Source organism: Cupriavidus sp. P-10 (assembly GCF_003402535.2).
Classification (GTDB): Bacteria; Pseudomonadota; Gammaproteobacteria; order Burkholderiales; family Burkholderiaceae; genus Cupriavidus.
The window spans coordinates 862,987-920,657 of sequence record NZ_AP025172.1 but is presented as its reverse complement, the minus strand read 5'-3'; the positions used below and the strand labels follow the sequence as shown (position 1 = coordinate 920,657).

Annotated in this window: 41 protein-coding genes and 6 pseudogenes (1 of these 47 running past the window's edge); 27 read left to right on the top strand and 20 right to left on the bottom strand. The window is 61.5% G+C overall.

From position 1 onward, the window contains the following. The 4 genes and pseudogenes from CTP10_RS34195 to CTP10_RS34180 all read left to right on the top strand — a co-directional run. A protein-coding gene (locus CTP10_RS34195; protein ID WP_233528409.1) for an ABC transporter ATP-binding protein crosses the window boundary here: on the top strand, window positions 1-429 show its 3' portion. 288 nt of this gene lie to the left of the window's left edge; 429 of the gene's 717 nt are visible here — the last part of the coding sequence; its start codon lies beyond the left edge, outside the window; its stop codon occupies window positions 427-429. A gap of 9 nt (window positions 430-438) precedes the next feature. Then, window positions 439-1,221 (top strand): SDR family NAD(P)-dependent oxidoreductase, encoded by a 783-nt coding sequence (locus CTP10_RS34190; RefSeq protein WP_116323161.1) that lies wholly within the window; start codon window positions 439-441, stop codon window positions 1,219-1,221. Further along, a complete protein-coding gene (tnpC, locus tag CTP10_RS34185) occupies window positions 1,170-1,649 on the top strand; it encodes a Tn3 family transposase post-transcriptional regulator TnpC (RefSeq protein WP_271815936.1) in 480 nt (159 codons plus the stop codon). The genes CTP10_RS34190 and tnpC overlap by 52 nt, the downstream gene beginning before the upstream one ends. 36 nt (window positions 1,650-1,685) lie before the next feature. Continuing rightward, window positions 1,686-1,799, top strand: a pseudogene (locus tag CTP10_RS34180) (H-NS family nucleoid-associated regulatory protein); the annotation flags it as partial. 141 nt (window positions 1,800-1,940) lie between these two features. On the opposite strand, the gene CTP10_RS34175 reads toward CTP10_RS34180, so the two are convergent. After that, on the bottom strand, window positions 1,941-2,381 hold the full coding sequence (locus CTP10_RS34175; RefSeq protein WP_116323160.1) for a potassium channel family protein: 441 nt from the start codon (window positions 2,379-2,381) through the stop codon (window positions 1,941-1,943). Window positions 2,382-3,169: 788 nt separating this feature from the next. Between CTP10_RS34175 and CTP10_RS34170 the strand changes: the two are divergent. The 5 genes and pseudogenes from CTP10_RS34170 to CTP10_RS34150 all read left to right on the top strand — a co-directional run. After that, window positions 3,170-3,286 (top strand): annotated as a pseudogene (locus CTP10_RS34170) (single-stranded DNA-binding protein); the annotation flags it as partial. Between the two features lie 295 nt (window positions 3,287-3,581). After that, a complete protein-coding gene (locus tag CTP10_RS34165; protein WP_116323159.1) occupies window positions 3,582-4,205 on the top strand; it encodes a hypothetical protein in 624 nt (207 codons plus the stop codon). Further along, the gene (locus CTP10_RS34160; RefSeq protein ID WP_233528407.1) at window positions 4,205-4,909 is read left to right on the top strand and encodes an RES family NAD+ phosphorylase; all 705 of its coding nucleotides are present in this window, start codon (window positions 4,205-4,207) and stop codon (window positions 4,907-4,909) included. Before CTP10_RS34165 ends, CTP10_RS34160 begins: the two co-directional genes overlap by 1 nt. Window positions 4,910-5,549: 640 nt before the next feature. Continuing rightward, window positions 5,550-7,466 carry a potassium transporter Kup gene (locus tag CTP10_RS34155; protein WP_116323158.1) on the top strand — a complete coding sequence of 639 codons (1,917 nt, stop codon included), beginning with the start codon at window positions 5,550-5,552 and terminating at the stop codon, window positions 7,464-7,466. 241 nt (window positions 7,467-7,707) lie between these two features. Beyond that, window positions 7,708-9,126, top strand: coding sequence for a methyl-accepting chemotaxis protein (locus tag CTP10_RS34150; RefSeq protein WP_233528406.1), 1,419 nt, complete (start codon window positions 7,708-7,710; stop codon window positions 9,124-9,126). A gap of 385 nt (window positions 9,127-9,511) precedes the next feature. On the opposite strand, the gene CTP10_RS34145 is transcribed toward CTP10_RS34150, so the two are convergent. Further along, complete coding sequence (locus CTP10_RS34145) at window positions 9,512-10,045, bottom strand: transporter suffix domain-containing protein (protein WP_116323157.1); 534 nt, start codon at window positions 10,043-10,045, stop codon at window positions 9,512-9,514. Window positions 10,046-10,869: 824 nt separating this feature from the next. Between CTP10_RS34145 and CTP10_RS34140 the strand changes: the two genes are divergently transcribed. The 3 genes from CTP10_RS34140 to CTP10_RS34130 all read left to right on the top strand — a co-directional run bounded on the left by CTP10_RS34140 (window position 10,870) and on the right by CTP10_RS34130 (window position 13,157). Then, window positions 10,870-11,127: a hypothetical protein gene (locus CTP10_RS34140; RefSeq protein ID WP_147316311.1), complete on the top strand. Its 258-nt coding sequence runs from the start codon at window positions 10,870-10,872 to the stop codon at window positions 11,125-11,127. A gap of 266 nt (window positions 11,128-11,393) precedes the next feature. Further along, entirely contained in the window at window positions 11,394-11,615 is a 222-nt protein-coding gene (locus tag CTP10_RS34135; RefSeq protein ID WP_116323156.1) for a hypothetical protein, read from the top strand. 9 nt (window positions 11,616-11,624) lie between these two features. Next, the gene (locus CTP10_RS34130; RefSeq protein ID WP_116323155.1) at window positions 11,625-13,157 is read left to right on the top strand and encodes a CYTH and CHAD domain-containing protein; all 1,533 of its coding nucleotides are present in this window, start codon (window positions 11,625-11,627) and stop codon (window positions 13,155-13,157) included. 74 nt (window positions 13,158-13,231) lie between these two features. Here CTP10_RS34130 and CTP10_RS41415 read toward each other — a convergent pair. The 9 genes and pseudogenes from CTP10_RS41415 to CTP10_RS34085 all read right to left on the bottom strand — a co-directional run. Then, window positions 13,232-13,465 (bottom strand): annotated as a pseudogene (locus CTP10_RS41415) (anion permease); the annotation flags it as partial. A 92-nt stretch (window positions 13,466-13,557) separates the two neighbouring features. Next, window positions 13,558-14,076 carry a hypothetical protein gene (locus tag CTP10_RS34120; RefSeq protein ID WP_116323195.1) on the bottom strand — a complete coding sequence of 173 codons (519 nt, stop codon included), beginning with the start codon at window positions 14,074-14,076 and terminating at the stop codon, window positions 13,558-13,560. Window positions 14,077-14,196: 120 nt separating this feature from the next. After that, window positions 14,197-15,267 (bottom strand): calcium/proton exchanger, encoded by a 1,071-nt coding sequence (gene cax, locus CTP10_RS34115; RefSeq protein WP_116323154.1) that lies wholly within the window; start codon window positions 15,265-15,267, stop codon window positions 14,197-14,199. A 170-nt stretch (window positions 15,268-15,437) separates the two neighbouring features. Further along, window positions 15,438-16,526, bottom strand: a complete 1,089-nt coding sequence (locus tag CTP10_RS34110) for a BamA/TamA family outer membrane protein (protein WP_233528413.1) — start codon at window positions 16,524-16,526, stop codon at window positions 15,438-15,440. An 834-nt stretch (window positions 16,527-17,360) separates the two neighbouring features. Continuing rightward, on the bottom strand, window positions 17,361-17,630 hold the full coding sequence (locus CTP10_RS34105) for a hypothetical protein (RefSeq protein ID WP_116323152.1): 270 nt from the start codon (window positions 17,628-17,630) through the stop codon (window positions 17,361-17,363). A 290-nt stretch (window positions 17,631-17,920) separates the two neighbouring features. Further along, window positions 17,921-19,426, bottom strand: coding sequence for a DASS family sodium-coupled anion symporter (locus CTP10_RS34100; RefSeq protein WP_271815932.1), 1,506 nt, complete (start codon window positions 19,424-19,426; stop codon window positions 17,921-17,923). A 51-nt stretch (window positions 19,427-19,477) separates the two neighbouring features. Then, a complete protein-coding gene (locus tag CTP10_RS34095; RefSeq protein WP_116324046.1) occupies window positions 19,478-20,617 on the bottom strand; it encodes a DUF3300 domain-containing protein in 1,140 nt (379 codons plus the stop codon). Then, entirely contained in the window at window positions 20,614-21,513 is a 900-nt protein-coding gene (locus tag CTP10_RS34090; RefSeq protein WP_116324047.1) for a DUF2950 domain-containing protein, read from the bottom strand. Before CTP10_RS34090 ends, CTP10_RS34095 begins: the two co-directional genes overlap by 4 nt. A 176-nt stretch (window positions 21,514-21,689) precedes the next feature. Then, on the bottom strand, window positions 21,690-23,132 hold the full coding sequence (locus tag CTP10_RS34085) for an anion permease (RefSeq protein WP_116324048.1): 1,443 nt from the start codon (window positions 23,130-23,132) through the stop codon (window positions 21,690-21,692). A gap of 107 nt (window positions 23,133-23,239) precedes the next feature. Between CTP10_RS34085 and CTP10_RS34080 the strand changes: the two genes are divergently transcribed. The 4 genes from CTP10_RS34080 (at window position 23,240) to fumC (ending at window position 28,314) form a co-directional block, all read left to right on the top strand. Beyond that, the gene (locus CTP10_RS34080) at window positions 23,240-23,878 is read left to right on the top strand and encodes a 2Fe-2S iron-sulfur cluster-binding protein (protein ID WP_271815929.1); all 639 of its coding nucleotides are present in this window, start codon (window positions 23,240-23,242) and stop codon (window positions 23,876-23,878) included. Window positions 23,879-23,893: 15 nt separating this feature from the next. Further along, on the top strand, window positions 23,894-25,543 hold the full coding sequence (locus CTP10_RS34075; RefSeq protein WP_271815928.1) for an FAD-binding protein: 1,650 nt from the start codon (window positions 23,894-23,896) through the stop codon (window positions 25,541-25,543). 19 nt (window positions 25,544-25,562) lie between these two features. Next, complete coding sequence (locus tag CTP10_RS34070; protein ID WP_116324055.1) at window positions 25,563-26,807, top strand: complex I 51 kDa subunit family protein; 1,245 nt, start codon at window positions 25,563-25,565, stop codon at window positions 26,805-26,807. 106 nt (window positions 26,808-26,913) lie between these two features. Next, entirely contained in the window at window positions 26,914-28,314 is a 1,401-nt protein-coding gene (gene fumC / locus CTP10_RS34065) for a class II fumarate hydratase (RefSeq protein ID WP_271815926.1), read from the top strand. A gap of 406 nt (window positions 28,315-28,720) precedes the next feature. Here fumC and CTP10_RS34060 read toward each other — a convergent pair whose 3' ends face one another. Continuing rightward, a complete protein-coding gene (locus CTP10_RS34060) occupies window positions 28,721-28,978 on the bottom strand; it encodes a hypothetical protein (RefSeq protein WP_147316353.1) in 258 nt (85 codons plus the stop codon). 883 nt (window positions 28,979-29,861) lie between these two features. Here CTP10_RS34060 and CTP10_RS34055 point away from each other — a divergent pair. After that, a complete protein-coding gene (locus tag CTP10_RS34055) occupies window positions 29,862-30,185 on the top strand; it encodes a BrnA antitoxin family protein (RefSeq protein ID WP_116323972.1) in 324 nt (107 codons plus the stop codon). Between the two features lie 139 nt (window positions 30,186-30,324). On the opposite strand, the pseudogene CTP10_RS34050 reads toward CTP10_RS34055, so the two are convergent. Next, a pseudogene (locus CTP10_RS34050) lies at window positions 30,325-30,483 on the bottom strand (DUF1294 domain-containing protein); the annotation flags it as partial. A 293-nt stretch (window positions 30,484-30,776) separates the two neighbouring features. Here CTP10_RS34050 and CTP10_RS34045 point away from each other — a divergent pair. Continuing rightward, complete coding sequence (locus tag CTP10_RS34045) at window positions 30,777-34,790, top strand: autotransporter outer membrane beta-barrel domain-containing protein (protein WP_116323974.1); 4,014 nt, start codon at window positions 30,777-30,779, stop codon at window positions 34,788-34,790. A gap of 257 nt (window positions 34,791-35,047) precedes the next feature. Here the strand turns inward: CTP10_RS34045 and CTP10_RS34040 are convergent, their stop codons facing one another. Then, complete coding sequence (locus CTP10_RS34040) at window positions 35,048-38,914, bottom strand: ATP-binding protein (RefSeq protein WP_116323975.1); 3,867 nt, start codon at window positions 38,912-38,914, stop codon at window positions 35,048-35,050. A gap of 426 nt (window positions 38,915-39,340) precedes the next feature. Between CTP10_RS34040 and CTP10_RS34035 the strand changes: the two are divergent. The 4 genes and pseudogenes from CTP10_RS34035 to CTP10_RS34020 all read left to right on the top strand — a co-directional run bounded on the left by CTP10_RS34035 (window position 39,341) and on the right by CTP10_RS34020 (window position 43,411). Continuing rightward, window positions 39,341-41,311, top strand: a pseudogene (locus CTP10_RS34035) (alkyl/aryl-sulfatase). Further along, window positions 41,308-41,901, top strand: coding sequence for a hypothetical protein (locus CTP10_RS34030; protein ID WP_116323976.1), 594 nt, complete (start codon window positions 41,308-41,310; stop codon window positions 41,899-41,901). Before CTP10_RS34035 ends, CTP10_RS34030 begins: the two are co-directional and overlap by 4 nt. A 473-nt stretch (window positions 41,902-42,374) precedes the next feature. Continuing rightward, window positions 42,375-42,836, top strand: coding sequence for an excisionase family DNA-binding protein (locus CTP10_RS34025; protein WP_039014334.1), 462 nt, complete (start codon window positions 42,375-42,377; stop codon window positions 42,834-42,836). Between the two features lie 2 nt (window positions 42,837-42,838). Beyond that, window positions 42,839-43,411 carry a PIN domain-containing protein gene (locus CTP10_RS34020; RefSeq protein WP_116323977.1) on the top strand — a complete coding sequence of 191 codons (573 nt, stop codon included), beginning with the start codon at window positions 42,839-42,841 and terminating at the stop codon, window positions 43,409-43,411. Window positions 43,412-43,625: 214 nt separating this feature from the next. Here CTP10_RS34020 and CTP10_RS34015 read toward each other — a convergent pair whose 3' ends face one another. Next, window positions 43,626-44,129: a nuclear transport factor 2 family protein gene (locus CTP10_RS34015; RefSeq protein WP_116323978.1), complete on the bottom strand. Its 504-nt coding sequence runs from the start codon at window positions 44,127-44,129 to the stop codon at window positions 43,626-43,628. A gap of 23 nt (window positions 44,130-44,152) precedes the next feature. Here CTP10_RS34015 and CTP10_RS34010 point away from each other — a divergent pair, with 23 nt between their 5' ends. The 4 genes from CTP10_RS34010 (at window position 44,153) to CTP10_RS33995 (ending at window position 49,914) form a co-directional block, all read left to right on the top strand. Beyond that, entirely contained in the window at window positions 44,153-45,166 is a 1,014-nt protein-coding gene (locus CTP10_RS34010; RefSeq protein WP_116324091.1) for an IS110 family transposase, read from the top strand. A gap of 454 nt (window positions 45,167-45,620) precedes the next feature. Further along, on the top strand, window positions 45,621-48,554 hold the full coding sequence (locus CTP10_RS34005) for a Tn3 family transposase (RefSeq protein WP_271815924.1): 2,934 nt from the start codon (window positions 45,621-45,623) through the stop codon (window positions 48,552-48,554). A 25-nt stretch (window positions 48,555-48,579) separates the two neighbouring features. Then, window positions 48,580-48,813, top strand: a complete 234-nt coding sequence (locus tag CTP10_RS34000; protein WP_116321242.1) for a DUF6429 family protein — start codon at window positions 48,580-48,582, stop codon at window positions 48,811-48,813. 48 nt (window positions 48,814-48,861) lie between these two features. Then, window positions 48,862-49,914, top strand: coding sequence for an IS630 family transposase (locus tag CTP10_RS33995; protein ID WP_224007918.1), 1,053 nt, complete (start codon window positions 48,862-48,864; stop codon window positions 49,912-49,914). A gap of 527 nt (window positions 49,915-50,441) precedes the next feature. Here CTP10_RS33995 and CTP10_RS33990 read toward each other — a convergent pair. The 3 genes and pseudogenes from CTP10_RS33990 to CTP10_RS33980 form a co-directional block, all read right to left on the bottom strand. Further along, window positions 50,442-51,454, bottom strand: a pseudogene (locus CTP10_RS33990) (IS110 family transposase). 259 nt (window positions 51,455-51,713) lie between these two features. Further along, the gene (locus tag CTP10_RS33985) at window positions 51,714-52,556 is read right to left on the bottom strand and encodes a universal stress protein (RefSeq protein WP_116323507.1); all 843 of its coding nucleotides are present in this window, start codon (window positions 52,554-52,556) and stop codon (window positions 51,714-51,716) included. A gap of 854 nt (window positions 52,557-53,410) precedes the next feature. Then, window positions 53,411-53,833: a DoxX family membrane protein gene (locus CTP10_RS33980; protein WP_116323506.1), complete on the bottom strand. Its 423-nt coding sequence runs from the start codon at window positions 53,831-53,833 to the stop codon at window positions 53,411-53,413. Between the two features lie 1,055 nt (window positions 53,834-54,888). Here CTP10_RS33980 and CTP10_RS33975 point away from each other — a divergent pair. Further along, window positions 54,889-55,251, top strand: a complete 363-nt coding sequence (locus CTP10_RS33975; protein WP_116323505.1) for a DUF3307 domain-containing protein — start codon at window positions 54,889-54,891, stop codon at window positions 55,249-55,251. Between the two features lie 185 nt (window positions 55,252-55,436). Here CTP10_RS33975 and CTP10_RS33970 read toward each other — a convergent pair whose 3' ends face one another. Both CTP10_RS33970 and CTP10_RS33965 read right to left on the bottom strand, forming a co-directional pair. After that, window positions 55,437-56,276, bottom strand: coding sequence for a universal stress protein (locus CTP10_RS33970; protein ID WP_158577759.1), 840 nt, complete (start codon window positions 56,274-56,276; stop codon window positions 55,437-55,439). A gap of 235 nt (window positions 56,277-56,511) precedes the next feature. Further along, window positions 56,512-57,345 carry a universal stress protein gene (locus CTP10_RS33965; RefSeq protein ID WP_116323503.1) on the bottom strand — a complete coding sequence of 278 codons (834 nt, stop codon included), beginning with the start codon at window positions 57,343-57,345 and terminating at the stop codon, window positions 56,512-56,514. Window positions 57,346-57,671: the final 326 nt, after the last annotated feature.

Here is a 57,671-nt window from a genome sequence, read left to right as displayed (position 1 = left end):
ACAGTGGATGAGCATATGCGTCTGATGGAGGGACGTCACCCGGGAAACTGGAACACACTCCGGGTGTACGAGGCACTTCCGCGCCTGGCTGAGCGAAAGACCAACTACGGTAACCAGCTGTCCGGTGGAGAGAAGCAGATGCTCGCCATCGCACGTGCGCTGCTAACCAACCCGCGGTTGATGATTCTTGACGAGCCCTCCGAAGGACTGTCGCCGCTGATTGTGGAGACCGTGCTTCAACTCATCGCCGACTGCCACCAGGAAGGCATCGCCATCCTCCTCGTTGAGCAGAACATGCGCGCCGGCCTGGCGGCCGCTGACGACGTGGCGTTGATGGCCGGCGGTCGGATTGCTCAGACGACCACGTCTCGCGCCCTCGTAGAGGATGAGGAGTTGCAACAACAGTACCTCGGTATTGCGACTCATTAAGAGAATACGATGACGAACCGACTAGCTGGAAAACTGGCGTTGGTAACTGGAGGTTCCGATGGAATCGGACTTGCCATCGCGGCGGCCTATGCCGCCGAAGGCGCCAGTCTGATTCTGGTGGCGCGAGACGAGACTAAGCTGGAGCGCGCGTCACGTCACGTGAGTGAGTTTGGCGCAGAGGTGCAAATCTACGCGGCTGATTTGGCGCAAGCGTCGATGCGCGATGACCTCGTGCGCAAGTTATCTGTTGCCAACTGTGGGCGGCTGATTGATGTATTGGTAAATAACGCGGGAGTTTCCATCTTCACTCCGTTTGGCAACATAACGGAGCGGGAATTTGATGCTCAGGTGAACCTCAACGTGGCCGCCCCATTGTTCCTGACTCAAAGCTTGTTGCCAATGATGCGTGCGAGCGGAGGGTCTGTCATCAACATCTCGTCCTACTTTGCCGACAAGTTGCTGTGGAATCGACCATCTAGCGTCTATTCCCTCACTAAGGGTGCACTGAACTCGCTCACGAGAGCGATGGCATTTGAGCTGGCTCCCTCTGGCATCCGCGTCAACGCCATCGCTCCGGGCACTGTAGATACAGCGCTGCGACGAAACACGATTCAGAACCTGCTAGCCAAACAGAGGGCCGAGATTGCGGAATCGATTTCTCGCCTATATCCGAGCGGGCGTATAGGAAAGGTAGATGACTTGACGGGCATCGCGGTCTATCTCGCTAGTGACGAGTCGGCGTGGACAACCGGAGCCATCATGAAAGTGGATGGCGGCCTATCGCTAACCTGACACGAATTTGTAGGGAGGCGCAGCCCTTACTGTGCCCCCTCCAGAGGAGCGATTCCGACGATACGGTCGAGACGGCCTATGGTCGCCTTGACCGGGCCGCGTTGCTGCAAGCGCAGCACACGTATGACACCACGAGCCTACTGCGCATGGTGGACGATCTCGATGCCATGCTGGCCGAAGCCCGCGCTGAGGATGGACTGCGCGATATGCTGCTGCGTCTGCACGGGATGGCTCATACGGCCATCAACGGCGCAGGGATGACAGTCGCAACCGGCGAGGAAAGTTTGCCGGAATTGGCGTTCGATACACTGGCCGAATTGCTGAAAATCGTCACGATGCTGCAAGGCTGGCTCCGTCAGATCGAGCCGCTGGAGCAGCTGACGCCGCGCAATCGATCGCATAAAAGCCCCGTTCTTCATTACTTTTAGGCTTATGTGTCATTTCCGGCTTTATCCCGGCATGACCCCTGCTACCGCAACGCCGCGGGACAGCGCTGGGACGGGACCGGCGAGATGCCCGACTGGCTGCGGCGGGCGGTCAATGCGGGGCAGTCGGTGGAGTTTTTCCGGGTCAGCTAGTGATTCTGGTTATCCCAGCTCCACCATTACGAAAATAATCATGGCGCTATGGCCGTGCTCTGGGCCTTTGCGTTGGGCATGACGCAGGGGGATGGGTTCCAGCCTGGCGTCCCGGCGCCTGGCATGTGCTTGCTTTCGCGGCTACCCCTGCTGCAGCCGGGCATTATGGTACTTAATCACATCCATGACCGCTGCCGTCATCACCGAGGTTGAGACTCCGAACATAAGGATGCCGTTGGCAGCTTCAATTGGGCCAAGCATGCGCCATTGCTTGGACATAACAATGTCGCCGTAGCCCAGCGTGATGAAGTTGACCGCGGAGTGATACAGAGCAGTGGCGAAATCGGAAAACTCACCTAGGAACATGAACAGCGCCGCCCAGATTGCCATTTGGGCGAAATTGCAGAGCAAGGTCAGCAACATCACGGTTACCAATAGCAGGACATCCACCCATAGCATGTCCCGACTCTTGACGTCGCGCCGGAAGCGCGCATACCGGCGCAGGCAGATGGCTACCACCACGCCTTGCAGCAGCAGGCACAGGACCATGGCCGGAGCGGCGGCCAGTAAATTGTGTAGCATGATTGACTCCGTTTTCAGGGGGCGCCGGCAAAAATGCGTCGCATTCGGGACGCAGAGATCGCAAAGTTAGATCACACTGGTCAGCTTTCGAGCGCGCTTCGGCCGGTGAGAAACGGACGCCAGGCTGCCGCTTCTGGCCGGCTGCTGCCGCGCTCCCTCCAGACTTTTGCGCGTGGACAGGATCCACGTGACGCCGGCGTTGCCAGGGTGCGGCAATAAGGGTTCGATAACGCTGCCGTATCGCGAACCATCGAAAACCGATGAAACCTGCGTCGTCTGGGCGCAGATGCCACATTGACAGAGCTTAGGCTTTCAATGCCAGTGACCGATTGCCAAGGAAACCAAGTATGGACGCGAGCAGGGAACCATCCAAGACTTGCTTGTGCGCGCCTAGGTGGTAATGGCTTTCTGGCCAGTAGCACTTCCATGGGGGGAAAGCAATGTTTGCTGCACATCTAGGCAACGTCGGCCAGTTCATGGTTCCTTAGACCGACAGATTGAGAAACTTGCGAAACATGCGAAAGTTGGTTACGATTGAGCCATCATCCATGGCATCGTCGTTCCTGACCATGTGTTCCTTTCCGAGTGTGGCCGACCTGGCCCGCCGCATGCGTATCGAGCCAGGAACTCTCCTTGAGCGATTCCGTGAAGCCGGCGTCCCTAAAGCTGATGCGCAAGCGCCCGTCCTCCACTCCGACGTCGCGGCGCTGAGCGCGCTCTACCAACAATTGTTGGGGCCTCGCGCCATCGAAATCGAAGCTGAGCTTGATCCGCCGCGGGCGGCCCCGGTGCAGAACCGCGTCAGCCTGGTGGGGAATCTGGGGGATGACCCCGAGACGCGTTACATACCGTCGGGCGACCCCATCACAAACATTCGGCTTGCCACGACCGATCGGTATCTGGATTTTGCGCTGCGCGTCGTCTCGGGCCATGTCACAAGGTATGCGCGCGGCCACCTTCTGCTCGAACTGCTGCAGGGGCGCGTGCCGGCGAAGATGGCTCCGGTAACGCGTTGGGTACTGCGCAATGGCCTTCGCACTCTGAAGGGTGAATCCGATCGCGTACATCGACTTTTGGTACTGGTGTCGCGGGCCATGTCGTTCCCCGCGCAGCGTCTGCTGTCCTGCCGGCGGGCTGATCAGGAAGCGGCCATTCATCCGGCGTTCGCGCCGCCGGCTGTTGTCATCTGAAGGAGTAGCTATGACACCGCGCACCTCGTTCGCGTCCGGCGCTGCCGGCGACGCTCAACTGGTAGAGAAATTGGTTCACGATATCGATGAGCAGCTGGAACATACCATCGACGCGGGCGAGCGGGCCCGCGTGATGGCGATCGTGCGCCAGTGCCTGACGGCAACGCTCGGGCACCCCGGTTCGCCGGCGGCAGGTGTCGAGGATCGACTCGCCGTGTCATACCTGAAGCCCTCGGAGGTCATTGCACAAGGCCTGGTGGCCATGTCGCAGGCGACGCTGTACCGCGCGGTGGAGAATGCCCGCTTTTACTGTGTCACCCCCCGCGGCAAGGCGATCGGCCGCGCATTCCCGGTCTGGCAATTCGCGCCACCGGTGCCGGAGCTGCTCGCTCCGGTTCTGCGCCAGATGACAGACTTGCCGAGCAGCGAAATCCATGCGTTCTGGGTGACACCGGTCGACGCCTTCGACGACCTGACGCCGGCCGAGGTGCTGGCGGGCAGGGCGTTCGAATCGCGTGCCGCGCTTACCGCCGCGCAGAGTGGCCACCTTGCCCAATCCGCCAGCGAGCGGCAGGGCAAGGTGATCGCGCAGCTGGCCGCGCTGCCCTCGCGCAGTACGGACTTGATCAGCTGATGATGACGCCAAATATTGCTGCACCTGAGCATATTGCTGTAACCCTTCCTCCGACGGATCTCCTGCGCCAGGCACTGGCCGGCGCGGAGATTCTCCTGCCCGCCGGCACGCGCGTTTCCCGCGCGGTCCGGCATCCCGCCGCGGTCATTCCGCCTTACGTCCAGCGGACCTACCGATTCGGCCCGCCCGCCGAGTTTGCTGGAACCGACGGACGTTTTTCGGACTACTGGATGTACGCGGCCCAAGACCTGACGACTGCCCTGTGGGAGTCCGGCTTCTGCACCAACGACTTGACGTTGCCCGGCACGTTCTATATTCCTCCAGACGTCGCCAAGAAAGGCTTGATCGCGACATTCACACTACAAACGGACATCCGGGTCCTCGATCTCCACGGCACAGCTCTCAGCAAGTTAGGCATCTACGACCAGATCCACGGCGACCATGCCTGGTGCCAGTGGTTTGGCCTGCGGATGCTCGAGGTTTTGGCCGGCTTTTCCGGCGATGCGGCCCCGCTCGGATTCCGCTACCCTTCGCGCAAGCACAAAAGCTACTTGGCGCTGGCGGTCCAATCGGGCTCGTTGGAAGTGTGGCGGCGCCACGTCGACGTGCAAGTAACGCGGTTTGCCGAAATGCCGGAGTTTGAAATTCTGCGCGCTGACGCTAACTACGCCGAGCCGTTTGGCGGCGGGTTTTCACTCGAGTAAACGCATGATTGGCACAGCGGCCGCGTGCGCTGCTGTCGCTACCCCTCAGGGCTGATATTCGAGCGGGACTTCAGCGCATTCAGCGCCTGCCATCACCCGGTTAGCGCCAGTTGGCGGTGCGCGATCTGCTACAACGCTGACCCGGGCCGCCAGCCGTGGCACTGGCACCCATCGGTTCCCCTACGTTTCGTCGGCTGCGAACCTATCGCTTGCTGCCGGCGTTGGCAAGGAACGAAGCAGGGGGCTTGCGGCCTGAAGGCCATCCATCGCTGCCAAGCCGCCTGGCCGCCTGGTCGATGCCCGGCAGGCGGCCAACCTCGTCGACCCAGCTTCCTGGCTTTCGTGGTGTGCAGGCAGGCCCACTTTCAGGATCCCTCATTTTGGGACCGCTTCCGGTTGCAAGCGCTTGCCCCATGAGGGTGCTCGCAAAACGGCGACGCCATTTCACATCGTCTCTTCGCTTGATACCTCTTCCATCCCAGGGTGGCAGAGCGCACGCGCGCCTGACGAGTGTGTGGTGACATCACCAATGCCGATGGTGAATTCACCGTCTATGCTCTAAATCCAGGGGACGTTGGAGACGCTGGGCGGCTTAGGGCCTGATCTGAGCCCGAGCGTGCAGCGATCAAGAGGAGCCGCCGTGGATGCCGATGCGAATGACCGCGAACCGCCACGCGAGTCGCACCTGGGAGAATCTCGCGCTGCCCTGACCCTTGTCGCGCTGGGCGTCGTCTATGGTGACATCGGCACGAGTCCCCTGTATGCGGTCAAGGAAACCTTCAATCCCGCCCATGGGATCCTGCTCTCACCTGAGAGCATCCTTGGCGGCATCTCCGCGATCTTCTGGTCGCTGATGGTGGTAGTTTCGCTCAAGTATGTAATCCTGATCATGCGGGCGAACAACAGGGGGGAGGGCGGCATCATGGCCCTGCTGGCCCTTGCCCTGGCATCGGTGAAGAAGGTGGGGCGCTCACCTACGCCGATTCTGCTCATAGGCCTGTTCGGCGCCGCGCTCTTCTACGGTGATGCTGTACTGACGCCGGCCATCTCGGTACTCTCTGCGGTCGAGGGCATCGAGGTAGGAACGACGGCCCTGAAGCCCTATGTCCTGCCGATATCCGTGGGTGTGCTGATCGCGCTGTTCCTGTTCCAGCGGCATGGCACCGCGACCATCGGTGCGTTCTTCGGGCCAGTCACGATCGTGTGGTTTCTCGCCCTGGCTGCGGCGGGCATCTACGGCATCGTCCGGTATCCCGCCGTGCTAGGCGCGCTCAATCCGCTGCACGCGTTCGGTTTCGTCACGCTGCACGGCTTTGCCTCGTTTGCCGTGCTGGGGGCGGTGCTGCTCGCATTCACTGGTGCCGAGGCGCTCTACGCGGACATGGGACACTTCGGCAGTGGCCCGATCCGGCTGGCCTGGTTTGGGCTGGTATTCCCGGCGCTCGCGCTCAATTACCTGGGACAGGGAGCACTTCTCATCGTGGATCCGAAGGCGATCGAGAACCCCTTCTACCTGCTCTTTCCGTCGTGGGCCCTGTATCCAATGGTGGCACTTGCGACCGCAGCAACGGTGATCGCCTCGCAGGCGACGATTTCGGGCGCCTATTCGCTGACGAAGCAGGGCATCCAGCTGGGCTATCTGCCGCGCATGAACGTGGTGCAGACATCCGAGAAAGCGATTGGACAGATCTACATACCGAGTCTCAACGGGATGCTGCTCGCTGCCGTTCTCATTGCCGTGCTCGGCTTCGGCTCCTCTTCGAGCTTGGCCTCAGCATACGGCGTTGCGGTGACCGGGACGATGCTGGCGACAACCCTGCTCACCTTCTTCGTGATCCGCTTTGGTTGGAGCTACAACCTGTTGCTAAGCCTGTTCGCGACCGGCTTCTTCATTGCGGTGGACATGGCCTTCCTGTCCTCGAGCCTGCTGAAGGTTGCGGAGGGTGGCTGGTTCCCGCTGGCTCTCGGGACCGGGATGTTCGTCGTAATGATGACATGGCTGCGCGGCCGCAAGGTCCTGCTGGACCGGCTGCAGAGTTCCGATATCCCGCTCAAGTCGTTCCTGGATTCGCTGTTTCTCGCGCCGCCACCGCGTGTGCCTGGGGCAGCGGTATTCCTGACCCCGACACCCGATGTGGTACCGCACGCCTTGCTGCATAACCTTAACCACAACCGGGTGCTGCACGAGCGCGTCATTTTCCTTACCGTGAAGCTCAAGGATGTGCCATGGGTGCCATTGAGCGAGTGCGCCACCGTCGAGCCGCTCGGACACGCCTGCTACCGGATCACGCTGCGCTTCGGCTTTATGAACCGGCCTGACGTCGCGCAGGCGCTTAATGCGATGCCACCGGAGTCTGGCCTCGAGTTCGACATGATGGACACCTCGTTTTTCCTGAGCCGCGAGACTATCATCCCGACTGCCGGCATCGCCAGTGGCATGGCGTTATGGCGTGAACGCCTGTTTGCCACCATGAGCCGAAACGCCGGCAATGCGGCCGATTACTTCCAAATACCGTCAAATCGCGTGATCGAGATTGGCACGCAGATCCAGATCTAGCGCTTCTCGTGGCTGGCGTAGCCGAACGCGGTCGGTGCTGGCAGTGCCGCCAGCACCGCCGAGGCTCGCGCGAACATCCAGTTCGGCTCAACAGCGGATTCATTGAAATGACATGAGCCTTACAGTACGCTAGATCGCAGAACCGCTTCCAGCTGGCTAGTTGCCGATAGCGACCCGGTCGCTCAGACGGCAGGTCATCGGCTGCGCCAAACGTCCAATAAGAACAGGGGGTGGTTACGCCGTGGATCACTGGACTATCCGCACTCGCATCCTGGCGAGCTTTGCCTTTATCCTGCTGGTCATGACGCTGATGGGCGCCGTGGCCTATAACCGGCTTGCGGCGATCGATCGCGAAGTCGGCGTCTTGCAGAAAGATGCCTTGCCTGGCCTACGACACAGCGTCGCGCTGCAGGCGACCTGGAGCGAACTCGATGCGCTGGGCTGGCAGGCCGTGACTGCGGGCAACGAGGCCGAGCGCCTGCGCTACCTCGAGCAGGGCCGCGAAGCTAGGCAGCGCCTGAATGCCGAAGAGCAGAACTACCAGGCCACCATTTTCCGCGAAGAAGACCGGGCACGCTTCGGCGCCTACAAGCAAGTCCGCGCCCAGTACGACCTTGCCGCCCGTGTCTTCAGCGATCCTGCCACCTGGCCGGGCACCGCGGCGGCCGAGGCCATTCTGCGCGGCCCGCTCCACACCCGCTGGATCGAAGGACGCAAGGCGGTGCAGGTCGTGGTCGATGACAATGACAACGCCGCCAGGAAGGCTTCCGCCAGTATCGTCGGGTCAGTCGACCTGGCCAAGACCAGTATCGAAGTGGCCTTGCTGGTGGCAGCGCTGGCCGCCGCGGTGTGTGGCTACCTGCTGCTGCGCGCTGTCACCGTGCCGATGACATCGATCATTGCACTGCTGCAGCACCTGCGCGGTGGCGACCTGCGTCAGCGGCTGGCACTGGGCCGGCGGGACGAGTTCCACGCGGTCGAGGAAGGCTTCAACCAGATGAGCGGCGAACTGACCTCGCTGGTGGGGCAGGCGCAGCGCACGGCGATCCAGGTCACCACCTCGGTCAACGAGATTGCCGCGACCGCGCGCCAGCAGCAGGCCACCGCCACCGAGACCGCCGCCACCACCACGGAAATCGGCGCCACGTCGCGCGAGATCTCGGCCACCGCGCGCGACCTGGTGCGCACCATCCATGAAGTCTCCAGCGCCGCCGAGCAGACGGCGGGACTGGCTGGCACCGGCCAGGTCGGCCTGTCGCGCATGGAAGGCACCATGCAACATGTGATGGACGCCGCCGGCTCGGTCAATGCCAAGCTTGCCACGCTCAATGAAAAGGCCGGCAATATCAACCAGGTGGTAACCACCATTGCCAAGGTGGCCGACCAGACCAACCTGTTGTCGCTGAACGCCGCGATCGAAGCCGAGAAGGCTGGCGAATACGGCCGCGGCTTCTCGGTGGTGGCGACCGAGATCCGCCGCCTGGCCGACCAGACCGAGGTGGCCACCTACGACATCGAGCAGATGGTGCGCGAGATCCAGTCGGCGGTGTCGGCGGGCGTGATGGGCATGGACAAGTTCTCGGAGGAAGTGCGCCAAGAACAGCCCGTCCACCGGGCTGGCGCGCACGTCGTCATAACCCCGCGCCAGCAGAAGGACTAGGGGGGCTAGCCACAGTGTATTCAGCACCCAAACGAGGTCCCAGGCCGGGCCTTTGATCCAGCGCACGGTGGGTATCCTGGCTTCGCGGTTGCCGCGCAACTGACCCTTGGCCATGGAGGGACTCCTGGGATTTGCTTGCCGGGTGGCAGTCTCAGCAGTATAAGGATCGCGAAAGGGAAATATATACCTTACTTCGGGCGAGGCTCGCCGGCCGACTCGGAAATAGCGGTTCCGCAAACCGTCGCGCGAGCTCGAATGGCCGCATGCCAGCCTATCAGGTACCCCAGTCACCGTGTCGGGAGCAAAGTTCCGATGCTCAACGGCGAGCAAGCTTAAGGTTCGTGGTCGGCACTGCTGGTCACGGTAAACTGGGCGATTGCGCGCTTCAGCCAGTGCCACCCGGCTCGCCAGCGTCCACCACGCGCGCTGTGCGGATGAACAGCGCTCGCACCTTGTTCCAAAACTCGCCACCGAGCACGAAGAGGCTAGCGACCAACATCAGGTCGCCGAGTAATTGTGCTTCCCAAAGTTTCGGTCGCAAGTCGGGCCAGATCGCGTCCACGTAAGGCTCCAGCATCGCCGAGACAAGCGGCAGGCAGAACATCGCGAGCCCGACCGCATGGCGAGCCGGCCCAACGGCGTCGACAGGAGAGGAAGGTCTCAGGCGCTGGAGCAGCATGTCCTTCATCCGCAAGAATCCTGGCTTGCCCATCACCGCAACGCTGACCAGCAGCATGATCTTGTTGACGGCCACGATAGCGCCGGTCAGCGTGGCAATGCGCGTGGCGGATGCACCTGCAAAGGCCGCCAAGGGAACCGCCAGCCAAGCCCCATACGCCAAGATTAGAACGCCGATACCGAGCCGGAAGCGCCAGGTAGCAGATGCAAGGGATCCGGCCTGACTGTCGGGATTTGCCATGCTCACACTACTCCTCCGCGGAGGGGGCGTGTTCAAATGCAGTCAAAATTCGAAAATGCCTTCGCCGCCAAATTTCAATCCGACAATGACGATTCATCAACTCGATGCGCGCCCTCCGAGTTGATATCTCTACGTTGGAGACCTGGCTTGTAGGCGAAGGGGTGCTGAACCTCGAAAACGCTGGCTACCAGAAGATTCGATACCTTCTCGAACTGGTATCGGAGAAATCCCGGTTGGTCTGCGGCGCACTTGTGCCCGGACTTCGAGGTACTGACTCGTGGCTTGGGGGCACACTCGACTCGCTTTGGTCAATCTGGTGGAGGAAGGGAGAGGCCAGTCGGCCTGTGATGGCAGACGGCCGTCTCGCGGGGTGAGCTCCGTGCATTCTCGGCTCCTCGCTGCGCAGTTGCTGCAGGGCAGCACCGTTCCAAGTTCTGGCTGGAATCAACAGGGCGCGGCTAGCCCGAAGGCAATGACACCGCTACATCCTTCTGGCAAGACAGCATTGGGAACCCGACGGACGGCTTGCCTAGACGCAATATTAGGTTCGGCTAGAACAACTGTCCACGTGACATCCCCTCCGTGAGGGCCAGACAACTCGCACGGCACCGGAATTCTCCGAGAATGGATCCCGCCTGGCCACGTTATGCTAACGTTTAATTTACGCTAGCCGCAGGGAGCATCGGGCAGTGACCGGTCTCGTCACGCATGCATGTCCGGGGCGCTCCCCAGTGTTATTGATTCCTATTAGCTCTAGGAAGGAATGCAGAGCCGAGGTTCGCCCCGCGTGCTGGCGGACTCTATTGACGCCAGCAGGACGAGTCATGATGGAAAGTCACAGGCGCGCCGGCTACTATGAGTTCAAGGCTTATACCCAGCCACTAAGCAACGGCAAGCACCAAGGTTTCGTGCTTGTCCGTCAACACACGTTGGTGGGAATGCAGCAGTCAGTCTTTCGTGCGGGACGGCCATCGATGGCAGAAGCGGATGCCTTTGCCTTGGCCGAAGCACGCGTCGACGATCTTATCGTTCTGATCGGCAGTGGCCGGCTGCCAAAGGCAACGCCGGTTCCACCTCGCTGACGAACACAGCCATACAGAAAAGCCAGGGCTCGCGTAATGCCAATTGCGAGCAGTCGAGATGTTCTCAATTGTTGCACAGAGCGCCACCATGCAGGTGTGCGCTCAATCAAACAGGCGCAGCCCTGGAGCCGGCGATTTCGCGCTCCTTTCGGAGCCTGTGCAACGAGGTACACGCTTGGCACACACGCTTGCCCAATTCGACGTTTCCGGATTAACGTAAATCAACCGATCGTAAGCCAAGACGAAAGCAGGGAGCCGTGAAGCCCATGTCCAAGACCATCAAGAAGCGGTACCTGAAAGCGCTCAACCGGCAACTGAAGAAGGAGTCGGCGGGCAAGTTCGACACAGTTTTTGCTTTCTATCCACTGGGCGCGAAACCTAAGAACGCCACGGGCATCACGGCCAGTGGCCCTGCCGATCCGCAGGTCCTGGAAGTCATGGACGCAGTTCAGGCGCGTGTGTTCACCGAGTTTGAGAAATTGGAATAATTCGGGGAGATGGAACGCGAACTCAAGCTGGAACTGCTGCAGGACGATGTCGATCGCCTGATCGGCCTACCGCTGCTTGTTGCCTGCTGCGTGGAACCGCCTCACGAGGACATGCTCGTGAGCACGTATTTCGATACGCCAGACTGGTCCTTGCGCCGCCATCGTGCCTCGCTGCGTGTGCGCCAGGCGGGCGGGCACTATGTGCTGACGCTGAAGACCTATGGCAAGCGGTTTGGGGGGCTCTATGAGCGGGAGGAGTTCGAGGCGGCGATACCCGGTCCGACCCCCGATCCTGGTGCACTGCGGGAAAAGTTGCCGCAGGACACGGCCTTGGGCGAGCTGATTCGCCAGGGCGACTTCGCCGAGCGCCTGAAGCCGCTCTTCGTCACGGAGATCCGACGCAAGGTTGCATTGCTGCGCTTGCCACAAGGCGATGAAATAGAGTTGGCGCTCGATCTCGGCCTGATCCGGGCAGGGGAAACTACCGTACCGGTTCGCGAGCTGGAGATGGAGATCCAGGCGGGAGAGCCGGCCCATCTTGCTGCCTTCGCCTTGCAGTTGCTTGACGAAGTCCCGATGCGTATCAGCCGTGCCAGCAAGGGCGACCGGGGCTACGCATTGGTTGCCGGCCAATCCGCAGGGGTTGTTCGTGCCGAGGCACTGAGGCTCGATGATGACGCTTCTGCCGAAGCCGTTTTCCTATGCATTATTCAAGGTTGCCTGGCACAAGTTGCAGGGAACGAAGACGGCGTGGTCAACAGCACCAACCTGGAGAGTGTGCACCAGATGCGAATCGGTCTTCGGCGCCTGCGCTCTGCGCTGGATATCTACCGATCGCTGATTGCCTGTCCTTCGGCACTCCAGGATGACATCAAATGGATTGCAGGCGAACTGGGGCCATCGCGGGATTGGGAGGTGCTTATCCATACCACGTTGCGCGAAGCCTTTGACGGGGCGCCGGCCGACGTTGGCGCGGGCGCTGTGCTATCCTTTGCCAGTGGGATCGCAACCGAAGCCCGGCAGCGCGCGGCCCAGGCGGTGAACTCCGAACGCTACACGCGGCTGATGCTGGCATTCAGCCACTGGCTGGGCACCGCCGGCTGGCGCAGCGAGCTGGACGACCCGCAGCGCTCCACACTCGCCAGACCTGCCCGGGAGTTTGCGCTGAAGACCCTGCACGATCGCCATCACAGGCTGCTAAAGCGTGGTCGACGCATGGCGAAGCTTGATGAGCAGCAACGTCATCGCGCGCGTATTGCTGCCAAGAAGCTGCGCTATGCGACCGAGTTCTTCGAGTCGCTGTTTCCTGCGGGCAAGCTGCGAGGCTTTCGCAGCCACCTGTCCGACTTGCAGGATGACTTGGGATGGCGCAACGACATGGCCGTTGCAGATGGCCTGTTGCGTAGCCTTGGTGCCAAGAACCATGACCTGGCCTTGGGCTCAGGCTATGCGCGTGGCTATCTGGCAGGACGGGTGGATGCGGACAGGCAGGCGCTGCGTCGGCTCTGGAAGCGCTTTAAGACGGCTCGCCTGCCCGTCTAACACGGATTTCGTCCTTTGCGTGCGTGTATGATCCCGACGCCTTTTGCAAGCTTGTTCGTGATGTCAAAGCGGTCCGCCGACATCGGGAGAGGGGCGGTCATGATGCCGACGATGGTGGTGACGAACACAGCGAACGTCTGCCACGCCTTCGTCTCGAGGCCGGCCGGCGCCGGCAGGAACCAGAGGACGATGCCGATGCCGACCGGGCCAGGAAGCTTCCAGAGATTCTTGAGATGCCCTGACGGGGCTGTCGGCTATATGGCCGGGGTGCTTGCAGGCGGGGGAGCCTTGGCGGGCGATGCATTCATGATCAGCCTCTTGGTGGAGGCGTTGTTCCGTAGACCGTGGCGTGCGCTGCGCGCCTGGGCCAGTTGTGCAAATCATGGCATCTAGTTGCACGCTATTTGCTGCCGTCGCGCGCATCCCCGCCGATCGGGTCGACGATGATCATGGTCCGGTCCAGCACGCCACGGTCGTCAAAGTAGGCACTGAAATGCGCGGGCTGGAAAGCGCCAGCGTAGAGCCGGTAGGACCAGGCCTCACGCTTCATCAACGGGTAGTACTGGATCGGCTCGCGCGGTCGGCCAAAGCGCTCGGCAACGTCCTGCTTGGTCCAGACGCCAGGTCGGGCCTCGTAGATTTCCTTCTCCGTCAGCATCTGCCGGAAATTGGTCAGCTTCCCGCTGGCGTCAAAGTCCGCTGCATAAACCTCGAAGCCGAGCGGCTGTTTCGAGTAGATCCACCGACTTGTGCCATCGGCAAGCTGGTATGTCTCCGTGGGCGCGCCGAAGGTGTCGCGTACGGCGCTTTGCGGTGCGCCTAACATCTTCTGGGCCGTTTCAACGGGCTGCAGGGTGGCGCAGGCGGACAACACGATTGCCGCTGCGGCGGACAGGCAGATGGCCAGGCGACGATACATGGCGAACTCCGGAAAATGCGCGAGCGCGGGCAAGTTCAGCATAGTGCAGTCCTGGTCGACCGGAACCAGCCTTGTGCAGGGCATGGCAGGAAATCTCGCTAAGCAGGAAAGGCTGCTTCGCTAGCGTGGCAGGAAGAAGAAGGTGAGGGCGAGGGCGAAATAGACGACCAGGAGCTGCGTGCCCTTGAACCAGTCGGCGTGTCCATCGCTCGCCATTTGCGCCGTGACCAGCACGGACAGGACCACCATCAGAACCAAGGCGGGACGAAAGGCCAGGTCCATCGGGGCTGGCCCGAGAAAATGGCTCGTGAGTACGAGCACCGGCGCGACAAACAGTGCCACCTGGACACTCGAGCCGACCGCAATGGAGAACGACAGGTCCATGCGATTTCTCATGGCTGCGGTAATGGCCGATGCATGCTCGGCTGCATTTCCGAGTATCGCCACCACAAAGGCACCGACGAAGATGTCGCTGAGGGCGTAGTCGCGCATCATAGGGGCCAGCGCACCCACCATAATCTCGCTCATCCACGCCGTCCCTACGGTGGCTGCTGCCAGTATCGCTATCGCCCGTGCTACGGGCGAGGATGGCTGATCCTCCACGCTTTCCGGAGCAACCGCCTCTACGTCGTAGGCGCCGCGGAACAACGCGGGGTGAGTGACCAGCGAGAACACTAGGTACAGTCCATAGACGGCCAGAAGCGTGATGGAAATCCAGGCGCTGAGTCGGTATAGCACGGCTGTCGTGCCCTCTACCGCTTCGAAACTGGCAGGCAGGATCAGCGCGATCGCCGACAGTATGAGCATGGTAGCCTGGGAACGTGCGCCGCGCGGGTTGAAGCTTTGCTCGGGATAGCGGATGCCGCCTGCGAGCATCGCGGCGCCAAATACCAGCAGCATATTTCCGACAATGGAACCAACGATGGAGGCTTCCACCACCTGATAGAGGCCGGCACGCAAGGCGACAAGTGCGATGATAAGTTCAGCCGCATTGCCGAATGTCGCATTGAGTAGGCCCCCGACCGCCTCGCCCATACGCTCCGCGAGATGCTCGGTGGCATGGCTCATCCGTCCGGCAAGCGGCAGGATGGCCAGGGAGGAAGCGATAAAGATCAGAAGGTGGTGATCGGAAGCAAGAAATTCCAGGGCGATTGCGATCGGAACAAAGATAAGAAGCAAATTCATCCACATGGATTGCCTCCTTCTTCCAGTGATGAAAGTTCGTTCTCGAAAGGTTCTTTTTTCGCCTACTGGGGGCGCAGGCAAGCGGCAAAATAGCTTTCAACGGCCAACGAAGTAGTTGATCCGGCTAGCTTTTCAGTGTACTCAAATCTCGACAGGACTCAAATCGGACTCGGCATCTAGCGCCACGCACTCCCCACTTGCACATAGACGGCGTTCTGGTCCTTGCTGTGGGCAACGTCCAGCCCGACGGCAAGCCCAAGCTTTCTCGCGATCAGGTAGCGAAAGCCCGCGCCTAGGCTAACGATGTTGGGAGCGTCGGAGAAGCTTTGCCTTCCATAGGACTTGCCAAGGCCGGAAAAGCCCAGCAATGACCAGCGGGGGCGGAAATCCCAGCGTAGTTCCACCTCCGTCGAAATCGCGTTGCGGTCCTGGTAGCGCGCCTTTTTGACCCCGCGCAGGTCGACATATGGCTGGACATAAAAGGGCACGTCGCCACTGGAAAATCGCGTGTCAGCCCTGAGGCCGAGGATCAGTGTGCTGGTGAGCGGCAGCCAAGCGTACCCCCGCGCCGCATAGATGTCATAGTTGTCAGTGCTCCCGATAGCTTCGCGTGCGAGTTGGGCCTCGAATTCCGCATAGACTCCTCGGCTCGGGTAGAAAATGTTGTCGCGCGAATCGTAGTCGACCACAAGACTTGCAGCGCTGATGCGCTGGTTCCGGCCCTGTCCTACCAGATCCCCGGGCGTCTGGCCGAATTTGAAGACGGCGTTCGCATCAAAGTAGATGTAGCGAGGGCCGGCAAACCAGTGAGTATTCCCGAGACGGACAAGAAGCTGTTGAATCAGGCCTACGCCCTGCAGCGAATATGCCCTAGCCTGGTTCGCGATGCCGAAATAGTCCAGGTTTGCATCGACCTTGGCGACGCCGCCAAGGTAGCGGTACCTATCACCGTCCCAGCTATGGAAATGGCCAACCGCCGCGGCCCACGTGCCGTTCTCCGTATAGGCGCCGCCCAAGAAGGTGATATTTGGTGGCGCGCGGTCCTGGCCAAGGGATCTGGCGCGCGCCTCGCTGTCGGCGATGGATTCGGAGAAGAATAGGAGGCCAAGGCCCACGCCATAGCCCACTGCCGGCTCGGTGATGATAAACGGGACCGGCAACGCTCCCTTGTGCTCGACGAGATAGCTACTGAGGTCAAACTTCCCGTCTTCGGGATCGACAAGGCTAAGCGGGCGGTCGTCGGCCATTGCATTGATGGGCGCCATCAGCCCAGCGGCACATATCAGGCAACGCAGTAACTGTAGATACATGGGGGCGCGCCTCCTTGCCGGAGCGTTCGTATGCAGAACAGGTATTGGCCGCTTTCGCTTTCTGGCCGGGCCTGGAGAACGCGGTTGAGCGTCGGGCCATCGCTATTCCAAATGATAGAAATCGGTGATGCGAAGCGATGGCTCTCGAGAGGCTCTCGAGACCCGGCTATGCTTTTCCCGCCAGTCAGGTCGATTGGCTTGCTTTGTAAAGCCGGGCGGGTCAGGCGCCAAGGTTGCCTTCGTTGACTCATCAGGCGCGGGCGGATTGCATTCAGTTCCCAGCCGCTCTATGGTCAAAAGGCGAATAGGGCGGACGCGTCGGCATCTGGTGACGGACACCTTCGTCTGGGTGCGGATTGACGCACTCATCGCTGTCCTGGAACCACGACGCGAGTCATCGAAAGGGCGTTGCCTATCGCGACAACGCCTCGCCCGAAAAATTCGGTCGTAATGTACCCGATGCTGACAGGCGTGGCGAATTTTGGGGCCGCGCATCCGGCGGTGGGCGCGGCACCAGCGGCACCAATCGAGCCGCTGGTAGCAACCCGCCGGTCACCAGTGACCGGGCTGGCGTCCGTGATCGCGCCACCGGCGCCAACAGGATCGGCACATCCGATCGCGCGGCCGTATCTGACAGGGCCAGCACGCTAGTCGTGCCCGGGCTGCCCGAATGTCGGCCTGAGAGCGCAGTCGAGTGGCCGTAGTTGGCCGGTTTCGCATGAACAGGGCCGCGCCAGAAAGCGGCCGCACGAATACGTAGCATCGTTTCGTCGGCCAGCACCAGCCGCGCTAGTACTTGATGTCCCGTTTTTCCTGGCGGCCCTCCTGCTTCGTGTCGCGCTTGTCTTGCCGGCACTGCGAGTTGCTCTTCTGGTTTGCCGCCCGGCAGTCGATCTTGCCCGTGCGCGCTTCCTGTTTGGCAGCCTGGTTTGCGTCCCTGCCTTGTTGGCGCTGTTGCGACTGGTTGGTGGCAAGGGCAGCCCCCGATAGGGCCAGGAGTCCGGCTGCGGCCAGCATTGCGCCCGTCCCCCTCCAAAGTCCATTTCTTGATTCGACCATTTTCACCTCCTCCGTGCTGGGTAGAAACGGCGGGGTCAGTTGTCGCACAACGCCGCCTTCGCAGGCTCGTAGAGAGCCAGACTGAAGAAGCCTCCTCCGACAAAAGAAAGCATCCCTTGCCCGCAGCCGATGGTGGCACGAATGAGTGTCGACGAGAACAAATTCCCATGCGCAAGCCATTCCTCAAAGGGCGGCAATGGTTCGTGAGTGGCCGACGATCCCACGTCAGTTGCGACCCGCGTCAAGCGTCCGCTGTTTGGTGCGGATTCGGCCGCCGTTCGGCTGCGTGTTCACCAGAAGCCAAGCACTTTCCACCAGACGCTCCCGACCACGGCAAAGATCAGCAGCTCCACCACGCACATCACAAAACCGACGCGCCACCAGGTTCCCATCGTGACAAAGCCGCTGCCGAAGATGATCGGCGAGGTGCCCGTCGCATAGTGGGTCAGCGTCATCATGATCGCCGAGCCGGCCGCCATCAGCAGCATGAACGGCACCACATACGCTGGCGGTATCAGATGGACTCCGACCGTCAGGAAGGCGAGCATCATCGCACTGATGTGCGCCGTCGTGCTGGCAAACAGGTAGTGCGAGAAAACGAAGACCGCCACCAGGATCGCGGCCGTGCCGCCCCAGCCAATGCCGCTGGCCACGATCGCGTCGCTCATGCCCTTAGAGAACCACCCGATCACACCCTGCTTGTTCAGTTGCTCGGCCAGCATGATCAGCGCACCGAACCAGATCAGCGTGTCCCAGGCGCTCTTCTCGGACAGCACGTCATCCCAGTCGATGGTGCCGGTAATGATCAGCACGAACAGGCCGACCAAGGCGACCACCGTCGGGTCCAGCGTTAGCGCCGGACCGAACAGCATCGCCGGAACGTTGGCCCACAGTAGCAGCAGCAGCGCGAAGGTGAAAATCATGACCATTTCCTTCGGCGACACAGGCCCCATCTTTGCAAGCTCGGCGTGCGCGTATTCCACCGCGTTGGGTGTGGCCTTGAGCTGCGGCGGCGACAACACATAGATCACCAGCGGCATCAGCAGCATACATAGCAGGCCGGGCACCAACATGCAAAGCGCCCAGTCCGTCCAGCTCAGATGCAGATTCTGATTGGTCGCCTTGGCGATGTAGTCCACCACCAGCGGGTTCGGGGCGGTGGCGGTCACGAACATCGCCGACGAGATAGGGTTGGCGTGATAGTTGACCAACGCCAGGTAGGTGCCGACCTTGCCCTCGGTGCCCGTGGCCGGGTCGGAGTCGAATGCGTTGGCGATCGACTTCATGATCGGATGCACGATGCCGCCACCGCGCGCGGTATTGCTCGGCGTGAAGGGCGCCAGTACCAGTTCACACGTGACCAGACCGTAGCCGATGCCTATCGTCCGTTTCCCCATCAGGGAGATGAAAATCAGGCCGATACGGGTGCCCAGGCCGGTCTTCTTCACGCCGCGGGAAATCAGGATCGCCACCACGATCAACCAGATCAGCGGATTGTCGAAGGCGGTCAGCGCATCGGCGATCGCGCCCTTGGACGAGGTCGAAGTCACCTGCGACAGCGACAGGACCACGATCGCCATCATCGCCATCACCCCGATCGGCATGACCTTCAGGATGATCGCGACGATGGTTGTCAGAAAGATGGCAACCAGGCCCCAGGCCTTGGGCGTAAGCCCCTCTGGCACCGGCACCAGCAGCAGGGTGACCAGCACGGCCGTCGTGATCAGGGCGGGTCCCAGCCGGAACGGGACCACGCTATTGAAGTAGCTGAACGCCGCTTTCAGTCTTGTGAGCATCTTGCGATCCTTCCCGGAAGGGTTGGTAAGTGCCAGACGGACATGGGTTGCCTAACGTCGTCCCCCGCCACCTCGTCCGCCGCCAAAGCCACCGCCGCGCGCGCCACCGCCGAAGCCGCCGGCGCCCGAACGCAGGCTCGCGCTGCCGCGATTGGCATCACGCTGCACCGCTCTGCCGCCGCTGTCCACGCCCTGGAAGCCGTTGTCCCGGCCCCCGGCAGCATCGCGCCCGCGAAAGCCGTTGCGGCCCCCCGCATCGGCCATGCTCCTGCCATATCTCTCCCGCGTGGCATTGTCGCGATAGGCAACACCCTGGCGGTGTCGGGCGTCGTGCTGCCAGCGGCCTCCCTCGAACTTGCTGGCGTCGAAGTTGCGGTCGATGTTGCGGGCCTTGTGGTGCTCCACATGGACCCCGCCGTTGTTCCAGTCGCAGTCGCCGAATATGGCAATGGCCCCGGCCAGGCCGATGCCCCAGGCGATGCCTCCCAGGAAGGCATCGCCGGGGTAGTAGGGGCCGTAGGGCGGCCAGTAGTAGTAGGGATACCCCGCGTAGCCCCAGCCGCCGTAGACGATCGCGGGGTCGTACACCGGCACATAGATCACCGCGGGATCCGCCGGCTCGATGCGTACGATGGTCTGCGGCGCGGCTTCACCGGAGGTCACGGTGTCCACGGTCACGGTCTGCTGCGCGCCCGACTTGAGGTGGCCGGCTTGCTGCGCGCGCACGCGCAGGCGCTGCACGGCATTGAACACGTCCTTCTGCTGGGCCAGGAATGCATCGCCGAGTTTTTGCGTCCAGTCCAGCTTGTCGCCCATTGGCGCAAGGATCTGCGGAAACGCCACCAGTGACTTCACGCTGACGTCCCAGGATTCGTTCTGCACTGCCTTGACGGCGTCATCGCCCTTGAGGTTCGGATGCGCCTTGCTCCAGCGCGCGGCGAGGGCGACCTCCAGCGGGTAAGTGGACGCCATCAGGACCTGTGCCAGCAGCGGATCGGGGTAGAGTGCGATCGGCGCGACCAGCGCCTCGATTTCTTCAGCCTGGTAAGGCGCGGGCTCCTTCTGGACCTGCACCGCGCCTTCCCGGGACAGCGCCGGCGTGGCCGTACCCGCTGCGGGCGGACCGGCGCTTTCGCACCCGGCCAGCACAAGCAGGGCACAGCAGGCTGTGGTCAGGGCACGCGGGTTCATGGCGACACCTTGCGCCAGCCGGACGCCGGATCAAAGGATGTCGTTGCCGCTGCCCTAGCGGCGCTGTTGGTTCCAAGGTCGCGCTCATAGACCTGGCCCTTGTGGCTGACGATGAAGCTCATCACGCCGGTGTCCCCGTAGCGTACCGGCCAGGCCATGACCGCGAAGCCGCCGAACAGCTTGCCGTCGACGACATAGTTCAAGGTGCCGCCGTCGCCGTGTGGTCCCTGCGAGGTGAGGAGCTTGTAATGGTAGCCGTGGTAGCCCTCCTTGCTTGCATTGCGCGTGCCGGCGTCACGGAATGCCGGTCCGAGCGGGCTCGGTGGCTCGTTCGGACCGGTCGGCCAGTAGAGCCCGTCCTGCTTGCCCGGGGAACTGGAGAGCCTGCCGGCATAGACCAGCCGCTTCTCGCCATCGTGGGTCGTCTGGGCGTATTCGGTCTGCGCGTCGCAGATGGCCAGCATGGTCTGGACCACTGCGAGCTCGTTCCGTCCGATACGGCGCACGCGCATTTCCCGGGCGCCTGCCAGTGTGTCGAACTCCCAGCCATCTGCCGATTTGAGCAGAGGCACGGGCAGGGTCCATCCGTCGTCGCCGACGACGATGAACGCGTGCTTTTCCCATTGCTGCACGCGACGCGACTGCGCCCAGGCCTGGTTGAACTTGTTCCGCATCTCGGCGCCGACCGGGGGGATGACGTCGCGGAAGCTCGTGCCCAGCATGGCTCGCATGGCCGTCTCGTCGTCATTGAGAACGGCCTGGCCAAATGCCGCCATGGCCGCTTCTGGCGAGGCGAAAGCCTGGCGCGCGCAGGCATGCGTTGCACCGAGGCCGAGCAGGCAGAGGCAACTGAGCGCGGCGACCGCCCCGCGGGAAAATCTCGGTAGTCTTGCCATGTTCCAGTCCCTGAGCCTCATGATTTGCCAGCGCGCTGATCGCATGGTAAGGCGCCGACTGTAGCCAATGATGAATCTCCGACTTCGTGAAGCGTTCCGGCGCGCAGGCGGATCGCCGCTTGCGGCCGGCTCGTGACGGAGGAAAGTGTGGTGCAGCATGGATCGGACGCTCCGTTTCAGAACAAGAGCGGCACGCCGATCAACAGGAATACAACGATGTAGATGACCCCAAAGATTGCGCCAAGCCTCCAGTAATCGCCGGCGGGGAGGTAGCCGCTGCCGAAATAGACCGGGCTGGGCCCGGTGCCGTACGGTGTGAGGATGCCCATCAGGCCCAGCGTGAGGGCCAGCATCAGCGCAAACGCTTCCATTGGCATGCCGGGAATGGTGGAGCCGACGCTGAGCATGACCGGAAGCATTGCCGTCGTATGGGCGGTGACGCTGGCGAACATGTAATGCGTGAAGTAGAAGACCAGCACCAGGATCACTACCGCCGCCAGTGGCGGAAAGCCGCTCATGTGGCCTGCCATGGTGTCGGAGAACCACTTGACGAAGCCGGTCCGGCTCAGGCCGTCCGCCAGCGCGATCAGTGTCGCAAACCAGGCCAGGGTGTTCCAGGCCTGCTTGTTGGCGAGCATGTCGTCCCAGGTCACGACACCGGTCACCAGCATCAGGCCAATGACCATCAGGGCCGCAGTGGTCGCATTGACGTGCTTGTCCCCGAATATCCACAGCGCCAGGGCGATCAGCACCAGGACCCCGAGCAGAAGCTCGCGCCGGCTTGGCGGGCCCATCTTCTGGAGTTCTTGCGCCGCCCAGGCCGGCACTTCGGTGCCTTGCTTCACTTCCGGCGGATACAGCAGGTACGCGAGCAGCGGCACGGCCAGCAACAGCAGGATCCCCACGGGCGCGAAGGCCATGAACCACTGCATCCAGCTCAGGTCGACCTGGGCGGTCTTGCGGATCAGCTCGGCGGCGAGCAGGTTGGGCGCCAGCGCGGTAAGGAACATCGAACTGGTCACGCACGTGGTGGCGATCGCGGTCCACATGATGTACGACCCGATCCGCCGCGCCGACGGATCGTTCGGCTTCGAGTCATAGAGCGGCGGCAGGTTGCGGATCACGGGAAAGATCGTGCCGCCGCTGCGCGCCGTATTTGAAGGGGTGAAGGGCGCCAGCAACGCATCGGCCATCATCACCGCATAGCCCAGCGTGAGCGTCTTGCGGCCCATCGCCCGCACCAGCAGCAAGGCGATGCGCCTGCCCAGGCCGGTCTTTTCGTATCCCAGCGCGAACATGAAGGCGCCAAAGATCAGCCACACCGTGCTGTTGGCGAAACCGGAAAGCGCCCAGGCGAGGGCGGCGTTCGCCGGGTTGAAGCCAGGCTTCGCGAGCTGCTCGGGACTGTAGAACACCCATTCGCAGAAGACCGTCACGACGGTCACGGCGATCAGCCCGATGGCCGCACCGGGAATGGGCTCAAGCATCAGCCCGACAATCACGCCAATGAAGATGGCGAAGTAGAACCACGTGTGCTGTTGTAGTCCCTCCGGGGCGGGGGCCAGCGCGACCAAGATCGCTGCAATCACCGGCGCAAGCGGCTTCCACATCGTCTTCATGCGACTTCCCCTAGGCAAAGACCTTCGGTGTGCTATGGTTTTTTATATGATCTTTTCGCACATGGCGCCAGTGTGCATTTGGCGTCCCCCATACCACAGAGTGCACAATGGTACGTCTGAGCGTGGAAGGGCGGCAGCTCGAGGCACCGGCAAACTGTTCCATCCTGCAGGCCTTCCTGCACGCAGGGGAGACGCTGGTTGAAGGCGTGGGCTGCATGGGCCAGGGCGTCTGCGGCTCGTGCCGGGTCATGGTGCGGCGCAGCGGCGAGCAGGATGTACGCACGGCGCTGGCCTGCGAGACGCTGGTGGAAGACGGCATGCAGGTCGCGTTCCTGGACTACTTCACGGCGTCGGAGCGGCACGTCTATCGCATGGAGGAGGTCGGCGAGAGCTGGGAAGCCTTGCGGACGATTTCCACGGTGTTCCCCGAGGCCGCCCATTGCCGCCACTGCAGCGGTTGCGACCGCGCCTGTCCGAAGGAGCTGGCGGTCCAGCAGGGCGTGCAGTTCGCCGTGGAGGGCAAGCTCAGCGCCGCCAGCCAGGTCTTCGACGAATGTGTCATGTGCAACCTCTGCACGCTGGCCTGCCCCGAGCATATCCGCCCCAACCATCTCGGCCTGTTCGTGCGGCGCATGATCGCGGCCCAGACGCTGCGGCCCGCCAATCTCATGCTGCGCCTGCAACAGATCGAAAGCGGCGCGATGACGATCGACTTTGACGCACCAGGCGCGCAGCCGCCGCGCTGACGGGGGCAGACAAACATGCCAACCGGCATCCCATACGATGAAGCGCGCCGGCGGTACCGGCCCGGCGTCGCGACAGCGATGCGCAGCGACGACGACAGCGTCGAAGCGCTGCTCAAGGGCTATCACCCAGACCACGGTCCCAATGCGCGCGTTGCGCTGGCCGTTGGCGTGAACCGCGGCGAGCCCTGCCAGCCGGATCTTGCGCGCTGTCTGCAGGCTAATGCGCTGATTGACGATGTCGACATTGCCGGCGCCCAACTCGTCTCCACCGATGTGCTGATCATCGGCGGCGGCGGAGGCGGCTGCGCGGCAGCGCTCACGGCGGCCGGGCAGGGCGCACAGGTGATCCTGGCCACCAAGCTGCGCCTTGGCGACAGCAATACCGTGATGGCCGAGGGCGGCATCCAGGCGGCCATCGGCGAGGATGACAGTCCCCAGCTGCACTTCGAGGACACATTGCGCGCCGGTCATTTCCGCGGCGAGCCGGAACTGGTTGCGCAGATGGTGATGGACGGGCCCGATGTCATCCGCTGGCTGATCCGGCTGGGCATGATGTTTGACCAGGAAGAGGACCGGCCCTTTGGCGGCAACCTGCTGCGCAAGAAGCCAGGCGGGGCGTCGGCCGCGCGCATCCTGTCCTATCGGGACTACACCGGGCTGGAGATGATGCGCGTGCTGCGCGAGGCCGTGGACCTGGAACCGGGGGTTGCGGTGTGGAACCGCTGCCCCGCGGTCGAGCTGCTGTCCGACGAACGGGGCCGCTGCGCCGGCGCCGTGATCTACAACCTCGAATGGCGAACCTTCATGCTGGTGCGCGCGCGTGCCGTGATTCTCGCCACCGGCGGGGCGGGGCGCCTGCACCTGAACAGCTTCCCCACCTCCAATCACTACGGCGCCACCGCGGACGGCCTGGTGCTTGCCTATCGCCTCGGGGCGCGCCTGCGCGAGCTCGATTCGTTCCAGTACCACCCCACCGGCATCGCCTACCCGCCGCACCTGGCGGGCGGCCTGATCTCGGAAGCGGCGCGCTCGGCGGGCGCCCGGCTGCTCAACGGCGAGGGCGAGCGCTTTGTCGATGAACTCAAGCCCCGGGACATCGTGGCCTCGGCCATCCTGCGCGAGTGCGCGCAGGGCCGCGGCATCGAGCGGGGCGGACAGGTCGGGGTGTTCCTCGACACGCCGACGCTCGAAATGGAGAATCCCGGCATCCTCGCCAAGCGGCTGGTCACGCTGCGCCATCTGGCGCACAAGTGCGGGCAGGACGCGGCGCAGGAGCCTTTCCTGGTCTATCCGACCCTGCACTACCAGAATGGTGGCGTTGCCATCGACAAGGAAAGCGCAACGAGCGTGCCGGGCCTTTACTGCGTGGGCGAGGTTACGGGCGGCATCCACGGGCGCAACCGGCTGATGGGCAACGCGCTGCTCGACATCCTGAGCATGGGCCGGCGTGCCGGTGCCAGCGCGGCGCAAGCGGGGCGCGCTGGGATGGCCGTGCGCGCCGGGATCGGCCACGTGCATGCGTGGCAGCGGGAACTGACGCTGGCCGGCCTGCCACTGCATGTCAAGGCACCGCAGCTGTTCCCCGGTTACGCCCATTTCGATCTGCGCGACGATGCCGGATTGCGCTCCGGCGTACGCGGCCGCACGGTCGGCGGCACGCGGTGATCGACCCACGGAGCGCGCGATGGAACACCTGAATCAGGTACTCCTCAACGAGGATATCCGCGTCGGTGCGGACCTGGATGGCTGGCTTGCGCGGGGCGGCGGAGAGGGGCTGGCCAGGGCGCTGCGCGATCCGGCCACGATCATTGCAGAAATCGAACAGGCGGACCTGCGCGGGATGGGCGGCGCCGGCTTCGCGACGCATCGCAAGTGGACGCCGGTGGCCGCTGCCGCCGATGGCGACAAATACATCATCTGCAATGGCAATGAAGACGAGCCGGGAACCTTCAAGGACCGGTTCCTGCTGGAACATACGCCGCACCAGGTGATAGAGGGCGCGCTGATCGCCGCGGCCGCCACCCGTGCCAACCACGTCGTCCTGTACGTCAATCCGCACCAGCCACTGGCGCTGGACAGGACGCGCCAGGCGGTGCAGCAGTGGCAGGGGCACGCGCAGTTCGCCGAGCTGGCGCAACTGGTCGGCGGGCCGGTATCGCTCAGCGTGGTGCCGAGCTCGGGCTTGTACATCGGTGGCGAGGAGACCGCGGTCATCGCGAGCGTGGAGGGCGGGTTCCCGTTTCCGCGCCGCAAGCCGCCTTTTCCCGCCCAGCACGGGGTGCATGGCGCGCCGACGGTCGTCAACAACACCGAGACGCTGGCCCACGTGCCCGGCATCCTGCGCCACGGAGCGCAGTGGTATCGCAGCCTCGGCACCGGCAATGCGGCGGGCACGAAGCTGTATTCGCTGTCGGGCGACGTGTTGCGGCCCGGGCTGTATGAGCTGCCGATGGGCACGAGCCTGGAGACGCTGGTGTTCGGGCATGGCGGCGGCATGCTCCAGGGCAAGGAATTCAAGGCGGTCTTTACGGGCGGTCCTTCCAATACCCTGCTGACCAAGCGCGACCTCGACGTGGCACTGGACTTCGATTCAGTGCGGCAGCGGCGCTCGCGGTTGGGGACCGGCGCGATGATCGTGGTGTCGGAAGGAACCAGCATCGTCCGCAAGGTGGCCGAGTATGTGAGCTTCTTCGCCCAGGGTTCGTGCGGCCAGTGCCCGCCATGCAAGGGCGGGACCTTCCAGCTGATGCGGCTGCTCAATCGGATCGATACCGGCCGCGGCGTGCGCGCGGACGTGGAAGCGTTGGAAAACCTGTGCCGCATCCTTCCCGGCAGCGGGCGCTGCGGCCTGATCGATGGCGCCGTGACGGTGGTGAACAGCTCCCTGGATCAGTTCCGGGAAGAATACGAGGCGCTTTTGATGGCGTAAGGCCCAGAAGCCGACCCGGCCTGTCTCCTGCGAGTTCCGGAGTGCAGAAAATCTTCACCGCAGCCAGGAGAAATTGCCGGATGAGGCTATACAGCGGAGATTAACGATGACTGATACCGTAAGGATGGAGCGCGACACATTCGGCGAAATCGCCGTGCCCGCCGCGCATTTTTGGGGCGCGCAGACCCAGCGCTCGCTGCAGAACTTCAGCATTTCGACTGAAAAGCAGTCGCCCGAGCTGATCGTTGCTATCGCGTGGATCAAGCGTGCGGCGGCCGAAGTCAACCACGAACTTGGCGTGCTCGACGAGCAGAAGGCACGTGCGATTATCGAGGCGGCCGACGAGATTATCGCTGAGAAACACCCGGACGAGTTTCCGCTTGCGGTCTGGCAGACCGGCTCCGGCACGCAGACCAACATGAACCTGAACGAGGTGATTGCGAACCGCGCGAGCGAGCTCCTTGGCGGGGAGCGCGGCGAAGCGCGCAAGATCCATCCGAACGACGATGTGAATCGTGGCCAGTCGTCTAACGACGTGTTTCCGACCGCTATGCACGTCGCCGCCGCGTACGGGATCGTCCTGCGCCTGCTGCCTGCACTAAAAACGCTGCGTGTGACGCTCGACCAGAAGTCAAAGGCGTTCGCAGACATCGTGAAGATTGGCCGCACGCATCTACAAGACGCGACGCCACTCACCCTCGGCCAGGAGTTTTCCGGCTACGTCGCTCAGCTCGACCAGGGGATCGCGCATGTCGAATCGGCGCTGCCGCATCTCTATCAGCTCGCGCAGGGCGGCACCGCGGTCGGAACCGGGCTAAACGCTCATCCGCAGTTCGCGGACAAGGTCGCCGCAGTGATCGGTAAGCTAACGGGCCTTCCATTCGTGTCCGCTCAGAACAAGTTTGAGGTAATGGCCGCCGCCGACGCACTCGTGTTCGTGCACGGCGCATTAAAGACAGTCGCCGCCAGCATGATGAAGATCGTTAACGACATCCGCTGGCTCGCGAGTGGCCCGCGCTGCGGCCTAGGGGAGCTGTCGATTCCGGAAAACGAGCCGGGCAGTTCAATCATGCCCGGAAAGGTGAACCCTACGCAGTCCGAGGCGGTGACGATGCTGTGCTGCCAGGTATTCGGCAACGACGTCGCGGTGAACTTCGGAGGCGCGAGCGGCAACTTCGAGTTGAACGTGTTTCGGCCGATGATTGCGCACAACGTGCTGCAATCTGTCCGCCTGCTCACGGATGGTGCGCAGAGCTTCAACGATCACTGCGCGGTCGGCATTGAGCCAAACCGCGCACGCATCGACATGCTGCTCAACGAGTCGCTCATGTTGGTGACCGCCCTGAATCCTCACATCGGTTACGACAAAGCCGCACAGATCGCTAAGAAGGCGCACAAGGAAGGCACGACGCTGAAAGCGGCCGCACTCACGCTCGGCTATGTGACCGAACAACAGTTCGACGAATGGGTGCGCCCGGCCGACATGGTCGGCAACCCGCCCCGATGAACAGCGCTCGAGAAGGCCTGCCACGCGAACGCGCGGCAGGCCTTCCCGCGCGGGTGCTTCCTGCTATGAGGAACGGAGCGAGGGCGATCTTGGTAATGCTTGCAGGTAAGGTGCGGAAAAATGCTGAGCAGCGTGCCGATAATGGACGCGGCACTTTTCCGGCGCTCAGTCCATGTCAAGTTGACTCCGATGATGGACCACGGGCAACTTCTGGCATGCGGCCTGCTCAATGCGGCCATCTCACGGCGCGGTGATTTCCTGCGGTCCGTCAGCGGGGGAGTTGCGTTTCCGGAATGCGGTAATAGGGCACGATAAGGTTTTGCTTATTGAACTGAGTCGAGAGCCACAACTCGAGCCACGATGAAAAAGGGCGCTCACTCAGCGCAAGCCGAGGAATGGGGAAGGGCTATTTCGGCACGGCACGCACAAGGCTATGGCCGTCGACTGTAACCTCTGGCGGCATGACGAAAAAATGATACGCGAGAGGATTGAGGGCGAGGATCGGACATTCGAGCTGCGCGGCCAGTTCAGCATCCGGCGACCAGTTGCCATAGGCCACCGCCGCGGTCAACTCTACCGTATCGACCCGAGCATAGAGGGCTGTTGCAGGGTAAAGCGACCGGGTATCCGGAGGTGAATCCATCAATGCTTTCGGTGTGGGCATGTCAGTCTCAACATTCTCAGGGTCGGAGTCTGATCGAGGATGACTCCAAGTGAGGCTGCTGAAAAGGTTACTGTTTTCCACGTGAAGAGGTATTGGGATTAGCCCCCAATCAGGAAGCACCGGTTCCCAGTTGATCGTGCGGCCCTGTGCGCACGAATGCCATTTTCGATCACGGTTCCGTGGTGATGCCTATGCATAGTCACGTGTGCAGCGTAATCAGCGACGAGATCAGGGTGACTACAATCGCTGCAACGTGCAAAGGCCTGGACCGCCTTGACGATGACACATTTCGCCGCTGCTTCGTGCGGCCTACGTATGGTGGGCGTCAACGCAGCTAAGCTATCTGGCCTTCTGCACATGGGGCCCGCGCGTTTCGCCTTTGACTTTCTCGCCGCGATGCACCAATACTAATCCGCGGGCGGACACCGCCACATTTGTCTGGCATGCAGAATGTCCCGTCCTCTTCTGTCTTTATAAATCGGGAGCAATGCATGAAAATAATCGCGACTACCCTGCTGCTTGCGGCAGTGATGGCATCGCCTGCTTGGGGGGCTGAGAAGCCGGCGGATGATCGCCTCGTCCAGTAATTTCTCTTCCTCCGCAGAAGTCAGTTGGCGCTTCGTCTTGCCCGCTATGGGCGCTGGCGGACCGGCGGCGGGGTCCGTACCCCCCGTAGCACCGAGCAGGAGTGACCGTGGACAGCAATTCTGGTCGAACCCAATATTCCGTCTAGGCGATCCGCGATCGTGGTCTCGCCAGAAAAAAAGGCGGCGGCTTCATCCAGCGCTTCGGCCAGCCGCCGCTTGCCTTTGCGCCACAGTCCGGTGGCTGCCTGGCCATTCAGCAAAATTGATTCGCGTCGTCGCATGCAGGAGGCAGCATCATGGCGCAAACGGTCGACTCGAATTCGTCCGCGGCGCGCCGCGTGCGTGGCGCGCAAAAGGCGCCGCGCAAGGTCGCGCTGTCGCTGCGCATTCAACCCGAAATCCTGGCTGCGTTCCAGGCATCAGGCCCAGGCTGGCAGCAACGCATCAATGCGGCGTTGGCCGATTGGCTACGCACCCATGCACCGGCCGAACTAACAGTCACCCGGGCGGGAACGCCGGCCGTCGTCTCAGCGCAGACCGATAGAAATCGTGAGAAGCGCCAAGTGGTCAATGCTGATGGCGTGGGTGAGCACAGGGAAGACCGGCGATGTCGAGGCTGAGCGATTGGTCTAGTACACCCACCCCGACGATCTGGCAGAGTCATCGCTGGATGGCCTTGCAAGCCGGCATTGCAAGGCGGCTTCATGATTCCTGGATAGTCATAATTCGCACCGATCCCGGCCATCGGCTCTTCCTTCCTCAGACCGCCATGACGGATCGCCAATGCACCATGGCGCCAACGTTCAGTGCGACAGTGCCCCAGCACGTCACTTGAAACACCCGATTGCGATTTTTGTGTCGCAGCAGGTGCTGGCCGGCAAGCGCGCCTGGCCAACCGCCGCAGAGCGCTAGTAAGTGAGCAGGGTGAACCACATTTCAACCTGTGAAAGGGCGTCCCATTTCGCGGCCTCTGACCGTTGCCAATCGCACAGAAACGGCTTATCCCCTCAAGATCAATGGCTCTGCCGACCCAATTGCCCGGCCTGCCAGCCTACACTCAGTTCGATAAGCTGAAAGAGAGGGCCTGATCACCGAAGGGTAGAACAGCTCCAAACAAAGTGTCATGGTTGCTCATTGCCGCCTGAGGGTCACGCCAGTCCCACCCGTTGTGTCTGAGGCAAGCATCGCTGTACCGGTCCGGAGTAACTGGTATGAACAAGAACATCTTCCGCATCGTCTTCAGCAGGAAGGCCGCGAGTCCCGTCATAGTGGCGGAGACCGCTCGCAGTTGCGGGAAGGGAGGTTGTTCGATAGGAGCGGTAGCACCATCTGGCGGGGCCCGCAGGCGAAGGCGTTCGGCGGTAGCCCTCCTTGCGTGCACGGTATGCCAGCACGCGGCGGCATCGAATATCTCCATTGTTAGCGGCGCAGCGGGCGGCAGCACGAGCAGTGAGATCAATGGATTGCCTTCTTCAAGCAATGGGACCATCACCGACGGGCAATTGGGTGCTGAACTGGGCACCAGCAATGTGGCGCTCGTCGCAACAGGCGATATTGCCGATGCTTCAAACGTCAATGTGACAGGCACTAGCCCCAGTTCGTTGACCTTCCAGGGGATAAATGTTTCCCTGGCTGGCACATATAGCGTGGGTGGCGGGCTGGTGTTCAATTCAACGGGTACCTCATCGGTTACCGGAACGATCAGCGGAAGCGGGGGGCTCACTGTCTCCGCCGGTAATGTCACGCTTGCTTCACTGGGCTCCATTTCTTATACGGGACCGACGACCATCTCGAACGGAGCAACCCTGAGCTTTGCTTCGCCGACAGTGGCCTCGGCAATACGATCAACAGCTTTTTTTGTGAATGGGCCTTCGACGCTGATCGTCAATGCCATCAACCGGGAGGATATTCGCGGGACCATCACCTTTGATACGGCTGGTGGCGGAACTGTGGATTTCACCGGGACAACCGGGCCTAACAATTTTGGTGGTGTGGTGCTGTCAGGAAATCTGACGATCGCCGCGACGGGTGGTGCGCAGGACAAGGTAATCAGTTCCTCCGGCGCTGGATTAAATCTGAACTTTCGCGGTCTTACGCTGAATACCCTCGGTTCCAGCAGCAGTTTGCTGGTGAGTTCACTACTGTGGAACGGCGGCACCGTAACGAAGGCCGGACCGGGTACGGCGATGTTGACCTTCAATAATACTTACACCGGTGCCACGATTATCAACGGGGGGATTCTCAGCGTATCCGAGCTCGCCGATGGTGGTGTTGCCAGCAACATAGGCATGTCGTCCAATGCTGCGACCAATCTCGTCCTCGATGGCGGCACCCTGCAGTACACCGGTGCAGGCGCGAGCACGGATCGATTGTTCAGTCTGGGCGGGAGCAGCGGCACGATCGATGCCTCCGGTACCGGTGCGTTGACGTTCACCAATAGCGGGGCAATCGGCTTCAATGGCGAGATGGGATCCCGCACATTGACCCTCACCGGCACCAATGCCGGCGCCAACATACTGGCCGCCGTCCTTGGCGATAATGGCGGCGCATCGTCACTTGTCAAAACAGGCGCCGGGCTGTGGGCGCTGACGGGCGAAAACACATACACCGGTGGCACCACAATCAGTGCAGGCATCCTGCAAATCGGTAACGGCGGTACGACAGGCAGCGTCAGCGGCAACATCGTCGACAACGCTGCGTTGATCTATAACCGGAGCGATTCACCGACCTACAGCGGCGTCATCAGCGGGACAGGCTCGCTCACGAAGCAAGGTGCAGGAGCGCTGACCTTGACCGGAAACAGCACCTACTCGGGCGGTACGACGATCAGCGCGGGCACGCTGCAGCTCGGCGACGGCGGAACCAGCGGCAGCATTACCGGCAACGTCACCGACAACGGCATGCTTGCCTTCAACCGTACAGACACAGTGATCTTCGGCGGCGTCATCTCCGGCACCGGTGCCGTCGCTCAACTTGGCGCAGGCACGACGATTTTCACCGCGGGCAACACGTACAGCGGTGATACGACCATCAGTGCCGGCACGCTGCAACTGGGCAACGGCGGTACCGGCGGCAGTATCGCCGGCAACGTGACAGATAACGGCACGCTTTCATTCAACCGTTCGGATGCTTTGACATTCGATGGCGTTGTCTCCGGAACCGGCGCCGTGACGCAGCTTGGCACAGGCACCACGGTACTTACCGCAAGCAGCACTTATACGGGTGGCACAACCATCAGCGCCGGCACGCTGCAGCTTGGCAACGGTGGGGCCAGCGGCAACATCGTTGGTGATGTGGTTGACAACGGGACGCTGGCGTTCAACCGTGCCGACACGCTTGTCTTCCCAGGCATCATCTCTGGCTCCGGCGCAGTACGCCACCTTGGCACCGGCACCACTGTACTTACCGCGGCCAATACCTACAATGGCGGTACGACCATCAGTGCCGGTACGCTGCAACTCGGCAATGGCGGAACCAGCGGCAACATCGTCGGCGACGTGACCAATAACGGGACGCTGGCGTTCAACCGCAGCGACACGCTCACCTTCGACGGCGTGATCTCCGGCGCCGGCGCACTCGCGCAGCGGGGTACCGGCTCCACTGTGCTCACCGGTGCCAGTACTTACAGCGGCCCGACCATGGTGCAAAGCGGCACGCTGATCGTCAACGGCTCGATCCGTTCGTCTGTGACGGTGCTGCCTGGCAGTACGCTGGCCGGGTCCGGCATGGTGGGCAATGTGATAAACCAGGGTGTGGTTTGGCCGGGCAATCCGGTGGCCGGCGATACGGGATATGGGGCACTGACCATCCGGGGCGGCTATGCCGACCCCGAGGGACAGGTCGTTTTCAACACGCTGCTCGGTTCCGACGCCTCGCCGTCAAGCCGCCTGGTGCTCGACGGCGGCACCACCAGTGGCACGAGCACGGTCGTCGTGCATCCGACCGGGCTAACCGGTGCGCTGACCCAGGGCAACGGCATCCCGGTCGTGCAGGCAGTCAACGGCGCCACGACTGGTACGCAGGCTTTCGTCCTGCCGGGAGAACTGCGCGCGGGCGCCTTCGACTATCGGCTATTCAGAGGCGGCACTGACGGGAGCGGACCGGACGACTGGTTCTTGCGCTCTCACTTCATCGTGGGACCGCAACAGGAGCTGCCGGCAACGCCGCCAAGCAGCGTCCTGCCGGTCGATCCACCTCCCGCGCAATTGGGACCCGGCAGGTTCCCGATCATCGGCCCGGAGCTTGCCACCTATGGTGTGGTACAGCCGATCGCGCGCCAGCTCGGGCTCACCACGCTCGGCACACTGCACGAGCGCATTGGCAATACTCTCGCCGAGACACAAGCTGGCGGCAGCAGTGCCGGCTGGGGACGCTCCGGCTGGGGGCGGGTGTTCGGCCAGCAACTCGACAATCGCTATCAGGCGTTCACCGCGCCGGGTACAGGTGGGTCGCTGGCTGGCTTCCAGGCCGGCCTCGACGTCTGGCGTGGCGGCTTCCTGCCGGGCCATCACGACACGGCCGGTGTCTACTTCTCCTACGGCAATGCCAGCGCCAGCGTCGATGGCCTGGTGACCAACGCCGCGGCAACGGCGTATGTCCGCGACCATACCGGCTCCGTCAGCCTGGACGCCTACTCCGGCGGCGCTTACTGGACGCACTACGGTCCCGGCGGATGGTATGTTGACGCGGTGCTCCAGGGCACATCCTACGACGGACATGCCACGACGCAGTTCGCACGACTTCCCGTATCCGGCTCAGCGATCGCCACCTCGCTCGAAGCAGGCTATCCGGTACCGTTGCCCCTTGGTCCCGGCTTCGTACTGGAGCCGCAGGTGCAGCTCATTTGGCAGCATGTCAGCTTGAATGAAGCCAAAGACGGGCTGGGTTCGGTCGACCTCGGCTCGACTTCGGGTGTTACGGGACGGGTTGGCGTTCGTGGGCAATGGAGCATTGACCGTGCGAACGGACAGGTGTGGCAGCCCTATGTGCGCACCAATATCTGGCGTGACTGGGGTGCTCGGGCAGCGACAATATTTGACGGCGTCAATCAGGTTCCGCTCTCGCAGCAGGTGACGCGTATGGATGTCTCGGCAGGCTTCACTGCCAAACTAGATTCCCGGATGAACGTGTATGGCCAGTTCGGCTATCAGTTCACGCTCAACAGTTCCGAGAGTGGACAGCGCAAGGGGGTGTGGGGTGACGTCGGCGTCCGATATACCTGGTGAAGCCCGAACGGGACCGATCACCGAGGGGCGTGCATTCGCTCGGAGAACATCGCGTCACCATGGCCTCTACATCTCTCAAGTAGATTTGATGGACTGCGCATGCCATGACGCGGCCGTCTCTGGCGGACGGCATATCGGCCATTCAAACGTCGAATGCGGGCACAGGGCAATGACTCCTTATGGCTGGTTACCGCCGACTATGACGCGCGGACGATCGCTGGTGGTTCCCTCACTCAACGCGACTCGAAGTCTTGCGGTCACAATGGCCGCTTTCCTGGGCGTAGCGCTTCGAGGGATTGGAGAAGCTTCATCAGGGCGCCAATATCGACGGGCTTCACCAGATGCGCATCGAAGCCTGCTTCCCTTGACCTGCGGCGGTCTTCTTCTTGTGCCCATCCACTCACCGCAATGAGTGTAATATTCGCGCCCCAGGGCTGCGATCGAATCTCGCGTGCGGCTTCGTGGCCGCTCATTGTCGGCAAGCCAATGTCCATCAGTATGACGCCGGGGCGGTACTGTTCGGCCGCAGCGATCGCTTCGCTTCCATCATGAGCAATGCGAGTCTGATGACCGCAAATGTTCAGAAGCTCAGCCAGCGACCATGCCGAGTCCCGGTCATCATCGACCACCAGAATCTGCAACGGTGCGACTGCCGGCGCCTCCGCGGGAGGCGCCGCTCTGGCTGCGTTGACAGCAGAAGCGCCCGATGGCATCGGCAGATGCACGACAAACTCACTGCCTCGAAACGGCCCGTCACTAAACACTTCGACTCGGCCACCATGCATCTCGACTAGCTGCTTGACGAGCGCCAGGCCAATGCCTAGCCCACCGCGGGACCGGTCACCCGATGTGTCAACCTGCATGAACAGATCAAAGACCGAAGATAACGCATCGGTAGGGATTCCGATGCCGTCATCCTTCACGCTGACGAGCACTTCCTCACCGCGCTGAGCGGCGCTGAGCCACACGTGGCCGCCGTGTTCCGTGTACTTGTATGCGTTGCTGATGAGATTGCCGAATATTTGTGTGAGACGCACGGAATCTGCATCGAGCCAAATGGGTTCTCTGGGAACATTCAGCGTCACCGCGCGCTCGAGTTCCTGCGCAAGCGGTCTGCAAGTTTCAATGGCGTCACGAATGACAGTCTGCAATTCCACACGGTCGATGTGCAACCGCAAGCGACCCCGTGTAATGCGATTGGTGTCGAGCAGATCGTCGACGAGCCGCACAAGGTGATGCAGTTGCCTGACTTGCGCCTCGCGTGCAAGATCGATCTCTGCATCAGACTGCCCCAGGATATGCATTGTGTTGCTGATGGTTGCCAGAGGCCCACGCAACTCATGCGCGAGAATATTGAGAAACTCATCCTTGCGCCGGTCCGCTTCACGTAGCGCTTCCTCACTCGCTTCAATTCGCTTGCGGGAATGGACGTGCTCGGAGATGTCCCGAAAATAGCAAACCACGCCGTTGTGGCCGTCTGGCAGCGGGATACGATCGAGCTTCCACTCGTAGTATTCGGTAACCCCGCGATCGATACGGCTTTCCGCCCATTCTCGCGCCACGTAGGGTTCGCCGGTGGCGAGCGCATGACGGAAGGTGCGGACGATTTCGTCCGCCTGTTCCTTTTTCCAGAGCAGGTGAATCACGTGGTCGAAGCTACTCCCTATCACCCCCCCCGGTATGTCTCCGATAGCCTCCAGCGCTGTCGGATTGGCCTCACGTATGACCAGATCGGCATCGACCAAGTAGACGCCGAGCGGCGCTTGGTCGAGGAGCGTCTTGAACTGGATGCTGCGCTGGCTCAGCGCCTTTAGCGCTTCGCGGCGGAATCGCGCCATGCGTAGATGCGTTTCGACTCTGGTCAGCAACTCCCGGGCGGTGAATGGCTTGACCAGGTAGTCATCGGCGCCGGCCTCCACCCCCTCCAGAAGGCTTTCTTCCCCGGCGCGCGCCGACAGCATGATGACGGGCAGATGCGCCGTTCGTGGCTCGGCGCGCAGCGCGCGCAATAATCCGAAGCCATCGAGGACTGGCATCATCACGTCGGTCAGGACGAGTTCAGGACAGTGCAGTCGAATCCGCTCGAGTGCCGCGTGACCGTCGCCGGCCAGTTCGACCTCGTAATGCTTCTCCAGAAGGCGGCCCAGGTACTGCCGCATGTCGGCGTTGTCATCCGCCACCAGGATGCGGGGACGACCCGCGCTGCGCTCGTGTTGAGGGAGCGTATGAGCTTGGCCGGGCAGTGCGGGATCCGTGGGCGCGGCGTGCCCGACGGTCTCCGGACGATCCGGCAACCAGCGCAGCGCTTCTTCGATGAAGGGCCGTGGACCTGTCGAGGACCAGTCGGCGTCGTCGTTGCTCCTGATGTGCTTGGGCGGCAGGTGCGACGTCCCCATTGGTACGTCAACAATAAACGTGCTGCCCCTGCCCAGCTCGCTCTCGACATGCACAAAGCCACCATGCAGCCTGACAAGCTCCATGGTCAGCGCAAGTCCGATCCCCGTGCCCTCGTGGGTGCGCCCGTCCGTGCCGTGTACGCGATGAAACCGCTCGAATATGTGCGGAAGTTCGTCGGCCGGTATGCCGGTTCCCGTATCGGCGACGCGAAGCTGTGCCTTGTCACCAACTGCTCGCAGGCTCACGGTAATGCCGCCTGTAAGCGTGAACTTGAACGCATTCGACAAGAGGTTGAGGACAATCTTTTCCCACATGCCCCGGTCGACGAACACGGGTTCCGGCAGCGTCTCGCAATCGACGGTCAGGGTCAGTCCCGCATGCTCGCATGCCGACCTGAACACGCTCGCCAGGTCTTCCGTGAGGCGGGCGAGGTCGCTCGGCTCGTACATCGCTTGCATGCGACCCGCCTCGATGCGCGAGAAATCCAGCAGCGAGTTGACCAGTCGCAGCAATCGCAGTCCGTTCCGCTCGACAAGGGTCAGGTCATGCTTCGCCGCCGGCGACAGTTCGTTAGCCCGACGTGCCAGCAAGTCTTCTACCGGGCCGAGCATGAGCGTCAGCGGCGTTCGAAATTCGTGGCTAACGTTCGAAAAGAAGGTCGTCTTGGCGCGATCCAGTTCGACCAATGCTTCGGCACGCTTCTTCTCTTCCTCGTAGGCGCGAGCATTGGCGATCGCTGTGGCAACCTGCGCTTTCGCGAGGTCAAGGAAATCCCGATAGCGCTGGTCCCACTTCAACCGTGCACTGACCCCAGCCACCATGAATCCTGCGGGCTTCCCGCCCAGGCTGGAGGGGATCGTTGTGACATATGCCGAGTCTGGCGGGTCGTCCCACGGACCCGCAGGTACCTTTGCGAATGTTTCGCCGAGATGGGTGACGAGCACCGCCCCGTCGCCCAATGCCTGGCGAAACGGCCAGCCTTTGTCTCGGACGGCATTCAAGTCCACGGAATCCGGACAGATATCCTTGCCTGGTTCGATACCCACAGCGGTAGCCAGCCGCGCGTGGTGACTGCCCGGATCGATCAGGTACAGCAGCACGAAGGGCACATCCTTTGCGTAGGCGGCGAACGTCTCGGCGGCCATTGCACATGCGTCCTCGGCCGTCTTCGCGTCTGCGACGCTCGCTCCCAGGTCGCGCAGCATATTGACCCGTCGCTCCCCAATAACCTTTTCCGTTATTTCGTGAACCGTGGCAAGGACGCCGCCGATTCCGCTAGGCACGGTGTCATCGGGAACCGGACTGTACGCAATCGTGAAGTGCGATTCCTCGCGGAAGCCATGGCGATTGACCTCGAGGAAAATGTCATCGTCCCACGTGGCGGGTCCGCCGTGGAACGGACGGTCAATCAGCGGCCTGATAACGTGCCAGATCTCCGGCCAGCATTCGCTGGCGGGTTGTCCAAGTGCACGATCCGGATGCTTCGTACCTGGGATCGGGCGGTACGCGTCGTTATAGAACTGGATGTAGGAAGGTCCCCACCAGAGGATATGGGGAAACCGGTTGGCCAACATGATCCGGACCATGGTCCGCAGCGTGGGTGACCATGCATGGGCTGGCCCGAGCGGTGTCGCGGCCCAGTCGAACAAGCGGATGCGCTCGGCCATTTCGCCTGACGGCACGCCAAGGGTGTCAAAAGGCTGACCATTAGAGGTCGTATCGCTCATATGTCCACCACAAGTGGAAACGGCCTGGCAGTGAGCACGCGTGTCAGCGTCTGCCTTCAACGCAGGGACCGACATCTTGGATAGATTTTAGCGCACACCGGAAGTAGCGAGCTTCTGGTGAGCTATACCTGCAATGCGGCGAATGGATCGCCCGGCGGCAGCCGTTTCATCGTGGCTTTCAAACAGCCAAACCGCGGATCAGGAACTATGTGGTGTCTGTCAGTCCTTCAGGATCGATTTCTCGCCGGCAAAGCGCTTCTGGCCGCACTCATTCCGCGGACGTGATCAAATCATTTCAAACGCGCAAGAAAGAATTCACTTCTGCCGCGAACCTCGATAAGGGAGCATCGATGCACTTTGCAGGCTTAGTTGAGCCGGCACGTGTCCGAGCGATCCGCACGATCAACATTCCCTGGAGAGATAGCGATGAAGGCCGCATTCGTCTTTGCCACTGCGATTGCCATGACGTGGTCATCCTCTGGTTGGGCCCAGGCTCAGCCGATAGGCGGCAAGCCTGCCACGGCAGCGACGAAGGCGGCAAACGCCGCGGTGCTGAACGAACTGCCTTTCAATGACAAGTCCGATTTCGAAGACGCGCAACGCGGCCTGGTTGCCAAGCCGGACACGCTCACGATACGCAACGCCAAGGGCGACGTGGTCTGGGATCTCGAAGCATACAAACAATACATTGGGGTCGACAAGCCTGCGCCGGACACCGTCAACCCCAGCTTGTGGCGAAACGCCCAACTGACTATGCAGCACGGTCTATTCAAGGTCTCGGATCGCATCTACCAGGTCCGCGGCTTCGATCTCTCCAATGTGACCTTTGTCCAGGGGAATACCGGGTGGATCGTACTGGATCCGCTGATCTCGGAGGAAACGGCCAAGGCGGCCTACGAATTCGTGACCAAGCACCTTGGTTCACGGCCCGTAGTGGCGGTGGTGTACAGCCATTCGCACATCGATCACTACGGTGGCGTGCGCGGCGTCGTCAACGAGGCCGATGTGAAATCGGGCAAGATCAAGATCTTCGCACCCGAAGGCTTTACCGTGCATGCCGTCAGCGAGAACGTCATTGCCGGCAACGCGATGGGCCGTCGTGCCGTGTACATGTATGGTGCGCTCCTGCCACGCAATGACCGCGGCGGTGTGAACGGCGGGCTGGGGCAGACAGTTTCGACCGGCACCGCAGGCTTGATTGTTCCTTCCGACATCATCGGCAAGACCGGAACCGAAGTCACCGTGGATGGCGTGAAGATGGTGTTCCAGATGACGCCGGGCACCGAGGCGCCGGCGGAAATGAATACGTTCTTCCCGCAGTTCAAGGGCATGTGGATGGCGGAAAACACGACCAACACGATGCACAACATCCTGACGCTGCGCGGCGCCCAGGTGCGAGATGCACTGAAGTGGTCGAGCTACCTGAACGAGACCATCGACACCTACGGCAAGGACGTGGAGTTCAAGTTCCAGGCCCACCATTGGCCGATGTGGGGCAATGCCAAGATCATCGACTACTGGAAGAAGCAGCGCGATCTCTACAAGTACACCCATGACCAGTCGGTCAACCTGATGAACAAGGGCTATACGTGAGAAGAGATCTCGGAAATGATCAAGCTGCCGCCCGAGCTCGACAAGTTCTGGCCGAACCGGGGCTACTACGGCACGCTGCGCCACAATTCGCGGGCAGTCTATCAACGGTACATGGGCTGGTATGACGGCAATCCGTCGGACCTGAACAATCTGCCGCCGGAAATGGCCGCGAAGAAGTACGTGGAGTACATGGGCGGCGAGGCCGCAATCCTGCGCCGCGCCAAGGCCGATTTCGACAAGGGCGACTATCGCTGGACCGCCGAAGCGCTCAAGCACGTGGTCTTCGCCAATCCGAATAGCAAGGCCGGCAAGGACCTGCTCGCCGATTCGCTCGAACAACTCGGCTATCAGGCGGAAAGTGGTCCGTGGCGCTCCGTGTATCTGATGTGTGCGTACGAGTTGCGCAATGGCGTGCCAAAGGCGGGCGGCACCGACGTCGCCAGCCCGGACACCATCAAGGCCATGCCGCCCGAGATGCTGTTCGACTACCTGTCAGTGCGTCTGAACGGTCCGAAGGCCGCGGGAAAGAAGATTGCGCTCAATCTCGACTTCACTGACCTGAAGAAGCAATATGGCCTGGCGGTGGAGAACGCGGTCCTGAACTACGGCAAGCCGTTGCCGCAGGCGGACGCGAAGATCACGATGTCGAAGGCGACGCTCGATGCCATCCAGCTCAAGGAAACGACGATCGAAAACGCCATCGCGAAGGGAGACATGAAAGTGGAAGGCCGACGCGAGGCACTGGGCGAATTCCTCGGCCTGCTGGATTCCTTCCCGTTCTGGTTCAACATCGTGACGCCATGAAGACCACACCGACTGCACTGAAGGCCGTGCTGGCCGCCGGCTGGCTGGCGCTCGCGCCGGGGCCGGCTGCGGCGTGCGGGTCCGACTTTGTCCTCGGCGATGAAGTCGGCGCCGCGCACCCCGCCTCGATCGGCGTCGCCTTTGCGATGAACGATGCGTTAAGCGCGGGCGCGCTGGCGCCCCCGGAAAGCCTGACTGGCGCGGAAGCACGATTGCGCGCCGACGATACCGCCCACATACTGGGGCAGCTACTAGCGTCGATCAAGGCAAAGCTGCCGCCTACATCGCTACTGCTTGTCGAGTCACGGCTCTGGACGCGCTACGCCCCGGCAAGCCAACGCAAGGCAGACCTCCATGCCGACCACGATGCGGGCCCGGCCGACGGCGATGTTGTCGTGGTGACGGGGGAGCCGGTGCTGCGCGGCCTGCTGGAAGGGCGGATCGGCTGGAAGCAAGCGTTAGAAAACGGACTAGTTGTCGTGACGGGTGACCAAGCGAACCGCATGCGGGTGGCAACACTACTGGCGGCCCAGTTTGAAAAGCCGGGTGTTGCCGCCCTGGCGAGTCACGCGCTGTCTGACCGGCTCTAGTTTGAGTTTGTGGACCGGGGCTGTCTTGCGCCCCGGTCGCCGCAGCGACACCCGTCGCATATGTGCACCTGAACTATGGCATGACGCGACGGCGAACGACCGCAATCAGAGATACATCTGCCATCACATACTCGTGCCTGAGAGACAGAAACTGGCCGGCTACAGCCTTTGCGTTTCCATCCTCTCAGACAAGCAACCGGGTGCCGCGCCGCTCGGACGATTGGTGACGCACCACCGCGGGCGACAAGGCACGATAAGTGACGACGCGGCTTCGTGCTGATCCCCGAGGCCGCCGGCTCGGCCTTCTTTGCTGCTGTTTACGTTTATCGGCGGCGTGACATTTGCGTATAAAGGGTCACAAATCTTACATTCAGGACGCCTAGCAATCACATTCGTCGATCGGTCGTTTCGGATGTTGCGAATTCGATTATTTCGAATTATCATGGCCGGACACGTAGCATCTGGAGTCCTTCATGCACGCAACCATCACCAACACGACGCTGCCTTCGGCAAACGAAAGTGCTATCGCCCGTGAATCGAGCCGCAGCCTGGCGGTAGCCTTGGACAGCCGCTCCGAGACGCAGCAATTCGACTTCAAGACGGACAAGGGCGAGTTGCATAGTGTCACATTGCCCACCTCGGCGTTGAGGCTTCTGGTCGAGGTTCTCGCTGAAATCGGCCAAGGGAACGCCGTCTCTATCATCCCCATTCACGCCGAACTGACGACGCAAGAGGCGGCGGACCTGCTTAACGTCTCTCGGCCGTACTTGGTTCAGCTTCTAGAGAAGGGGGAGATTCCGTTCCGCAAAGTCAACACGCATCGGCGCGTCCTCTACCAAGACGTTGTTAGCTACAAGCAGCGCATTGATGACGAGCGACGTAAGGCACTAGACGAACTCGCGGCGCAGGCCCAAGAGCTGGACATGGGCTATTGAGCATGGCTTCTAACTTCGCTGTAGTCTACGATGCCTGCGTTCTCTATCCTGCGCCGCTGCGGGATCTGCTGATGCGTCTCGCTCTCACCGACCTGTACCGTGCAAAGTGGACAAATGAAATTCATGACGAGTGGATTCGCAACCTCCTCGCGCGGCGGCCGGAGCTCTCCCCGGATCGCCTTGCCGGCACGCGCGAACTGATGAACCGAAGTGTTCGCGATTCGCTGATTAGCGGGTATGAGCACCTTATTGGGTCCATTAAGCTGCCTGACCCTGACGATCGACATGTGGTTGCGGCCGCAATTCATAGCGGCTCTGAGGCAATCATCACGTTTAATTTGAAGGACTTCCCCGAAGCCGCACTCAAGGAGTTCAACGTCGAGGCGATCCACCCGGATGATTTCGTCGTGGACCTCTTTGATCTGAATGCAGGGAAGGTCCTAGCGGCAGTGGCGGAACACCGTGCGTCTCTGAAAAATCCGCCAAAGTCTGCTTCGGAGTATTTGACTACCCTTTCGGCACAAGGCCTGACGCAAACGGTGTTGATCCTCACGCAGTACAGTCTGGCAATTTGACCCCCCACGATCGTGCAAGCAGGCGACGGCTTTCACCTCGAAAAGGTGGTCGAGCACATTTCAACATAACGCCCGAAGGGTGGACGTCTGCTGTCGGCGCGGCGTGTCGGCGCGGCGAGTCCCTCAGTCGGCTGTCGACGCACCGGCGCTTATGCCTTTGCCCGGCCCCCGGTGCCCAACAGCCGCACCCCAGCGCAGGAAGGCCGCCGCAATTTCAATGGCTGGCCTGGCCCTCACATTGAGTGGGCCGCGAAGGCGAACCACTCAGTGGGCTCGAGACCGGCCAGGTCACCTGCTTCCAGTACGCATCCTTCGACAGAATCCGCCCATTGGCAACGTGGAACACGTCGAGTCCCATTGCATCCACTGGCTGGCCACCTTCAGCCGTACCACGGACGCGATAGCGCAGAATCACCATGTCGCCGAACACTTCAATGCGGCCGTCCGAAAAGGCAACGCCATTTCCGCCTTGTTGTTCGGCAAACCGCTCGCGCAAGTAGCGCAGCGTGGCCTCTCGGCCCTGCAGGACCTGGCCGCGCGGATCGCCGTTGCCGGCAGGCAGGTGCCAGGTGAAGTCATCGGCAAGGCAGACGGCGGCCGCGTCCGAATCGCCTGCACGGAAGGGGGTAATCGAATGGAAGGGACTTCCCCGTCCCGAGGTTGCGGCGGAAGCCGCCAGTTGGCACCGACGTGCCATGATGGCGTGTTGAAGCTGCATCACAACCAACGAAGGGGAAGTCCATGGCTATCGTTACCGTTGGAATTGATCTCGCCAAGAACGTATTCGCCATTCATGGCGTCGACGAGGCCGGCAAGGCCATGCTGGTCAAGCCGAAGGTCGCACGCGATCAGCTGGTGCCGTTGATTGCGCAGTTGCCGCCTTGCCTAATCGGCATGGAAGCTTGCTCCGGCGCGCATTACTGGGCGCGGCTGTTTCGCCAGCACGGACACACGGTCAAGCTGATGTCGCCGAGACTGGTGGCGCCTTACCGGATGTCCGGCAAACGCGGCAAGAATGACGCAGCCGACGCGATGGCCATCTGCGAGGCCGTGACGCGACCGAGCATGCGCTTTGTGCCGGTCAAGGACGAGCACCAGCAGGCAACCCTGAGCTTGCATCGAACCCGACAGGGATTTGTAGAAGAGCGGACAGCTACTTACAACCGCCTGCGGGGGTTGCTAGCCGAATTCGGTGTGGTATTGCCGCAGAAGCCGGAGCGACTGCGCAAGGAGATCGGCCCCCATCTGGAAGCCTTGCCCGGCTGGGCGAGTCGATGCATCCAGGACCTGCTGAACCATGCGGGCAGGCTGGAAGAGAAGCTGGACGAGTATGATCAAGCTATCAGCGAGATTGCCCGTGAAGACGAACGCAGCAAGCGCCTGATGCAGCTGCGCGGGGTCGGGCCGACTACGGCTAGTGCCCTGGCGGCAAGCATCGGGGCGGGACACGACTTCAGAAACGGCCGCCAATTGGCGGCTTGGATAGGGTTGACGCCGGGACAGCACAGCAGCGGTGGCAAACAGCGCTTGGGCAGCATCACCAGAGCCGGAGACGCTTACTTGCGTACGCTGCTGGTACTCGGAGCTCGCGCGGTCATGGCAAATCTGGGCGACAAGCAGGATCGATATAGCCGCTGGGTAAGAGACCTGATAGAACGCCGCGGTTACTGGCGAGCAGCCGTCGCCATTGCAGCTAAGAACGCGAGAATGGCGTGGGCCATGCTGAAATATGGCGATGCCTTCAAACATGCGTAAGCGCAGATAACTCGATCAACCAGCTTTCAAAGAGCTACAGCGGAACTCACGAACACTTGCACTGCCAGCGTTGATGTGAAGCGGGTTGGACCCGCGCGAGGCATACCTGGGAAAGTCAGGGGACACCAAGCCCGATAATCGAACGAGGCCCTCGCGCGCGTCTTACATCAGGGTCCGGGCCAGCGGCCCACTATGACCGTTTGTAGTACTGCAGTCCTTCACCTCCTCACACACGCTTAGCAGGCAAATTCCGCATGCAAAGGAATCTTATTGACGTCTTGCGCCAACGGGGAAGCCCTTGTAGTACTTTTCGTGCAAAATCTGGCGGTTTCCCTGAAAGCCTTTGTCGACAAGGCTTTCCGACAAGCCCACACTCGTTAGCCGCTGCGAATGCGGAGAGGGCGTAACATATCCGCCCGCGATTCGGATCGCGCCATCTCGATAGGGGCAAGAGATGCCGGGCTTGGGATTTCGCTATGTGGGAAGTGACCGGCTGCCGATGCGGCTGTCGGAATTCGATGTCGAGCGGTACTTTGCATTGACCGACAGTGACGTCGCAGTGCTCAATGAGCGCTTTCGGACCGATCGGCGCGCTGGCGCGGCCATCCAACTGGTATTTCTGCGCGCAAGTGGGCATAGCCTCGGCCAGGTAAGTACACTGCCGCGCCAGTTGCTTCACTATGTCGGCCAGCGGCTCGGCCTACCGACGCCGACGATCGCATCGCTCCGGACTCTATATCGCCGGTACAAGACGCTCTATGACCACCTGATCTGGGCCTGCGGGTATCTGGGCTTGAAGTCGATCAGCCTGGACCAGTGGGCGGAGCTCGAAGCATGGATGCGCCAGGATGCCAAAGAATCGCTCACGCTCGACGAACTGCTTCAACACGCGCACTACTGGCTGTACGAGCGCAAGATTCTGATTCCCGCCGACCGAACCCTGCGGGATCTTGGACGATCGATCTGGGCGGAGATCGAGCGTCACACGCTCGATCTGATCGGGGCGACCATTCCTGAGACGCAACTGGTGCGCGCTGATGCAGAACTATCGAGCCAACACGAGCCCGCAGGCATGGCCGTTCTCGAGTGGCTCAAGACGCCGCCGGCCCGGCACAGTCCGACGACGCTCACAGAAACCGTGGAGAAGATTCAGTATCTCAAGGAGATCGGGGTACACACGTGGACGCTGGACACCGTGCCGATCGATAAGCAGCGTGCCTGGGCACAGCGGATTCAGGCGCGCCGTCCGGTGAAGACCCGCGAGCTCAAGGTGTCGACGCGCACGCTTGAGGTGGTGTTTTTTCTACGCGTGACACTGCTCGAGTTGACCGATTCGCTGCTCTATCAAATCGGACGTCGCGTTTCCGATCTGGTTCGGTACGCTTACAACAAGACCACAACGAAACAGGCTCGCTCGGCAGTTGAATACCGACAACAACTGGTTGCGATCAAAGCGCTCGTTCGCGACAATACGCGTCCGGCGGAAGCCCGACTTGCAGATATTGAAGCACTGCTTGGGGAACTACAGGACAAGCCTCCCGCCAGCCATGCAGCCAGCGTGCGCGAAACGCTGACTGATGACAACCGGCGCATCCGTAGTCTCCTTGCACCCCTATGTGAACTGGAATTATCGGGCCGAGAGGCAGAACCAAGCCTGCAGCAACTCGAGCTTATCGCCAGGCTGCGCGTTAGCGGCGCGACGGAGTTGCCCATTGACCACGGAGTGCCGATTAGCGCCAACTGGCGCGCCATGGTCGACTGCGACGATCGTAAACGTGCACTGCGCGCTTTGGAAGCCGCCGCGATCACGAGCTTGCGCAAAGATCTGCGCCGCGGATCGGTGTGGATCAACCACAGTCTATCCTTTCGTGAACGTGACCAGATGCTGATTCCGCCGTCAGATTGGGAGTCCGAGCGAGGCCGACACCTATCGTTATTGGGTCTACCAGCTACAGCGGATCCCTTTCTCGAGCGATTGACTGAGAACCTGAAGGCCGGCCTCGCGGCGCTGGAGGAAGCTCGCGAAGCCGGCCGCGTGACAATCGGCAAGGATGGCGCTCTGCACCTCTCGGCACTTGAGGCGCTACCGACGGACGGGGTACCGAGGCGCACACGCGACCTGCTGTTCAAGGCGATCGGCACAGCTCAGTTTGCGGATCTGATGATGGAAGTGGATGTCCACACGAGCTTTAGCGAAGTACTGCTGGCACGGAAGGCACGCGATGCCAACGAACTTGTCTCGCTCTACGGTGCACTGATGGCACACGGCACCGAGATCGACGCGAAAGGCGTTGCCGCTATGATTCAGCAAGTCGATGCTGCGGCGATTTCGAACACAATGCGTGTGCTTGAGATGTCGGGACGGCTGTCGCGAGCCAACTCGCGCGTGGTTGAGTTTCAACGTACGCACCCCATCACGGAGTTGTGGGGAAGCGGGCAGCGAGCCTCGAGCGACTCGATGAGCCTGGATACTTCACCTCATCTGTTTTATGCTCGTGTCGATCCGCGTAGGCGCACGCATGCAGTCGGTATCTACACGCATGTCCTGGATCAGCATGGCATCGTGTACAACCAGCCGATCGTCCTTAACGAGCGCCAGGCGGGGGTCGCAATTGAAGGGGCAGTGCGCCACAGCGACACGCGCGAAGACGGCGGCCTTCTCGCGCTTGCCGTTGATACGCATGGATATACGATTATGGGGATGGCCGTATCGAAGCTGCTCGGCTTCGATCTATGCCCGCGGCTACGCAATTTGTCGGAGCGCAAGCTCTATCTGCCACGGGGTATGGAGATAGCCAAAGATCTTGCTCCCATAGTGGATCATGGTATCTCACTGAAGCCTATTCGCGACGGCTGGGACGGGCTGCTGCGGCTCGTTGCATCAATCAAGTCAGGGCGTGTCAGCGCTGTGGTCGCGTTGCAGCGATTCGGCAGCGCAGCCCAAGGAGATCCGATTTATCGGGCGGCGGAACAACTTGGCAAGCTGCTGCGCACCCTGTTCCTGTGCGACTATTTCAGCAACGTCGAGTTTCGCCGAGAACTACATGCACTACTCAGTCGCGGTGAGTCGGTGCACGAGCTCCAGCGTACGATCTATACGGGAAAGGTCACGCCGGAGCGCGGCCGTCGTCGTGACGAAATGATCGCGATTTCTGGCTCCTTGACCCTGCTGACGAACCTGGTGATTGCCTGGAACACGCAGCGCATGCAAGCGACAGTCGACGCGTGGCGTGGCAAGGGACAGCGAGTCGACGACGATTGGCTGCGACGAATGGGGCCGGCGCATTCGTCGCATGTGAACTTTCGGGGCACGTTGCGATTTCCCCTTGAGCAGTACCAGGACATGCTGCTCGAAGCGGCGCCCTGGCAGCGTGCGACAGGATCGTGAGGGCCACCTTCGAGGAGGAGGCAAGATGGACATCAATACCGACGCAGTCGACGAGGTCGTCCTCGCGCTGCTCTACCTCAATTTATGCGGCGAGAATCGCGCCTGGAAAAGTTTTGACTGGGACGCGCTGAATCGCTTGCACGACAAAGGGCTCATCGGGGATCCGGTGAACCGGGCGAAGTCGGTGTGGCTAACCGACGAGGGCCTCGGCGAGGCCGAGCGGATGTTCACGAAATACTTCGTCCGCGCTGGCGACTAGTCCAATGCGTCATTGAAAAAGCACCCCATTCATGGTTAGATCAGGTGCATGGGAAAAATGAATCTGAGCGAGCTCGAGCGTGAACAATTGCTTTCGGCGACTCGCAGCCGAACCATTCGGGCAGCCGACGCGCGCCGGGCCAAGCTGATCCTGATGCTTGACGACGGTGAGTCGCGCGACGCGATCATTGAGCGGCTGGGGTGCGATTCGCGTTTCATCTCGCGTTGGTCGAGTCGGTTTCTGGCGGAGCGACTGGCGGGCTTGTATGCGCGCCATCCTGGACGAGCGCCCATGCAGCCGCCTGAGAAACTCGAGGCGCGTGTTCTGAGCTACACGCTCAAGCGCAAGCCCTTGGACGGATCGACGCACTGGAGCAGCTACAAGCTTGCCGCGGAGCTGGGTGACGTGTCCATCTCGGCCGTGCAGCGCATCTGGCGCAAACATGGCGTGCGCCCGCACAGGTTGGAGCGGCACATGATTTCCAACGATCCCAACTTCGAAACGAAGGCTGCAGACGTGATCGGGCTGTATCTGAACCCGCCCGCGCATGCGGCGGTGTTCTGCGTGGATGAGAAGACCGCGATCCAAGCCCTGGATCGCAAGGATCGGATGCTGCCACTGTCGCCAGGACGTGCCGAGAGCCACGGCTTCGAATACAAGCGTAACGGCACGCTCAGCCTGTTTGCCGCACTCAACACGGCAACCGGGGAGGTGATCGGCAAGACTGCGCCACGTCATACCAGTGAGCAGTTCGTGGCCTTCCTCACTGACGTTGTAGCCAGTCAGCGACCGGAGCAAGAAATCCACGTCATCTGCGATAACGTGAGCAGTCACAAGACCGAGCGCGTGCGCGACTTCCTCAGCGAACACCCCAACGTCCACATGCACCACACGCCGACCTACACGTCCTGGCTCAATCAGGTCGAAAACTGGTTTGCGCGCATTCAGCGCGATGTGATCGCACGAGGCGTCTTCACTTCGGTGAAGGACCTGGATCGCAAGCTGATGCGTTATATCCGTCAACACAACAAGAATCCCAAGCCAATCAAGTGGAAGTACGACGATCCATCGCGGCGAATTCGCCCGGTGCCAATTCAATGACGCGATGGACTAGCAAGTGGTTAGCAGGAACATATGCTCTATGGTGCACAAACTTGCAGCGCGCCTTTCTGCATTGTCCAAGGGCTCTCGGGCTGCGTTTGCTGGCAAGGCTGGCGCCAGATTTTGCATCGAAAGGCAGCAAGCAGGTGAACTTGATGATTTCCTAACACTTTGATTTGTAAAGGTAATTAGTTTCTTACCGCCAGATTTTGCACGGAAAGTACTACAAGGGCTTCCCCGTTGGCGCAAGACGTCAATAAGATTCCTTTGCATGCGGAATTTGCCTGCTAAGCGTGTGTGAGGAGGTGAAGGACTGCAGTACTACAAACGGTCATAGTGGGCCGCTGGCCCGGACCCTGATGTAAGACGCGCGCGAGGGCCTCGTTCGATTATCGGGCTTGGTGTCCCCTGACTTTCCCAGGTATGCCTCGCGCGGGTCCAACCCGCTTCACATCAACGCTGGCAGTGCAAGTGTTCGTGAGTTCCGCTGTAGCTCTTTGAAAGCTGGTTGATCGAGTTATCTGCGCTTACGCATGTTTGAAGGCATCGCCATATTTCAGCATGGCCCACGCCATTCTCGCGTTCTTAGCTGCAATGGCGACGGCTGCTCGCCAGTAACCGCGGCGTTCTATCAGGTCTCTTACCCAGCGGCTATATCGATCCTGCTTGTCGCCCAGATTTGCCATGACCGCGCGAGCTCCGAGTACCAGCAGCGTACGCAAGTAAGCGTCTCCGGCTCTGGTGATGCTGCCCAAGCGCTGTTTGCCACCGCTGCTGTGCTGTCCCGGCGTCAACCCTATCCAAGCCGCCAATTGGCGGCCGTTTCTGAAGTCGTGTCCCGCCCCGATGCTTGCCGCCAGGGCACTAGCCGTAGTCGGCCCGACCCCGCGCAGCTGCATCAGGCGCTTGCTGCGTTCGTCTTCACGGGCAATCTCGCTGATAGCTTGATCATACTCGTCCAGCTTCTCTTCCAGCCTGCCCGCATGGTTCAGCAGGTCCTGGATGCATCGACTCGCCCAGCCGGGCAAGGCTTCCAGATGGGGCCGATCTCCTTGCGCAGTCGCTCCGGCTTCTGCGGCAATACCACACCGAATTCGGCTAGCAACCCCCGCAGGCGGTTGTAAGTAGCTGTCCGCTCTTCTACAAATCCCTGTCGGGTTCGATGCAAGCTCAGGGTTGCCTGCTGGTGCTCGTCCTTGACCGGCACAAAGCGCATGCTCGGTCGCGTCACGGCCTCGCAGATGGCCATCGCGTCGGCTGCGTCATTCTTGCCGCGTTTGCCGGACATCCGGTAAGGCGCCACCAGTCTCGGCGACATCAGCTTGACCGTGTGTCCGTGCTGGCGAAACAGCCGCGCCCAGTAATGCGCGCCGGAGCAAGCTTCCATGCCGATTAGGCAAGGCGGCAACTGCGCAATCAACGGCACCAGCTGATCGCGTGCGACCTTCGGCTTGACCAGCATGGCCTTGCCGGCCTCGTCGACGCCATGAATGGCGAATACGTTCTTGGCGAGATCAATTCCAACGGTAACGATAGCCATGGACTTCCCCTTCGTTGGTTGTGATGCAGCTTCAACACGCCATCATGGCACGTCGGTGCCAACTGGCGGCTTCCGCCGCAACCTCGGGACGGGGAAGTCCCTTCCATTCGATTACCCCGGCAAGCGCCAGATCGACCCGACGTGAGGCCTCGGCGAGATTGCAGAAGGCCGGTCCGTGAATTGGCATCTTCGCCAGCTTCGCATCGTGCGACGCAGGTGCCTGTTCGAGCCGCCCCGCTTGATGGCAGGCTGGAGCCGCTCAATGAGACATCAATACGGGCACAGTCATAGACTCCAGGAGCGTGCGCGTCATGCCGCCCAAAACGATTTCACGGAGGCGGGTATGCCCGTAGGCACCCATCACAATGAGATCGACATCACGGTCAGCTGCAAGCGACAGCAACAGCTTGCCGGTCTCATCGCCGCCTCCGTTTACCACTGGCTCCTCATGGCTTGCTTGCACGCCATGACGGGAAAGCCAGGCCACCGTATGTTTCACCGGCGATAGCCACGGATCGCGCAATACCCCCGGCTGCAGGTAGGAAACGATATGAACATTATCCGCTCGTCGAAGGAGTGGCAGCGCGTCGCGGATCGCACGGGCCGCTTCTCGGCTGCCATTCCATGCCACCACAACGTTCTTGCCAACACTAGAGAATCTACCTGCATAAGGGACCACAAGAACAGGCCGGCCGCAGTGTAGAACGACGGATTCAACGAAGTGATCCTCTGCGAAGGCCTCTTCGTCATCCGGATCTCGTTGCCCGAGAATCAGCAGATCAGCAAGATGGGCATCGGCTTGTACCGTGGAAACCGTGGTCCAGTCTGGTGCCCGCCATTCGGCAGTTACCGCAGTACCTTTTGTAGCACCTTCGAAAGCCTGACGGGCCCAATCTTCAATCTGTCTGTGCCATTCTTTATACGAAGCAAGGTATCGCTCGCCATCAGCAAAATAGCGAATTGCTTTCGGGTCGGGGTTACCTGCAGCGAGCAGCCCAATCAGCGCAGCGTGGAACTCTAGAGCAAGCTGGGTTGCGAGGTGCAGACGCTGGTGCACATGACGGCTCGCATCCAGATGCACCATGATCGTGGCATAGTCCATGGACATTTCCTCCTAGCGGCTGCAGACCGCATGTTCAATCTAGAACTTGGGCATAGACAGGGCTTGTCGAACGTCAAAGCCAGTACGCGAAACATGGCTGGTTGACTTGTGTAGCTTGCTCAGTGCGATGTGCTCCGAAAGGAGTACGCGTCGCTAAGCCGGTTGACTCATGCCGCAGCAGCGCAATTCGGAGCGAAATGGACGGCGATCGCCAGGAGGACAAGGTCGGCATACTCAACGCCATCGCGACAGCCGCGGACACGGGCCAGCCCAGGACACCAGATGGCCGTCACTGGGAAAGCGTGTCATGTCGACGAGGCAATGACATAGCCCGTGCGTGAGGCATAGGCAGTTGCTTCAGTTCAATGCGCAGTTCGACGGGATATCCATCGACCCGATGGAGTGGTGACAGCCTCTACAGCCTCACAACGCGGCTCTGCAAGGGTTCGTCGAGCGCTTCCCCCTGATCTGTTCGATGTTGCGCGGATAATCCGCGGACGCCACAGCGCCGCTTGCGCGCCGAAGGGTTCGCATTTTGAGACCTCAGGGGTGCAGAGAGGAAGTCCCTTGCCACCCAGTTACTCGCGCAGCCTCAGATAAACGTGGCCCATAATGCGTCTGGGTCTCGCAGACCAGTCGGTGCTGATCCCCGGGGGAGTGCGGTACGTACGCACGTAGAAGAGCTTTAGGCACTGGAATCCCAATTGTAAAAGCTTGGCCACCTGCCGCAAACTCGATGGAGCCACCATGACTCGCTGGTACTACAGCTCTCGTACGCGGTTTCTGCCTTCCTGACCTGCAAGCCGTTCGCTCTGCTGCACCCCGGCTTTTGCGAGATTTTATCACCATAGCAGCTATGGGGCTCTTGCTTGCGCACGCGACGATTCAATGGCGAATATCACCAACATGCCGCCCAGGATTGAGACATTCTTCAGAATGTGGTTAAGCTGATTCAGGAAGTCTGCCGGATCGGCGCGCCAGAAGCCGTGGAAGATGATGGTCGTGGGCACCAGGAACAGTGCAAGAAGCAACGCGCCCAACCGTGCGTTCCAGCCCGAAATCAGGGTTAGCCCACCACCAATTTCAATCACGATGGTTAGCACCAACAGCAAGACCGGAGTCGGTAGCTCAGCGCTGGCAATCCACGCAGAATAGGCCGCGAAGCTGCCAATCTTCAGGAGTCCGGAAAGTAAAAAAAGGGAGCCAAGAAGTGCGCGACCGACAGAGTACGTTCGTGAAACGATCGTGGGCGCGAGCGACATCGCGGTCATGACCATGATAATTCTCCGGAATCAAACAGCGCCAGCAGGCGTTGCTTATCGGCCAAATGGGGAACGGATTGCTGGTGTCAGGAGCTAGCCCCCAATCAGGAGTCCGGCTCTTTTCCTTGCCAATGCCGTCTCAAACGTGCCGAAGCAGCTTCCACCAAAGCGGGCCTGCGACCAGCCAGACAACCACGTAGATCAGGCTCATCAGAGGCCTTCCACCTTGCACCCGGGTGAGACGTAGCCAGCGCCGAACATGACCGGACCGGAACTCATCGACCTTGCTTTCCTCCCGCCTATGCCTCGGCGCGACACGGCCGTTGGATAGTATGCAGTGGTCGGGGGTGCAATCCTTGTGAGGCGGTGCTTCGTTTCAAGATAGCAGCGAGCCGGCGCAGCCCTTTGATCAACGTCAATGGGCGCCATCGGGAGGACGCGGGCTTTGCACGGGCCGGCGAAGACCACCAGCGTCTTGATCCGCTTCGACGCTCCCGGGTACGAACGCTCAGAACTCTAAATCACGACCGATGCACTGCACTACAGTGCAGGTTTGTCTCATGGTATGCGTACCTGCTGCAACACTTCGTCGAAGGCGTTAACCCGGATCAAACCTAGCCGTGGAAGTTCCAGGTCGACGATGACTAGAGCGTCGCCGACAGCGAGACCGCGAAGAACAGCGCATGCAACCTGCTTTGGGGTCCGCGTCTGGCCATCCCAGCAAAGCGCGACAGCATGCGAAAGATGACCTAAGAAGGCGTACAGCAAGAATGGTGGCATGCGCTTGTGCGAATCAGGCATCAAATTCAAAGTCGTCCACCTGTCCATAGTTGGGATCGTTCCAAAAAAAATTTGTGCACCGCAAAAAAAGAGATGGCGCTTCGGTCACGGACACACAGCGTTCTCCCGGGTCGAGGGCCTGAATAGCGCCACGCATGTTGCTGCCAGCATCGATTTCAGTGGCAGCTATGGTGGTCTTACTCTTTACTGTTCATTGATAATGAAAAGCCAGAGCGCGGTGCCGTCACTGCGGCGTGCGGTCTGGCATGGCGTTGGGTGGAGAGCGGGCCATGGCGTTACTGCTGCTATTCGCATTGTTCACCAAGCATCTCGTGTGCGACTTTCTGTGGCAGCCGAGCTGGATGCTGGCCGGCAAGGGTGACTTCCGGAGCCCGGGTGGCTATGCCCACGCGGGGCTACATGGCCTGTGTACTGCTGTGCTGCTCGGCGGCTTTGGTGTAACCCATTGGCTCGGGCTGGGGATCTTCGACGCCGTCGTCCACTACATGGTCGACCACTGGAAGGTGCGCCTCGGCCGACGCGCCAATTTGACGCCAAACTTGCCGCAGTACTGGTGGGCATTTGGCGTGGACCAGTACGCGCACGTGCTGACTTACCTCGCCGTGGTCTGGCTCGCTGGGAGACTGAACTGATTCGTCGGCCGCCTGCCACAGCATCGTGCGCCGAACGGTGCAGAGCACCGCCAGTGCCCATCTAAACCGTAAGTTCGAGTACGGCCTGACGCTGGTGAACCTGCAGGTTGGAGCTTTGCGGCGCCGCCGATCTAGCGCCCTGACGCTATCGGTTGCACCATTGCAGTTGCCTGCGAGGCCTGCTGTTAGTGTGAGAACAAAACAGGAACTTCGGCGTGGCGCATCAACGTCCGCGTTGTCCCGCCGATCACAAGCTCCCGCATGCGGGAGTGCCCATAGCCCCCCGCCACCAGGAAGTCCGCGGCAAGCTCCCCGAGCACATCGCAGATAACCGGACCAACGGGCAAGGAAGTCTGCTCGGTCCGCACGGCAGCAACGATGCCATGACGCTGCAGGTAATGACGCAGCCCCGCGACCGGCTCCGATTTCGCATCTGGCCTGCCGGCCCGGTCCCAGACTCCAAGTATCGTTACCTGTCTGGCGCGAAGGAGCAGGGGCATCGCATCGGCTACCGCCCTAGCGGCCTCGCGCTGACCGTCCCATGCAATCACCACGTGGCCGCCATGCAGGCGGCGGACCTCGTTAGGCAGGACGACCACCGGCCGCCCCGCATTCAGCAGCACATATTCGGCCACCTCGGCCGTAAGCGATGGCACGACTCCCCCTGTGGTGGCCGGCCGCGCGAGCAGGACGATATCGGCCACGCGCGCCTCCTGTGCCAGGACCCAGCCGGTCTCCTCTGCCACGACATGATGCGAGAATGTGATCGCGGGTGTGGCATCAGCCAACGTATTGCCCAGTAACTCCCGGTACGACGCGATTTGGCTCAGCAGGCGGCGGCGCGCAAGTTCTGCGTACCGCGCCGCATCGTCGCCGGCGCCACGCACGGGATCGATGCGCAGGCCAGTCGCGCTGGCACCAATGATATGCGCCCCAAAGCAGGAAGCCAGGTCCGCAGCCATGCGGATACGGGCGACGCAACCGGCGTCTGGCCCAAGCTCGACAACGATCGTCCGGTAGTCCATCAGAGCGCCTCCGCCTGAGCAAGGGCATGCGGCACAACGCGCGCCGAGATGCTCGCCCGCACGGCTTGGTCCGCTCGCAGCTTGGGAGGGCGGAGAAAATTGGGCGCGCCGGCACAAGCGCTGCAGACGATGCAAAAAAGCAATCCGACGCTGCATCGCTGCAGGCAGGCGCTATAGCGAGACCGTTGAAGCGCTTTCATGGCAGTAACCGGTTCCAGTCTGGGCTGTCTTCGCTTCAGCGCGAGAACAGCACAGGTACCGTCATGGAGTCCAAAAGCGTACGCGTGACGCCGCCAAGCACCAGTTCGCGCATGCGACCGTATCCGTAGGCCCCCATCACGATCAGGTCGGCATTAGAATCCGCCGCGCGCGAAAGCAGGAGCTCGCCGATGGTCAGGTCAGCACCGCCGGGACCGTGTTCGATTTCCACGGCCACGCCGTGGTGCTCCAGCACACGCGCGGCGTGGCCGACCGGGGTGGCGTCTGCTCTTGCCTCCTTGGCCGCAGTGTGTGCGCAAAGAATGTGCGCCTGGGCACCGGCCATCAGCGGCACAGCATCGTGCAGCGCCCGCGCCGCCTCCCGGCTGCCATTCCACGCGACGATAACCCGCGTGCCAACGGTGGGAAACTTGCCGGCGCACGGCACGACCAGCGTCGGACGGCCGGTCTCCAGCAGCAACGATTCCAGCAGCTGTCGAGCCACCGGGCCTTCGGTGTTGTCGGCGTCGTACTGGCCGGCAACGATCAGTCCGGCCTCGCGAGCCTCGCGCAGCACTGTCACCACGGACTCTCGCTCTGCCGCGCGCCACTCGGCGCGCACCGGCAGTGCTTGAGTCGCAGCAAGAAACTGCACCCGGACGTTTTCCCTGACCTTGTTGCGCCGGGCCAGGTCGTCCGCTACAAATTGCTGCGCGCCCTCCGTGAGGTAGATGCCCGGATCGAGAACGAAACCGGCGTACATGCCGATCAGCGGGCACTGGTTAGCCGCGGCAATGTGCCCCGCCACTTCGAGCCGCTGCAGCGCCTGCGGATTGCTGTCCAGATGCACCAGGATGCTGTCGTAAGCCATGATCGCCCTCTCGCAGAAGCTACAAATCAGTCTAGGCGGCAGGCGAGATCGACTCTTGTTTCAGATCAACGGGCGTGGCCTGCGCCGGCACGGCTGAGGTATCGCCCTGTTGTGCGCAGAAGACTAGTGCGAGAAAAGCGCCGGGACGTTCATCGACGTGAGGCGTCATGGATCGCCCGGGCGGATTCGCGGCTGCCATTCCAGGCGAGCATGACGCGCCTGCCGATCTCGCTTAACCAGCCTGCGCTGGGGATGGCCAGCATCGGTCTGTCAGTCCAGGATGATCACGAACAGCAGCTCGTCCAGCCGCGCTCGCGCTGGACGGC

Bases quoted from the DNA above. Each gene is read 5' to 3' on its own strand.
- CTP10_RS34190 (WP_116323161.1), top strand. From the start codon at position 439: ATGACGAACCGACTAGCTGGAAAACTGGCGTTGGTAACTGGAGGTTCC.
- CTP10_RS34175 (WP_116323160.1), bottom strand. From the start codon at position 2,381: ATGCTACACAATTTACTGGCCGCCGCTCCGGCCATGGTCCTGTGCCTG.
- CTP10_RS34165 (WP_116323159.1), top strand. From the start codon at position 3,582: ATGACACCGCGCACCTCGTTCGCGTCCGGCGCTGCCGGCGACGCTCAA.
- CTP10_RS34160 (WP_233528407.1), top strand. From the start codon at position 4,205: ATGATGACGCCAAATATTGCTGCACCTGAGCATATTGCTGTAACCCTT.
- CTP10_RS34145 (WP_116323157.1), bottom strand. From the start codon at position 10,045: ATGGCAAATCCCGACAGTCAGGCCGGATCCCTTGCATCTGCTACCTGG.
- CTP10_RS34140 (WP_147316311.1), top strand. From the start codon at position 10,870: ATGATGGAAAGTCACAGGCGCGCCGGCTACTATGAGTTCAAGGCTTAT.
- CTP10_RS34135 (WP_116323156.1), top strand. From the start codon at position 11,394: ATGTCCAAGACCATCAAGAAGCGGTACCTGAAAGCGCTCAACCGGCAA.
- CTP10_RS34130 (WP_116323155.1), top strand. From the start codon at position 11,625: ATGGAACGCGAACTCAAGCTGGAACTGCTGCAGGACGATGTCGATCGC.
- CTP10_RS34120 (WP_116323195.1), bottom strand. From the start codon at position 14,076: ATGTATCGTCGCCTGGCCATCTGCCTGTCCGCCGCAGCGGCAATCGTG.
- cax (WP_116323154.1), bottom strand. From the start codon at position 15,267: ATGTGGATGAATTTGCTTCTTATCTTTGTTCCGATCGCAATCGCCCTG.
- CTP10_RS34110 (WP_233528413.1), bottom strand. From the start codon at position 16,526: ATGGCGCCCATCAATGCAATGGCCGACGACCGCCCGCTTAGCCTTGTC.
- CTP10_RS34105 (WP_116323152.1), bottom strand. From the start codon at position 17,630: ATGGTCGAATCAAGAAATGGACTTTGGAGGGGGACGGGCGCAATGCTG.
- CTP10_RS34100 (WP_271815932.1), bottom strand. From the start codon at position 19,426: ATGCTCACAAGACTGAAAGCGGCGTTCAGCTACTTCAATAGCGTGGTC.
- CTP10_RS34095 (WP_116324046.1), bottom strand. From the start codon at position 20,617: ATGAACCCGCGTGCCCTGACCACAGCCTGCTGTGCCCTGCTTGTGCTG.
- CTP10_RS34090 (WP_116324047.1), bottom strand. From the start codon at position 21,513: ATGGCAAGACTACCGAGATTTTCCCGCGGGGCGGTCGCCGCGCTCAGT.
- CTP10_RS34085 (WP_116324048.1), bottom strand. From the start codon at position 23,132: ATGAAGACGATGTGGAAGCCGCTTGCGCCGGTGATTGCAGCGATCTTG.
- CTP10_RS34080 (WP_271815929.1), top strand. From the start codon at position 23,240: ATGGTACGTCTGAGCGTGGAAGGGCGGCAGCTCGAGGCACCGGCAAAC.
- CTP10_RS34075 (WP_271815928.1), top strand. From the start codon at position 23,894: ATGCCAACCGGCATCCCATACGATGAAGCGCGCCGGCGGTACCGGCCC.
- CTP10_RS34070 (WP_116324055.1), top strand. From the start codon at position 25,563: ATGGAACACCTGAATCAGGTACTCCTCAACGAGGATATCCGCGTCGGT.
- fumC (WP_271815926.1), top strand. From the start codon at position 26,914: ATGACTGATACCGTAAGGATGGAGCGCGACACATTCGGCGAAATCGCC.
- CTP10_RS34060 (WP_147316353.1), bottom strand. From the start codon at position 28,978: ATGCCCACACCGAAAGCATTGATGGATTCACCTCCGGATACCCGGTCG.
- CTP10_RS34055 (WP_116323972.1), top strand. From the start codon at position 29,862: ATGGCGCAAACGGTCGACTCGAATTCGTCCGCGGCGCGCCGCGTGCGT.
- CTP10_RS34045 (WP_116323974.1), top strand. From the start codon at position 30,777: ATGAACAAGAACATCTTCCGCATCGTCTTCAGCAGGAAGGCCGCGAGT.
- CTP10_RS34040 (WP_116323975.1), bottom strand. From the start codon at position 38,914: ATGAGCGATACGACCTCTAATGGTCAGCCTTTTGACACCCTTGGCGTG.
- CTP10_RS34030 (WP_116323976.1), top strand. From the start codon at position 41,308: ATGAAGACCACACCGACTGCACTGAAGGCCGTGCTGGCCGCCGGCTGG.
- CTP10_RS34025 (WP_039014334.1), top strand. From the start codon at position 42,375: ATGCACGCAACCATCACCAACACGACGCTGCCTTCGGCAAACGAAAGT.
- CTP10_RS34020 (WP_116323977.1), top strand. From the start codon at position 42,839: ATGGCTTCTAACTTCGCTGTAGTCTACGATGCCTGCGTTCTCTATCCT.
- CTP10_RS34015 (WP_116323978.1), bottom strand. From the start codon at position 44,129: ATGCAGCTTCAACACGCCATCATGGCACGTCGGTGCCAACTGGCGGCT.
- CTP10_RS34010 (WP_116324091.1), top strand. From the start codon at position 44,153: ATGGCTATCGTTACCGTTGGAATTGATCTCGCCAAGAACGTATTCGCC.
- CTP10_RS34005 (WP_271815924.1), top strand. From the start codon at position 45,621: ATGCCGGGCTTGGGATTTCGCTATGTGGGAAGTGACCGGCTGCCGATG.
- CTP10_RS34000 (WP_116321242.1), top strand. From the start codon at position 48,580: ATGGACATCAATACCGACGCAGTCGACGAGGTCGTCCTCGCGCTGCTC.
- CTP10_RS33995 (WP_224007918.1), top strand. From the start codon at position 48,862: ATGGGAAAAATGAATCTGAGCGAGCTCGAGCGTGAACAATTGCTTTCG.
- CTP10_RS33985 (WP_116323507.1), bottom strand. From the start codon at position 52,556: ATGGACTATGCCACGATCATGGTGCATCTGGATGCGAGCCGTCATGTG.
- CTP10_RS33980 (WP_116323506.1), bottom strand. From the start codon at position 53,833: ATGGTCATGACCGCGATGTCGCTCGCGCCCACGATCGTTTCACGAACG.
- CTP10_RS33975 (WP_116323505.1), top strand. From the start codon at position 54,889: ATGGCGTTACTGCTGCTATTCGCATTGTTCACCAAGCATCTCGTGTGC.
- CTP10_RS33970 (WP_158577759.1), bottom strand. From the start codon at position 56,276: ATGGACTACCGGACGATCGTTGTCGAGCTTGGGCCAGACGCCGGTTGC.
- CTP10_RS33965 (WP_116323503.1), bottom strand. From the start codon at position 57,345: ATGGCTTACGACAGCATCCTGGTGCATCTGGACAGCAATCCGCAGGCG.